Here is a 56,050-nt window from a genome sequence, read left to right as displayed (position 1 = left end):
TGCCCATGGAAATGCACACGTTCTTGATCTCGGCGAACACTTCGAAGCTGTATTGCCCGCCTTCGCGCCCGGTGCCGGAGCCTTTGACGCCGCCGAAGGGCTGGCGCAAGTCACGCACGTTCTGGCTGTTGATGAAGACCATGCCGGCTTCGATGCCGCGTGCCAGGCGGTGGGCCTTGCCGATGTCCTGGGTCCAGATGTACGAGGCCAGGCCGTATTCGGTGTCGTTGGCCAGTTGCAGCGCTTGGGCCTCGTCCTTGAACGGGATCAGGCACGCCACGGGGCCGAAGATTTCTTCCTGGGCGATGCGCATGCTGTTGTTGACGTCGGCGAACACAGTGGGCTGGATGAACTGCCCTTTGGCGAGGTGCGCAGGCAGGTTGGCTGGGCGCTCCAGGCCGCCTGCGACCAGGCGCGCACCTTCTTCGATGCCGATGCGGATGTAGCCGGTGACCTTGTCGTAGTGCTGCTGGGTGATCATCGAGCCGACTTGCGTTTTCGGGTCGGTCGGGTCACCGACGATCAGGCGTTTGGCACGTGCGGCGAACTCGGCCACGAACTGCGGGTACACGCTTTCCTGGATGAAGATGCGGCTGCCGGCGGTGCAGCGTTCGCCGTTGAGCGAGAAGATGGTGAACAAGGCCGCGTCCAGGGCGCGCTCAAGGTCGGCATCCTCGAAGATCACGACCGGCGACTTGCCGCCCAGTTCCATCGAGTACTTTTTAAGGCCTGCGGTCTGCATGATTTTCTTGCCGGTGGCGGTGCCGCCGGTAAACGAAATCGCGCGCACATCGGGGTGACGTACCAGCGCATCGCCGGCGGTGGCGCCATAGCCCTGGATCACGTTGAGCACGCCATTGGGGATGCCGGCTTCAACGGCAAGGCGCCCCAGTTCATTGGCGGTCAACGGCGACAGTTCGCTCATCTTCAGCACCGCAGTATTGCCCAGCGCCAGGCACGGTGCGGTCTTCCAGGTGGCGGTCATGAACGGCACGTTCCACGGCGAGACCAGGCCGCATACACCGACCGGCTGGTACAGGGTGTAGTTGAGCATCTGGTCATCGACCGGGTAGGTGTGGCCGTCCATGCGTGTGCACACTTCGGCGAAGAAGTCGAAGTTGTGCGAGGCACGTGGGATCAGCACGTTCTTGGTCTGGTGGATCGGCAGCCCGGTGTCGAGGGTTTCCAGCTCGGCCAGTTTCGGCACGTTCTGGTCGATCAACTCGCCCAGCTTGCGCATCAGGCGGGCACGCTCCTTGGCTGGGGTGTTGGCCCATTTGGGGAAGGCTTCCTTGGCCGCCGCAACGGCCTGGGCGACTTCCTCGGCACCGCCGCTGGCGACTTCGCAAATGGCATCGCCGGTGGCCGGGTTGTAGTTGACGAAGGTGTCTTTGCTCTCGACCTCACGGCCGTTGATCCAGTGCTTGATCATGCTGCTCATGCCTTGTTGTTCTTGAAGAAGTCAGCTTCGCTGACGATGCGGTTGACCAGGCGGCCGACGCCTTCGACTTCCACCACCACTTCATCGCCCGGCACCACGTCGGCCAGGCCTTCTGGGGTGCCGGTGGCGATCATGTCGCCCGGTTGCAGGGTCATGAAGCTGGAGAAGTATTCGATCAGGTAGGGGATGTCGAAGATCATGTCCGAGGTGCTGCCTTCCTGCTTCAGCTCACCGTTGATCCAGGTGCGCAGCTTCAGGTTGGACGGGTCTGGCACGTCGGCCGCATCGACGATCCACGGGCCGACCGGGGTGGTGGCGTCGCGGTTTTTCACCCGCAGGTTGGGGCGGTAGTAGTTTTCCAGGTAGTCGCGGATGGCGTAGTCGTTGCACACGGTGTAGCCGGCCAGGTACTTAAGGGCATCCTCGCGCTTGACGTTGCGCGCCTGCTTGCCGATCACCGCTACCAGCTCGCACTCGTAGTGCATGTAGGCAACGTTGTCCGGGCGCCAGGTGACTTGCTTGTGGCCGGTGTAGGTGCCCGGCGACTTGATGAACGCCAGCGGCTCGGTGGGCGGCGAGAAGGCAAGCTCTGCGGCGTGGTCGGCGTAGTTCAGGCCCAGGGCGAACATGCTGCCGGTGGCCGGTGGCAGCCAGGTCACCTGGTCTTCATGCACCAGGCGGCCGTCGGCCAGGCGCAGGTGATCGTCTTCGACGGTGACGTTGTGGACCTGGCCGTCGAACTGGATACGGGCGTGTTTCACGGGTGCAATCCTCATTCGGCGACGATGTGGTTGGTCAGTTTGCCCAGGCCGTCGATCTCGACCTCGACGCGATCCCCAGGCTGGACATCGACGCGCCCCTCGGGGGTGCCGGTGATCAGAATGTCGCCTGCATGCAGGGTCATGAATTCGCTGATTTCGGCGATCAGCTGGGCAACCGTGCGCACGCAGTTGGCGGTGGTGTTTTGCTGGCGCAGTTCACCGTTGACCCACAGGCGCAGGCCCAGGGCGTCCGGGTTTGCCACCTTGGCGGCCGGTACCAGTTCGGGGCCGACCGGGCAGAAGCCATCGCGGCACTTGGCCTTGACCGCAGGGCGGTAGTAGCTGGCCTCGGGCAGGCTGACTTCGTTGACGATGGTGTAGCCCGCCACGTAGTCCAGCGCGTCTTCGGCCCTGACCCGGCTGGCGTCCTTGCCGATCACCACACCCAGGGCTGGGCCCGGTTGCAGGCGCTCGACACCGGCCGGGAACACCACGTTGCCCTCATGGTGGTTGCGGGTGTTGGGCGTCTTGACGAACAGCACCGGCTTGACGGGCGGTTGCTTGTAGGGCGCTTCGTGAAACGCCGCTTCGTGCTGCTGCAGCAGACCCTGGTAGTTCAGCGCAACGCCGAACAGGGTGCCGGTCGCAACGTCATGCAGGGCATGGCTCATGCTTTTCTCCAGGCGGTGCAGGGCGGTGGTCGCTCTGCCGAGATTGTTAACGTGTTAATGTTATAGTTAATATGTTAACGAAGGTCAAGGCTTCAGCCAGTGGTATCTGCCGGACAGCCGGGGCACCATGGGTGAACGTCAACACGGTCAAGCGATTTGCGGGTAAGCAGCCATGAGCGATCGGCATCCCATTCCGAACATCAACATCGGCCAGGTCTACGACCAGCGCTACAGTGACAGCGAGGTGCATTACGACCGCCTGGGCAACCTTGCCGGGTTTTTCGGGCGCAACATGCCCGTGCACCGGCACGACCGGTTTTTTCAGGTGCATTACGTCAAATCCGGCACGGTGCGGGTGTACCTCGATGATCAGCAGTACATCGAGTCCGGGCCGATGTTTTTCTTGACGCCGCCGACGGTGGCACATGCCTTCGTCACCGAAGCGGACAGCGACGGCCATGTGCTGACGGTGCGCCAGCAACTGGTCTGGCAACTGATCGAAGCGGACGCCAGCCTGCTGCCGGTGGGAGTGCAGGTGCGGCCTGCCTGCGTTGCCCTGGCCAATGTGCCGGCTGAGTACAAGGCCGAGGCGCGCCGCCTCGAACGCTGGCTGGACGCGCTTAGCGATGAATTTGCCACCCCCCATCCGGGGCGGGATGCGGCGCTGCAGTCGTTGACCCGGCTGATCATGATCAGCTTGCTGCGGCTGTGCCCCAACTCGCTGGAATCCACGCCCGCAAGGCATGAAGACCTGAAGATTTTCCATCGCTTCAACGCACTGATCGAGGCGCACTACCTTGAGCACTGGCCCCTGGCGCGCTACGCGCAGCAGATCGGCGTGACCGAGGCGCGGCTCAACGATGTTTGTCGGCGCATCGCCGATTTGCCTTCCAAGCGCCTGGTGCTTGAACGGTTGATGCAGGAAGCCAAGCGTCTGCTGTTGTTTTCCGGCAGTACGGCCAATGAAATCTGCTACCAGCTTGGCTTCAAGGACCCGGCCTATTTCAGTCGGTTCTTCAACCGTTACGCCAAGCTCACGCCGGGCGAATACCGGCAGCGGCAAGCGCAGTTGCAATGATGTGGCCACGTGGGGTCGCCCGGATCGCGTCGTTGTTGTTTGATCCGGATGGTCGCAGCTTGCCCATTGGCCTTGAATGCGTTTTCCATGGAAGAGCTTGCACTTTCCAGGCGACTTGTCCCTTTTCGCCTATGCCCCTAATCTTGCCCGCTGTATCCCTGACACAGGCGCCACCATGACCAAGACGCAACCCTCGCTGACGCTGAGCCTGCTGCAGGCCAGAGAGGCCGCGATGGCATTTTTCCGGCCGTTGCTGAACGAACATGACCTGACCGAGCAACAGTGGCGCGTCATCCGTATTCTTAGCCAGCAGGGTGAGTTGGAAAGCTACCAGCTCGCGCACCTGGCCTGCATCCTCAAGCCGAGCATGACCGGGGTGTTGAGCCGTCTGGAACGCGACGGCCTGGTGCGCCGGCAGAAGGCCGCGCAGGACGCGCGGCGCGTTTTCGTCACCCTCACCGAGCGCGGCGAGGCTTGTTTCGAGTCGATGCGCGAGGGGATGGAGGCCAACTACCGCAAGATCCAGGCCCAGTTCGGCGAAGCCAAGCTGGAGCAACTGATGGGCTTGTTGAATGAGCTCAAGCGCATCGCGCCGTAGGCCTGGCTGAAGGGGAGGGCCGGTGCAGCGGCTGCACCGGCCTTGGCGTTACTCAGTATTCCCAGAAGATCCGCTGCAGCTCTTTGCTGTCCTGGGTCTTGGTCATGGCGACCATGGCCAGGATGCGGGCTTTCTGCGGGTTCAGGTCATGGGCCACGACCCAGTCGTTCTTGTCGTCAGGTTGCTCGGCATTACGCAGCACGAAACCGCCCTGGTTGACGTGGGACGAACGGATGATCTGCACGCCATTCTTGCGCAGCTCCTGCAGCGCCGGCACCACCCGCGACGACACCGAACCGTTGCCGGTACCGGCATGGATGATTGCCTTGGCGCCGTTTTGCGCCAGCGCCTTGTAGGCGGTGTCGGTCACGTTGCCGTAGCCGTAAGCGATGTCCACGGCAGGCAGGCTGCTGATTTTCTTGATGTCGAATTCCGAATTGACCGTATGGCGCTTGGCAGGCAGGCGGAACCAGTAGGATTTGCCTTCCACCACCATGCCCATCGGGCCCCAGGCGCTCTTGAACGCTTCGGTCTTGATGTTGACCGACTTGCTGACATCACGGCCAGACTGGATCTCATCGTTCATGGTCACCAGGACGCCTTTGCCACGCGACTGCTTGTCGCTGGCCACGGCCACGGCGTTGTACAGGTTGAGCATGCCATCGGCGGACATCGCGGTGCCCGGGCGCATCGAGCCGACCACCACGATTGGCTTGTCGGTTTTTTCCACCAGGTTGAGGAAGAAGGCGGTCTCTTCCAGGGTGTCGGTGCCGTGGGTGATGACGATGCCATCGACGTCGTTGCTGTCGGCCAGTTCGGCGACGCGCTTGCCCAGCTTCAGCAGGTCTTCGTTGGTGATGCTCTCGGAGGCGATCTGCATCACCTGTTCACCGCGCACGTTGGCCAGGTCGGCCAGCTCGGGCACACCGGCGATGAGCTTGTCGACGCCCAGTTTGGCCGCTTGGTAAGTGGCGCTGTTGGCCGCGCTGGCGCCCGCGCCGGCAATGGTACCGCCGGTAGCGAGGATGACCACGTTGGCCAGCTTCTGTTGGGTTTCGGCTTCTTTGGCGGAAGCAGCGGTCGGCAGGATCAGCAGCAGCGCGAGTGCGCTGGGAGCGAAGGATTTAAGTGCAGCATTCATAGTTATTGTTCTCTCTTCTTATTGAGGCGATTGCTGTATCGCACAAGAAACAACGCATGTTTCGTACCATCCCTGGCTAGAGCCAGTATTTGCCTGCGCAACCCTGCATCTGTGGGAGCGGGCTTGCCCGCGATGGGGCGCGCAGCGGCCCTATTCATTCGGAATCCCGAACAAGCATAGGAAAACCTGTTCGGTTTTTCGGAAAAATTCCGGATAATCTGCGCTAGGCGTGACTCGCCCTTAACAGCCAAACGGATTTGACAAAACCAGGTCCTGTTTCCATAGTGAGTCAACGCAAACGTTTGCGATCCGATAAAAAACACAAGATTCGGAGTCATCGTCCATGAAACTGCCGTTCCCCGGTCGTCTGCTGGCCCTCGCTGTCGTCTCGTCACTTTCCCTGGCCCTACCGCTCAGTGCTGCGCACGCTGAAGAAAAGCCCAAAGTCGCCCTGGTGATGAAGTCCCTGGCCAACGAATTCTTCCGCACCATGGAAGATGGCGCCAAGGATTACCAAAAAAGCCACGCCAATGATTTCGACCTGATCGCCAACGGCATCAAGAACGAAACCGACACCGGCGAGCAGATTCGCATTGTCGAGCAGATGGTCAACGCCGGGGCCAAGGCCCTGGTGATTGCGCCGGCGGACTCCAAGGCCCTGGTTTCAGCCGTTAAAAAAGCCATGGACCAAGGCGTGGTGGTGATCAACATCGACAACCGCCTGGACCCAGCGCTGCTCAAGAGCAAAGGCATCAGCGTACCCTTCGTAGGCCCCGACAACCGCAAAGGCGCACGCCTGGTGGGCGACTACCTGGCCAATGAAAAACTCAAGGCCGGTGACCAGGTCGGCATCATTGAAGGCGTGCCGACCACCACCAACGCCCAGCAGCGCACCGCCGGCTTCAAGGACGCCATGGAGGCCGCGCAGATGAAGATCGTTTCGGTGCAGTCCGGCAATTGGGAAATCGACAAAGGCAACGCTGTCGCCGCTTCCATGCTCAACGAATACCCCGAGCTCAAAGCCCTGCTGGCCGGTAACGACAGCATGGCCCTGGGCGCCGTGTCGGCTGTGCGCGCGGCAGGCAAGGCCGGCCAGGTGCAAGTGGTCGGTTACGACAACATCAATGCCATCAAACCAATGCTCAAGGATGGCCGCGTGCTCGCCACCCTCGATCAGGCCGCCAGCCAGCAGGCGGTGTACGGTATCCAGGCGGCGCTGAAGATGATCAACGGCGAGAAGCCCGATGTGGATGCCGACAACGTCATCCAGACCCCGGTCCAGCTCATCACCCAGCCCTGATAGCCGCCAGGAGAGAGGGCCATGCCTGCAACGGCCAATGAAGTGGTGTTCGCCGCCAGTGGGCTAGGCAAGACCTACGCCCAGCCGGTGCTCGGTGATGTCGGCCTGAGCCTGCGCGCCGGTGAGGTGCTGGCCCTGACGGGTGAAAACGGCGCCGGCAAGAGCACGTTGTCCAAGCTCATCAGTGGCCTGGAGGTGCCCACCACCGGGCACATGACCTACCGCGGCCAGGCCTACGCGCCCGGCAGCCGTAGCGAGGCCGAGCGCCTCGGGGTGCGCATGGTCATGCAGGAGCTCAACCTGCTACCGACCCTGACCGTGGCCGAAAACCTGTTCCTCGACAACCTGCCCAGCCGCTTTGGCTGGATCAACCACAAACGCCTGCGCCAACTGGCCACCGCCGCCATGGCCCAGGTCGGTTTGGACGCCATTGACCCGGACACCCCGGTCGGCGAGTTGGGCATCGGCCATCAGCAGATGGTCGAGATCGCCCGCAACCTGATCGGCGATTGCCATGTGCTGATCTTCGACGAACCCACGGCGATGCTTACCGCCCGTGAGGTAGAGCTGCTGTTCACCCAGATCGAGCGCCTGCGTCAGCGCGGCGTGGCCATCGTGTACATCTCCCATCGCCTCGAAGAGCTGCAGCGCGTGGCCCAGCGCATCGTCGTGCTGCGCGATGGCAAGCTGGTGTGCGACGAGCCGATCCGGCGTTACCGCAGCGCCGAGCTGGTCAACCTGATGGTCGGCCGCGAGCTGGGCGAGCACATCGACCTGGGCCGGCGCGAGATTGGCGCGCCGTTGCTGAAGGTCGACCGGCTTAGCCGTGGCGACAAGGTGCGTGAGGTGTCGTTCCAGGTCAGGGCAGGGGAGATCTTCGGTATTTCCGGGCTGATTGGCGCCGGCCGCACCGAGCTGCTGCGCCTGATTTACGGTGCCGACCGCGCCGACAGTGGCAGCATCGCGCTGGGCCAACCGCCACAGGCGGTGACGATCGATTCACCCAAAGCCGCCGTTAAAGCCGGTATCGCCCTGATCACCGAAGACCGTAAAGGCGAAGGCCTGCTGTTGACCCAGTCGATCAGCGCCAACATCGCCTTGGGCAACCTCGGGGCGGTATCGCGTGCCGGCGTGCTCGACGGCGAGGCTGAAAAAGCCCTGGCCGAACGCCAGATCCAGGCCATGCGCATCCGCAGCGCCGGCCCGCACCAGGCCGTGGGTGAACTGTCGGGCGGCAACCAGCAGAAGGTGGTGATCGGCCGCTGGCTGGAGCGTGATTGCCAGGTGCTGCTGTTCGATGAGCCAACCCGTGGCATCGACGTCGGCGCCAAGTTCGACATCTACGGTTTGCTGGCCGAACTGGCGCGCCAGGGCAAGGCCCTGGTGGTGGTGTCCAGCGACCTGGGCGAGTTGATGCTGATTTGCGACCGCATTGCCGTGCTCTCTGCCGGCCGCCTGATCGACACCTTCGAGCGCGACCACTGGAGCCAGGACCAGCTGCTTGCCGCCGCCTTCGCCGGCTATCAGAAACGTGACGCACTGCTGCATGACGCAGCGCCCAGGACGGATGCATGAAAACCACTCCCCTCGACAGCCAAGGCGCCGCCCCCGTGCGCCGCAGTGGCACGTATTTCGGTCTGGGCACGTACCTGGGCCTGGCCGGCGCCTTGCTGGCAATGATTGTGCTGTTCTCGTTCCTCAGTAGCCACTTCTGGTCCTATGCCACCTTCAGTACATTGGCCAACCAGATCCCCGACCTGATGGTGTTGGCAGTCGGCATGACCTTCGTGCTGATCATCGGCGGCATCGACCTGTCGGTTGGCTCGGTGCTGGCGCTGGCGGCCTCGACGGTCAGTGTGGCCATCCTCGGCTGGGGCTGGGGCGTGTTGCCTTCGGCGTTGCTCGGCATGGCCGTTGCGGCCCTGGCTGGCAGCATCACCGGGGGCGTCACCGTGGCCTGGCGGATCCCGTCATTCATTGTCTCGCTCGGTGTGCTGGAGATGGCCCGTGGCCTGGCCTACCAGTTCACCGACTCGCGCACCGCGTACATCGGCGATGCCTACGCCTGGTTCTCTAACCCGGTCGCGTTCGGTATCTCGCCGGCGTTCATCATCGCCTTGCTGGTGATCGTGTTGGCGCAACTGGTGCTGACCCGCACGGTGTTCGGCCGCTATCTGATCGGCATCGGCACCAACGAAGAGGCCGTGCGCCTGGCGGGCATCGACCCGCGCCCCTACAAAGTGCTGGTGTTCGCCCTGATGGGCTTGCTTGCCGGGCTGGCTGCGCTGTTCCAGATTTCGCGCCTGGAGGCTGCGGACCCCAATGCTGGGTCCGGCCTGGAGCTGCAGGTGATCGCCGCCGTGGTGATTGGCGGTACCAGCCTGATGGGCGGGCGCGGCTCGGTGATCAGCACCTTCTTTGGCGTGCTGATCATTTCGGTGCTGGCCGCGGGGCTGGCGCAGATCGGCGCATCTGAACCCACGAAACGCATCATCACCGGGGCGGTGATTGTCATCGCCGTGGTGCTCGACACTTACCGTAGCCGGCGTGCAGGCCGGCGGAACTGAAAACATGGCCACCATCAAAGACGTCGCGGCACTGGCGGGTATTTCCTACACCACCGTGTCCCATGTACTAAACAAGACCCGCCCTGTCAGTGAGCAGGTGCGGCTCAAAGTCGAGGCCGCCATTGTCGAGCTCGACTATGTACCCAGCGCGGTGGCGCGCTCGCTCAAGGCGCGCAGCACCGCCACCATCGGTTTGTTGGTGCCCAATAGCGTCAACCCGTACTTCGCCGAACTGGCGCGCGGCATCGAGGACGCCTGCGAGCGCAACGGCTATTGCGTGATCCTGTGCAACTCTGATGACAACCCGCAGAAGCAGCGCAGCTACCTGCGTGTGCTGCTGGAAAAGCGCATCGACGGCCTGGTGGTGGCGTCCGTGGGCGAAGACAGCGACCTGCTGCAAAGCCTGGCCTGCGTGCGCACGCCCATGGTTATTGTCGACCGCGAGCTGGAGGGGGTTGACGCCGATCTGGTGCGCATCGACCACGAACATGGCGCCTACCTCGCCACCCGGCACCTGCTGGAGCTTGGTCATCGCGACATCGCCTACATCGGCGGCCCCGCCGCGACTGGCGTCAGCCAACTGCGCCTGGCCGGTTTCCGTCGGGCCATGCGTGAGGCAGACGCAACGGTGCAACCGACCCGCGTGCTGCATTGCGACTTCACCAGCCCAGGCGGCCATGGTGCGGCGGCGCAGTTGCTCGATGGCGCCCGGCCTACGGCGATCTTCGCCGGTAACGACATGATCGGCTTTGGCGTGCTGCGTGCCGCCGCCGAGCGCAACATCAACGTGCCGGGCGAGCTGTCGGTGATCGGCTTCGACGACATCGAGCTCAGCCGCTACGTGTACCCGCCGTTGACCACCGTGGGCCAGTCGATCCGCGAGCTGGGCGAAAACGCCGCAGCACTGCTGCTCTCGCGCATCGCCACGCCTCGGCAAGGTTCGGCGGAACAACGCATCGTTGCCCCGCGCATCGTCCAGCGCGAGTCCACTGGGCCACGCCCGGACCTGTTCAATGATTACCGCTAAGGAATTCCCATGCATGCCAAGGTAGTGGTGGTCGGTAGCCTAAACATGGACCTCGTTGCCCGCGCCCAGCGCTTGCCACGGGCCGGCGAAACCCTGCCGGGTGAGGCGTTTTTCACCGTGCCCGGTGGCAAGGGCGCCAACCAGGCGGTGGCGGTGGCACGGCTGGGCGGCAGTGTGGCGATGATCGGCAACATCGGGGATGACGCCTACGGCCAGCAACTGCGCAAGGCGCTGGAGCGCGAAGGCGTCGATTGCCAGGCGGTGAGCGTGTGCCAAGGGGTTTGTAGCGGTGTGGCGCTGATCACCGTCGATGCCGCCAGCCAGAACTGCATTGTCATCATCCCTGGCGGCAATGGCCTGCTGACGCCGCAGTCGGTGCAGCGCTTCGACAAGTTGCTGCAGGCGGCCGACGTCATCATCTGCCAGCTGGAGGTGCCGGCCGAGACGGTGGCCTGGGCCTTGGCCAGAGGGCGCGAACTGGGCAAGTGCGTGATCCTCAACCCGGCGCCCGCCACAGGCCCGTTGCCAGCTGCCTGGTTCGCCCATATCGATTACCTGACCCCCAATGAAAGCGAGGCCGAAGCACTGACCGGTATCGCCGTCAGCGACCAGGGCAGTGCGCTTCGCGCCGGTGAGCGGCTGCTGCAACTGGGGGCCGGCAAGGTGATCATCACCCTCGGCGCCCAAGGCGCCTTGCGGGTGACCCCGCAGGGCCATCAGCACTTCCCTGCGCCCAAGGTGCAGCCGCTGGACACCACGGCCGCAGGCGACACGTTCATTGGTGGTTTTGCAGCGGCCCTGGTGCGGGGCCTGGAAGAGGGTGAGGCGATCGCCTTCGGCCAGCGCGCTGCAGCATTGTCGGTCACCCGCGCTGGGGCGCAACCGTCAATTCCCTACCTCTCGGAGCTGCAGCCATGAAGAAGACCGCGCTGCTCAATATCGCCTTGTCACGAACCATCGCCGGGTTGGGGCATGGCGACATCCTGGTGATCGGCGATGCCGGGCTGCCGGTGCCGCCTGGCGTCGAGTTGATCGACCTGGCGTTGACCCCGGGCATACCGGATTTTGCCAGCGTGCTGCGGGTGGTGCTGAGCGAGATGCAGGTGGAGCGGCATGTGCTGGCCGAGGAAATGCAAAAAGTGGTGCCGCCCGGGCTGGTCGAGATCGAACGTTTGCGCGGCAAGCTGGGCAAGCGGGAATGGCTGAGTCATGACGATTTCAAAGTGCTGTCGCGCAGTGCGCGTGCCGTGGTGCGCACGGGGGAGTGTCAGCCGTACAGCAACATTGCGTTGATCTCAGGCGTTACGTTCTGATCGCATTCGCGGGCCTGATGCAACCCGCTCCCACAGGATGTGCGGTGCTACAGCGGTATCTAAGCCCAGGCAACAGGAGTGCCCCATGTTCGAACCCCTGCTACAAGGACTCACCCTCATGGCTGCAGCTGCCACCACCACCCTCCAGGCCGCCCCGCGTGACCTGATCATCGACACCGACCCCGGTGCCGACGACGTGGTCGCGCTGTTCCTGGCCATGGCCTCGCCCGAGGAGCTGAACATCCGCGCCATCACCACTGTGGCAGGCAACGTGCGCCTCGATAAAACGTCGCGCAACGCCCGCCTGGCCCGCGAATGGGCTGGCCGCGAAGACATCCCGGTGTACGCCGGTGCAGGGCGGCCATTGGTGCGCGCCCCCATCTATGCTGCCGACGTCCATGGCGAAGAAGGCCTGACCGGCGTCCCGGTGCATGAGCCGAAAAAGCCGCTGGCCAAAGGCAATGCCGTGCAGTACCTGGTCGATACCCTCGGTGCCGCCAAGCCCAACAGCATCACCATCGCCATGCTCGGCCCGCAGACCAACTTGGCCCTGGCGTTAATTCAGCGCCCAGAAATCGCCAAAGGTATCAAGGAGGTGGTGGTCATGGGCGGTGCCCACTTCAATGGCGGCAACATCACGCCCGCAGCAGAATTTAACCTGTACGCCGACCCGCATGCCGCCGAGGTGGTGTTGGCCAGTGGCGTGCCGCTGACCTACCTGCCGCTGGATGTCACCCACAAACTACTCACCAGCGAGGCACGCCTGAAGCAGATCGCGGCGGTGAACAACCAGGCCAGCCAGCGTGTCGTGGACATTCTCAATGCCTACATCACCCACGACATGGACCTGTATGGCATGCCAGGTGGCCCGGTACATGACGCCAGCGTCATCGCCTATCTGCTCAAGCCCGAGCTGTTCACTGGCCGGCGTATTCACATGGGCGTCGACAGCCGCGAAGGCCCGACCTTCGGTCAGACCATCGCCGACTGGTACGGCGTGCTCAAGCAGCCCGCCAATGTGATGTGGGTGGGGGAGGGGGACGCCCAGGGTTTCTTCGACTTGCTCAGCGCGCGCCTGGCTCGATTGCAATAGCCGTGTGCGGTGCGAAGCGTTCGAACACCTGGTCGATGAAGCTGCGCGCCGCTTCACTGCCGCGATCGCGCACCAGCAGGTCGATCGCAATCAGTAGCAACTCTTCCGGTGTGCTGGGGCTGTAGGCGCTCTGGCCCTCGGCCCATTTGACCTTGATATCGGCGTCGATGCTGTGGCTGCTCATGAACGGTCTCACTGGGGGCTGGGACGGAGGGGCGAACACCGGATCCTAGTGTTCGATGGGCGCACGGCGCGCCCACTTTTTGCAGTAAGTCATGCCTTTGCGTCAATGACTCTGCGGCTTAAGGATAAAAAGCTTTGCGCGGCAAACCAAGCCTCTTGTGCAAAATCCAGTCACGATTGCCTTTCGCCTCCTAGGCCCTGTTCAGGCAGACTTGTGCGGTTTTGCAACAAACTATGCGTGCAGCTGTCGGATCAGACAGTGCCCAGATCGATTTTAGGAGGATTCATGTTCCGTACCCGTGCTTACCTGGCGACCCTGGCGGTGGCTGCTGTCCTGGCTGGTTGCAGTACAGGCGGCAATTCCGCCGGCAGTGCACCTGGCGCGTCGGCAGGCAACGATGGTCGCTGTGAAGCCAGCGGCGCTGATTTCGCCATCGGCAAGCCGGGCAGTGCAGACCTGCTGGAGCAGGCGCGCAAGGCCAGTGGCTCGCAGATGGCACGTATCCTCAAGCCGCACGATGTGGTGACCCTTGAGTACCGCTCCGAGCGCCTCAACCTGAATGTGGACGAGCAGGGTGTGGTTACCCGCGTCAACTGCGGCTAAGCCTGCGTAAAGCCCATAAAAAAACCCGCCACAAGGGCGGGTTTTTTTACAGCTGTCCGAATTACTCCGGACGAACCTGTGCAGCCTGCATGCCTTTCTGGCCTTTTTCGGCCACGAAGGAAACAGTCTGGCCTTCTTTCAGGCTCTTGAAGCCGTCAGATTCGATGGCCTTGAAGTGTACGAACAGGTCGTCGCCGCCGCTTTGTGGGGTGATGAAACCGTAGCCTTTTTCATCATTGAACCATTTGACGGTGCCTTGTTGGCGATTGGACATGGGTGAATCTCCAGAACATTTAATTTTTCAGTGGTGCGATGTTGCCGAGGCTACGACGCACCGGCCACATCATAGTCTAATTCTGCGCATCTAGCGCCTTTTACCTTCGCAGGATGTTGATCCAGCGCAAACAATGGGTGGCGAATCCCGGCTTTATGGTTTCAGCCCTTCGTGCACGCTTGCTGCACGACCTTTTGTGCCTTCTGCATCAGTGCGGCATCAACGCCATCCTTGCTGTCCAGGTCCTTGATCTGCTCATCGCTGAAGTTCTTTTCGATGGCCGTTGCGCCGCAGGTGCAGTGCTGCTGCGCCGACTTGGCGTCCAGACCCTGGCCGGTGGCGGCCTCGATACACTGGCTCATGTACGTTTGTTTGGCGCCCGCCGGGAATGACCCCGCGTTGGCCGCAATCGGTAGCAGCAGGGCGCCAGCAACGCTCAGGGCCAGAAGAGACGGAAATCTCATAACCAGACACTCCTTGGTTTAGGTCTCATCAAGAGTAGGATGCTTCCCAAGGTCTGATAGGGATTTTTCTGAGTTAGTTCACCCTGGTGGCGTAATTTCCAAATATTTCTGCATAGCGCCCAACCCCGCGTGCTAGCATGCTCGGCTTGTAGCTGACAATGCGCAGCTCGCAGCTTTTTTACCTTCCAGTCACTCTGGTTCGCCCCTGGTAAGCCGAAAGGCTTCTGCCACTGTGAGGCAGGCTTTCTCTTGAGAAAGACAGCGCGGATCTTGTACTGGCTCATCCCAACCCACGTGACCTTTGGTAGGGGTCACCACTAGGAGAGGAGGCGCCATGCCCACTATTACTCTTCCCGATGGCAGTCAACGCTCGTTTGATCACGCCGTATCCGTAGCCGAAGTCGCAGCCTCCATTGGTGCGGGCCTGGCCAAGGCCACCCTGGCCGGCAAGGTCGACGGCAAGCTGGTCGACGCCTGCGACCTGATCACTCACGACGCCACCCTGCAGATCATCACCCCTAAAGATGAAGAGGGACTGGAGATCATCCGTCACTCGTGCGCCCACCTGATTGGCCACGCAGTGAAACAGCTGTACCCGACCGCCAAAATGGTGATCGGCCCGGTGATCGACGAAGGCTTCTATTACGACATCGCCTATGAGCGCCCCTTCACCCCAGAAGACATGGCCGCCATCGAAAAGCGCATGCTGCAGCTGATCGAGAAGGACTACGACGTCGTCAAAAAGATGACCCCGCGCGCCGAAGTCATCGACGTATTCAAGACCCGTGGCGAAGACTACAAGCTGCGCCTGGTCGAAGAGATGCCGGATGAACAGGCCATGGGCCTGTACTACCACGAAGAATACGTCGACATGTGCCGCGGTCCGCACGTGCCGAATACGCGCTTCCTCAAGGCATTCAAGCTGACCAAGCTGTCCGGTGCCTACTGGCGCGGCGATGCCAAGAACGAGCAGCTGCAACGGGTCTATGGCACCGCCTGGGCTGACAAGAAGCAGCTGGCCGCCTATATCCAGCGCATCGAAGAAGCCGAAAAACGCGACCACCGCAAGATCGGCAAGCAGCTCGACCTCTTCCACTTGCAGGAAGAAGCCCCGGGCATGGTGTTCTGGCACCCGGACGGCTGGACCGTCTATCAGGTGCTTGAGCAGTACATGCGCAAGGTCCAGCGCGACAACAACTACCTCGAGATCAAAACCCCGCAGGTTGTTGACCGTATTCTCTGGGAACGCTCCGGCCACTGGTCCAACTACGCCGAGAACATGTTCACCACGTCGTCGGAAAACCGTGACTACGCGGTCAAGCCGATGAACTGCCCGTGCCACGTGCAGGTGTTCAACCAGGGCCTGAAGTCGTACCGCGACCTGCCGATGCGTCTGGCCGAGTTCGGTGCCTGCCACCGTAACGAGCCGTCTGGCGCCCTGCACGGCATCATGCGTGTGCGTGGCTTCACTCAGGATGACGCGCACATCTTCTGCACCGAAGATCAGGTGAAAAAAGAGGCTGCCGACTTCATCAAGCTGACCCTGGACGTCTACAAGGACTTCGGTTTCAGCGACATCGCCATGAAGCTGTCGACCCGTCCGGCCAAGCGTGTGGGCTCTGAAGAGCTGTGGGATCGCGCCGAAGGTGCGTTGGCCGACGCTCTGAACGAGTCGGGCCTGGAGTGGGAATACCAGCCGGGTGAGGGCGCGTTCTACGGTCCGAAGATCGAATTCACCCTGCGCGACTGCCTCGGCCGTAACTGGCAGTGTGGTACCCTGCAGTACGATCCGAACCTGCCAGAGCGCCTGGATGCCAGCTACATCGCCGAAGATAACAGCCGTAAGCGCCCGGTAATGCTGCACCGCGCCATCCTCGGTTCGTTCGAACGCTTCATCGGCATGCTCATCGAGCATTACGCTGGCGTGTTCCCGGCATGGCTCGCACCGACCCAGGCGGTGATCATGAACATCACCGACAAACAGGCCGATTTTGCCCTTGAGGTTGAGAAATCTCTGAACGGTAGTGGTTTCCGTGCCAAGTCGGACTTGAGAAATGAGAAGATCGGCTTTAAAATCCGCGAGCATACTTTGCTCAAGGTCCCGTACCTTTTGGTTATAGGGGATCGCGAAGTCGAAACGCAAACCGTCGCTGTGCGTACTCGCGAAGGCGCAGACCTGGGCTCCATGCCCGTCGCCCAATTCGCTGAGCTTCTGACACAAGCGGTTTCCCGGCGTGGTCGCCAAGAATCGGAGTAATGACTATTAAGCGTGATATGAGAAACGATAAACGTGCTGCACCGAAGGCCCCGATCAACGAGAATATCTCGGCTCAAGAGGTTCGGTTAATCGGTGCTGACGGTGAGCAGCTGGGCATCGTCTCGATCCACGAAGCGCTTCGTATCGCTGAAGAAGCGAAGCTGGATCTGGTAGAAATTTCTGCCGACGCCGTACCACCTGTCTGCAAGGTCCTCGACTACGGCAAAAGCCTCTTCGAGAAGAAAAAGCAGCAGGCTGCAGCGAAGAAGAACCAGAAGATCATCCAGATCAAAGAAATCAAGTTTCGTCCAGGGACGGAGGATGGGGATTACCAGGTAAAACTACGCAACCTGGTACGTTTCCTTACCGATGGGGACAAGGCCAAGATCTCTCTGAGATTCCGTGGTCGTGAGATGGCCCACCAGGAGCTGGGCATGGAGCTGTTGAAGCGGGTCGAAGCTGACCTCGCCGAATACGGCACCGTTGAGCAGCATCCTAAGATGGAAGGACGCCAGCTTATGATGGTCATCGCCCCCAAGAAAAAGAAGTAATCTCCCGGGCACGGCAGGCCTGATGATTATGTGTAATTTTATCGAATGCGGAGTTCCAACATGCCAAAAATGAAAACCAAGAGCGGTGCTGCGAAGCGTTTCCTGAAAACGGCTACCGGCTTCAAGCACAAGCACGCTTTCAAGAGCCACATCCTGACCAAAATGTCGACCAAGCGTAAGCGTCAACTGCGTGGTAGCAGCATGCTGCACCCGTCTGACGTCGCGAAAGTCGCGCGCATGCTGCGCGTTCGTTAATTCTGGTCAAAGATAGAGGAAGTTACTCATGGCTCGTGTAAAGCGCGGCGTTATCGCTCGTAAGCGTCACAAAAAAATTCTGAAACTGGCTAAAGGCTACTACGGTGCACGCTCGCGCGTATTCCGCGTTGCCAAGCAGGCTGTCATCAAGGCAGGCCAATACGCCTACCGCGACCGTCGCCAGAAAAAACGTCAGTTCCGCGCACTGTGGATCGCTCGTATCAACGCCGGTGCCCGCAACAACGGTCTGTCTTACAGCCGTCTGATTGCTGGCCTGAAAAAGGCGTCGATCGAAATCGACCGTAAGGTTCTGGCCGATCTGGCAGTGAACGAAAAAGCGGCGTTTGCTGCGATTGTCGAGAAAGCTAAAGCCGTTCTGGCTTAAGTACCCGCGACAATCACCCGGCGGCGCGTGCGCCGTCGGGCATTGAACGTCATCGATAGGGGAAGAGCCTTCAAAGCTCTTCCCCTATTTTCGTATCTGGAGTCTGTACATGGAAAACCTGGATGCGCTGGTCTCCCAAGCCCTTGAGGCCGTAGAGCGCGCTGAAGACATCAATGCCCTGGAACAGATCCGGGTTCAATATCTCGGCAAGAAAGGCGAGCTGACCCAGGTGATGAAGACCCTGGGCAACCTGCCAGCCGAAGAGCGGCCGAAAGTCGGCGCGCTGATCAACGACGCCAAGGAACGCGTCACCGAGGTGCTCAACGCACGCAAGGCCGCCTATGAAGAAGCCGAGCTCAGCGCTCGCCTGGCTGCCGAATGCATTGACGTGACCCTACCAGGCCGTGGCCAGACCACCGGTGGCCTGCACCCGATCACCCGTACACTTGAGCGCATCGAGCAGTTCTTCACCCACATCGGCTACGGCATCGCCGAAGGCCCAGAGGTCGAAGACGACTACCACAACTTCGAAGCGCTCAACATCCCCGGCCACCACCCGGCCCGGGCGATGCACGACACCTTCTATTTCAATGCCAACATGCTGCTGCGCACTCACACCTCGCCGGTGCAGGTGCGGACCATGGAGTCCACCCAGCCGCCCATTCGCATTGTCTGCCCGGGCCGCGTCTACCGCTGCGACTCGGATATCACCCACTCGCCGATGTTCCACCAGGTCGAAGGCCTGCTGATCGATCGCGATATCAACTTCGCCGACCTCAAGGGCACCATCGAAGAATTCCTGCGCGTCTTCTTCGAAAAAGAACTGGCCGTGCGCTTCCGCCCGTCGTTCTTCCCCTTCACCGAGCCGTCCGCCGAAGTCGACATCCAGTGCGTGATGTGTTCCGGCAAGGGCTGCCGCGTCTGCAAGCAGACCGGTTGGCTCGAAGTCATGGGCTGCGGCATGGTCCACCCGAACGTGCTGCGCATGTCCGGCATCGACCCTGAAGAGTTCCAGGGCTTCGCCTTCGGCATGGGCGCCGAGCGCCTGGCCATGCTGCGCTATGGCGTCAACGATTTGCGTCTGTTCTTCGACAACGACCTGCGGTTCTTAGCCCAATTCCGCTAGGCCCAATCGACGCAACTTCTAGGAGAACAGCATGAAATTCAGTGAACAGTGGCTGCGCGGTTGGGTAAACCCGCAAGTCTCCCGTGACGAACTGGTCGCCCGCCTGTCCATGGCCGGCCTCGAAGTCGACAGCGTGACCCCCGCTGCCGGCCAGTTCAGCGGCATCGTCGTGGGCGAAATCCTCGCCACCGAGCAACACCCGGACGCCGACAAGTTGCGCGTCTGCCAGGTCAGCAACGGCCAGGAAACCTTCCAGGTGGTCTGCGGCGCCCCCAATGCGCGCCCGGGCATCAAGATCCCGTTCGCCATGATCGGCGCCGAACTGTCGGACGACTTCAAGATCAAGAAAGCCAAGCTGCGCGGCGTCGAGTCGTTCGGCATGCTGTGCTCGGCTGCCGAGCTGCAGATCAGCGAAGAGAACGACGGCCTGCTGGAACTGGCGGCTGACGCCCCGGTTGGCGAAGACATTCGCCAGTACCTGAGCCTTGACGACGCCAGCATCGAGATCGGCCTGACCCCGAATCGCGGTGACTGCTTGTCCCTGGCCGGCCTGGCCCGCGACGTCAGCGCCCTGTACAACGTACCGGTCACCCGCCCAGTCGTCCCGGCTGTACCGCCTGCCCACGACGAAGTGCGCCCGGTCGAGGTTTCTGCCCCGGCTGCCTGCCCACGCTACCTGGGCCGCGTCATCCGCAACGTCGACCTGTCCAAACCGACCCCGCTGTGGATGGTTGAACGTCTGCGCCGCAGTGACGTGCGCAGCATCGACGCCGCCGTCGACATCACCAACTACGTGATGCTCGAACTCGGCCAGCCGATGCACGCCTTCGACCTCGCCGAAATCAACGGTGGCATCCGCGTACGCATGGCCGAAGAGGGCGAAAAACTCGTCCTGCTCGACGGCCAGGAAGTCGCCCTGCGCGCCGACACCTTGGTCATCGCCGACCACACCCGCGCCTTGGCCATTGCTGGCGTCATGGGTGGCGAGCACAGCGGCGTCAACACCGAAAAAACCCGCGACCTGTTCCTCGAAAGCGCCTTCTTCGAGCCAATCTCGGTCGCTGGCAAGGCCCGTTCCTATGGCCTGCACACCGATGCCTCGCACCGCTACGAGCGCGGCGTCGACTCGCAGCTGGCCCGCGAAGCCATGGAACGCGCCACTGCGTTGCTGCTGGAAATCGTCGGCGGCGAAGCCGGCCCGATCATCGAAGCCGTCAGCGAACAGCACCTGCCGAACGTCGCCCCGGTAACCCTGCGCGCCGAACGTATCACCCAGATGCTCGGCATGGAGCTGGAAGCCGCCCAGGTGGAGCAACTGCTCAACGCCCTGGAGCTGACCACCACGGCAAACGGGGCAGGGCAGTGGACCGTCAACGTCCCGAGCCACCGCTTCGACATCAGCCTGGAAGTCGACCTGATCGAAGAACTGGCCCGCCTGTACGGCTACAACAACTTGCCGGTCCGCTACCCACAGGCGCGCCTCGCGCCCCAGGGCAAGCCGGAAACCCGCGGTGACCTGCCGAACCTGCGCCGCCTGCTGGTCGCCCGCGGCTACCAGGAAGCCATTACCTACAGCTTCATCGACCCGAAGCTGTTCGAACTGTTCACCCCTGGCGTCGAGCCACTGCTGCTGGCCAACCCGATCTCCAGCGACATGGCCGCCATGCGCGCGTCCCTGTGGCCGGGCCTGGTCAAGGCACTGCAGCACAACCTCAACCGCCAGCAAGATCGCGTACGCCTGTTCGAAAGCGGCCTGCGCTTCGTCGGCCAGCTCGGTAACCTTGAGCAGCAACCGATGATCGCCGGCGTCGTCACCGGCAGCCGCCTGCCAGAAGGCTGGGCGAACGGCCGCGACGGCATCGACTTCTTCGATGTAAAAGCCGACGTTGAAGCCCTGCTGGGCTACTCCGGCGCCCTGAGCGACTTCACCTTCAGCGCGGGTAAACACCCCGCGCTGCACCCCGGCCAGACCGCCCTCATCGAGCGCGACGGCAAGCCAGTCGGCCACCTTGGCGCCATCCACCCCGAGCTTGCCAAAGCCCTGGGCTTGGACCGCCCGGTGTTCCTGTTCGAGCTGGTGTTGGGTGACGTGGTCGAAGGCCGCCTGCCGAAGTTCAGCGAACTGTCCAAGTTCCCAGAAACCCGTCGTGACCTGGCTTTGATTGCAGGACGTGATGTAGCTTCTAACGCGGTGCTTGAATTAATTCGTGACAATGCAGGCGAATGGCTTACAGACCTCAGGCTGTTTGATGTCTACCAAGGTAAAGGCATTGATCCTGATAGAAAAAGCCTGGCCGTCGGCTTGACCTGGCAGCATCCATCGCGCACTCTTAACGACGATGAGGTGAACGTAACCCTGCAAAATATCCTCACCTCGCTCGAACAAAGGTTGAACACCACGTTAAGGAAATAACGGCATGGGTGCTCTGACGAAAGCTGAGATGGCCGAAAGGCTGTACGAGGAGCTGGGGCTTAACAAGCGTGAGGCCAAGGAGTTGGTCGAGCTGTTTTTCGAAGAAATTCGGCACGCACTTGAAGAGAACGAGCAGGTCAAGCTGTCCGGTTTCGGCAACTTCGACCTTCGCGACAAACGCCAGCGGCCGGGCCGCAACCCCAAGACAGGGGAAGAGATCCCGATCACCGCTCGCCGCGTCGTCACCTTTCGTCCAGGGCAGAAGTTGAAGGCCCGGGTTGAGGCCTATGCTGGAACCAAGCCATAACGACGAACTGCCCCCCATACCGGGCAAACGCTACTTCACCATTGGTGAAGTGAGCGAGCTTTGTGCGGTAAAGCCGCACGTGCTGCGGTATTGGGAGCAGGAGTTCCCTCAGTTGAACCCCGTGAAGCGGCGGGGGAATCGGCGGTATTACCAGCGCCAGGACGTGCTGATGATCCGCCAGATTCGGGCGCTGCTTTATGACCAAGGGTTCACCATTGGCGGGGCGCGGTTGCGGCTCTCCAGTGATGAGGTGAAGGATGAGTCAAGCCAGTACAAGCAGCTGATTCGGCAGATGATTGTTGAGTTGGAAGATGTGTTGGTGGTGTTGAAGAAGTGATTTGCTCTGACGGATGGAAAATTTTTGAGAAAAAGCTTCCATTTATCAAAAGGTTAGGGTAGATTCTTCATCGTTCTCAGCGGTATCGAGAATAGAGTCGGGGCGTAGCGCAGCCCGGTAGCGCACTTGCATGGGGTGCAAGGGGTCGAGTGTTCGAATCACTCCGTCCCGACCAAAAAATCCCTAAAAAACCCAGCAACTAATCATTGCTGGGTTTTTTTATGGCTGAAATCTGTAAATCAGGTATGCAGAATCCAATCTAGTGCCGTTCTGGTGGCATCCGCCCCTGGGCTGAACGCTTGTTCGATAGGTCTCTAACGTTCAGTTCCCTGCTCGTTGACGCCCGCACTAGCATACAGGGCGCTCAAATCAGCCCTTAATTTTCAATGGCATATATCCGCTGTTTCAAGCGATCGTTAACCGCTGCGCCGTGCACCCCAGAGTGAATCTCCCGATGGCAATTCGGACATACCGCTCCCACATAGCGTGGATGATCTAAGCCTCCATCAGAAAGCCGATTAACATGGTGCGGCTCTAGATAGTGTGAGCCATCCTTCTTTTTGAAGGGCGCCGGCTTTTCGCAGCTCTCACATGTGCCATCTGCTCGCATCAATACATAGTGAGCAATCTTTCGGCTACGTAAGTAAATTTTACGTGGGGCGGATTGGCCCAAATTGTCGGTGACGGGCTTACAGGCCGCTAGCGCTGCCTCCCTAGCCGCCGCCAGTGAGAGCGGAAGCTCAGCCTCACCCTGCGAATCCTTCCCAATAAATTGCTCGGCATTCTCTACTGGTACCAAGCGAAATACGAACGCCGTACGGTCGTGTCCATCCACGTCTGGCTGGATACGCTCAAGGATATCGGCACAAGAAAACTCGCCTTTGTAGCGATTGCCGTTGCCTTTACCTAGCGATTCAAACAGATAGATTGCTTTGCCGTTTTCCGCATGTTCCGCTAACGCTCGATTGCCACGGGTCAGTGTCATATCACCGCGCTGGCCTTCCCCTGTGTAAAGGTAAGCACCGTCCTCCCAATCATCGGCATAACCGTATTGCTCGCCGCTGTCCCCTGTGAAAATGAAAATTGCAGGATGTGTAGCGGATGCGGAGATACCGCTTTGCCGGCTGCCACCGAACGGGCCATTTATCTCTGTCTTACGGTCATAAACAGCTCCAGGGGTGAATTGCAAAGCAACTTCGCTATCCACCCGCAGTAGAACAACCTTGAAGCCTCTTTTCTCTAAGTAGCTGTTAGTCGCACCACCTGAGAACTCACTAACGGGTACGCCGGTAGCGAGAGATACAATTTGTTTGGCTGGGTACTGAACCCCCTCTAGGTCGATGGAGTAACGGTGTGCCGAGTTTACTTCCCAGCCCAGCCACTCTTGCTTGCTCCTCAGCTCACGGTCAAATTCTCGCAAGGCTTCATGAATTCGTTCCTTCGATACCGCTTTGATCGCCACGATTGCCGCCCTTTGTCGACGAGTGTTGTAGGAAATGTCCTATCGTCACCAAAGTAGCAAAGGGATTCAACGTTTAACAGGCGAAGAGCCACCACCGAAGAGCCCGAGGGTGTGCTGATTGCTTTGACCGGCGGGCTCAAAGGCATGCAGGAGTCCTCAGCGCGGTGTTGCCCGGCTCAACCTGCAAGGATGATGGTCTTTGATGGGCACTTCACCGCGCTTCATGCGTGCGCTCATCTCTGGCCCGGCCCACCAGGTCGAATCCAATCCGCCTTCGCGGGCGAGCGCTTCGATCACGCCGCCCTGGGCAATTTCGGCGAGCAGGCGCAGTCCATCAGTTTGGAGGCTTGGTTTTTGGCATGCTGGGTGGTTCCGGGGGGGGCGGCGGTGAAGAGCTGTTGAGGTAGGCCGTAGGAGGAATATGGATTGCATTCACGAGCGACGGTTGTGATGCCGTCTTTCGGCATTAACGGGGCTCTTGGAAGTCGTCTACGAAGGGCATGGATCGCTGGGGCCGCTATGCGGCCCTTTCGCGACACAAGGCCGCTCCTACAGGGGGCGGCGTTGGGCGTGTAGAGGGGTTGTATTCAAGAAGTTGTAAGCATGCCCAGTTCGGCATCGTCTAGCAGTGCCTTGGCCAGGGCGCAGAGGTAGTGCGAGGCCCAGAGCAGTTGGGGTTTGTCTTCCATGAGGCCGTCGATGGACAGGTCGCGGGCGTAGCCCATCAGTTCCGAGGCTTGTTCGCGGGCGCTCTGGCAGGGGATGCCGGGTTCGATGCGGAACAAGGGGTGGGTCTGGTTTTCACCTTGGTAGAAGGTAGTTTTGCCGACAGTGAATTTGGTTTCTTCGGTGGCCATTGTTTGATCTCCCTTCAGTGCTGGCTCGTCGGATCCGACGGCATTTGCAGCTGCGCCAATGCCACTTCAAGTATTCTGCGCAGGGCTTCTAGCTCATGCACTGAGGTCATGATCAACAAGGAGGAGGGCGACCTGGGTTGCATCAACATCGCCTGCTGGGCAACGGCTTCGGCACAGAGTGCGTAGTCTGCGGCCATCATCAGCGTGTCTTCCAGGGAGTGGAAGTTGTGGGGTGGGTCGGGGACTATCTTCAGCATTTTTTGGTCCTCAGTAGAGCGACCAGCGCTTGCTGTCAAACAAGTGGTGGCAGCTGTGCATGGGTTGACAGACCGGTGAAGACCAAACCGGCGCACACAGGGTGCCCCACACACAACTGCCATAGGGCAAAGCCGCGTGTTTGGTCGTCATCAGCCTGTCAAAGCTAGTCGTTTATGTGCAACGACCCGCCGAGACTAGAACGCTGAAAAATCGACCGCAACGAAAAACAGGCGCCGGGAGTATCTTTGGGAAATGCCCTACAGGAAAGGGGCTAAATCTGATTTTTCTGCCATTACGCGTAACTGTATGTGTCGCGCGAAATCCGGCAATCAGCTCACACACTTCGACAAGCTCGCCGGTTCTCATGTACACGTCAGTCATTGCATATGGAAATCACCCGGAGGAAGCATAGTGTCCATACACCCATTGGCGGCGAGTGAATGGCGAGTCTACCGAGACCTACGTTTACAGGCCCTGATCGACTCACCCGATGCCTTCGCAAGCCGATACGAAGATGAGGCTGCCAGAGACGATTCAGCGTGGGCAACACGCGTCTCTGCAGTTGCCAGTTCCGCAAGCGCCCAAGTATTGATTGCCTTTCAGCAGACTGAACCCTGTGGCTTGGTGTGGTGTAAATCCTTAGACGCTGACCCCCTTGTCGTTGAGCTTTTCCAGATGTGGGTAGCCCCGTCGTCTCGCGGAACAGGCGCCGGAAGAGCTTTACTCGATGCAGCCATCGCCTGGGCTGTAACGCGCGATGCAGAGCGTGTCTGCTTGGGCGTTACCCTCGCAGACAGCCCGGCAATGCATCTGTACCAATCAAGTGGCTTCCGCCCTGTCGGGGAGCCGGAGCCTTTGCGGCCAGGTTCCGCTTTGACGTCGCAACCCATGGAACTGCACTTGAAGCGCCCCGGATAATGCAGGCCTGATGCAGCTCAGGGATCCCGATGTAGTGGCCGAGGCTCTTCACAGGGCTGACGGTTCATGCGAGGTTTGCCAAAAGCCTGCGCCCTTCAAAAGGAAATCAGACGGGACCCCTTATCTTGAAGTCCATCACATCGTCAGGCTGTCGGATGGCGGCATGGATGATTTGGATAACGTCTGTGTAGTTTGCCCCAACTGCCATCGTCAGGCGCATTTCGGCTGAGCGCCATGCGCCAGCGAGTGGCTATCCACCTAACCCAGAATTCGCGTAGAAGCGCGAATTCTGGGTTGTCCGCTGCCAATTAGAAGTAGGTGGTTATCCCAGCAAAATACGCCCGCCCGGGTACGTAATAGCTGGTCGAGTCATCACGGGGGTCTTCATCCAACAGGTTCTGCACGCCGACGTTTACGGTGAGCCAGCGGGTGGCTGCCCAGTTGGCGGTCAGGTCGTACGTGGTGTACGGCTTGACGAAGTCGGTACCCAGGCCGCGTTGCTTGCCCACGTGCTGAGCTGACAACTCGGTGCCGATCCGTTCGGTGATCTGCCAGTCGATGGCGCTGAACAACGACAGCTTCGGCGAGCTGATCAGGTCGCGACCGGTCGACAGGTTGCGGCTTTCGAGCATGTAGGTGGCGTTGGTGCGCCAGCTGGCGTTTTCCCACAACGGCACTTTGGTGCTGCCTTCCCAGCCGCGGGTGCGGGCTTTGTCAGCATTTTCCAGCATAGTCCACCAGCGGCCCTGGAAGTACCCCAGCGGCGCATACTCGATTTTGTCTTTGAAGTCGGTGTGGAAGTAAGTGAGGCTGGCCTCCCAACCGTCGTGGTCGAAGGAGACGCCAATCTCTTTGTTGGTGCTGATTTCCGGACGCAGGTTCGGGTTGCCTGCCATCCAGCAACTGCCGGTCACGTAACCCAGCGGGCGTAGCGATGTACAACCGCGACCGCCAGAGTTGGTCGCCGCGCCAGCACTGCCTTCTTTCAGGCTGGGGGCGCGGAAGCCTCGTGACACACCACCGCGTACGGTCCAGTCAGGGTGAGGGTGATAGACCACGTAAGCACGTGGGCTGTTGTGGTTGCCATATTCGTCGCTGTGGTCGAAGCGGTTGCCCAACGTTAGCGATAGGTTGTCGAGCAGAAACAGCTCGTCCTCGATGAACAGCGCAGAATAGTCGCCCTCAAGCTCCGCGCCGCCCACCACTGCCCCTTGGTAATCAACCGGTACGGTGCCCAGGGTGTCGGTATTGGTCAGTTGCTCACGTTTCCACTGGCCGCCAACGGTGAGGCGCTGGTTTACCAGCAGGTCAAACGGGATGTTAAGGCTACCCTCGACGATTTTTTCTTCCGAGTTGGCCTTGCCCTCGCTGAGTTCGTTGTTGAACTTGTTCAGGTAAGCGTCGATACGCGAGGTACCAAAGCCCCAGTCGCCGTGGTGAGAGACCACGAAGCTATCACGGGTCAGGCGCCCGGCACCGAAGCCCTCACCGACCGTGTCACCCCAGTCACCGAAGGTTTTCTTCGACGACCACGAACGCTCCACGCCTTGGACAGCCTCGAAGGACAACTCATGGTTGTCGTTGATCTGCCAATTAAGCAAGGCGTTGACGCTGTGGTCTTTGGAGCCGCCGGCGCCGTCGTTGTAAACGAAGTCACCTAGTGCGTCGAGGCGCGGCGCGGCTTCGTCGGCAGCGCGCCGGGTCATGTTGGCGCCCAGGCGCAGCCCCAGGGCGTCGGTGACAGGGCCAGAGAGGTTAACGCTGGTTTGGTTGGTCTGACCACGATCGGAGTCTTCTGGGATCGTGGTATTGACGTTTAGCGAGCCGCTCCACTCACGGGATACCTTGCGGGTGATGATGTTGATCACGCCGCCCATGGCGTCCGAGCCATACAACGACGACATCGGCCCGCGCACGATCTCGATCCGCTCAATCATGTTTGGCGAGATCCAGTTGATGTCCTGGCGACCCAGATCACGGCGGTAGTTAGTGTCGGCGGAACTGCCGATGCGTTTACCGTCCACCAGGATCAAGGTGTATTTGTCGTCAAGGCCGCGCAGTTTGATCTTCGACTGCTCGCCCACGGGGCCGTAACCCCCTGTGACGCCGGGGATGCGGCGTAGCAGGCTGTTTAGGTCGTAGACCGGCTGGCGCTCGATCTCTTCCCGGGTGATGACGCTGACGCTGGCCGGCGCATCTCGCACATCCGTGCCGCCGCCAGTGGCGGTGACGAACGAGGCTTGCAGTTCTGTGGCGGGGAGCGGTTCAAGCTCGTGAATTTCCTCGGCCTGGACCGCAGTCGCGGCGAGCAGTGCGACGGTGAGCAGGGCACGGGAAAAAGGTGGGTATGGCATTGTGGAACAGTCCTTGTCGATCGGTTGGATTCCAGGGGCAGAATGCAATCGGGGCGGGACAGTAACGCAAATGAGAATTGTTTAAAAGAAAATGTGAAAAATAATTTACCTAGAATTTACAAAAAAATGACCCGGCGAATGGGCATTCCAGGCTTGCGGCCAGGGCTGCTTGGGCGGCTAGCCGCGTTCCTCACCATGGACTTTCTCCCTTCAGGGCTCGAAACTAGCCCGTCTGGCAAAACCCCAAGGAAGGCCATGACTAACCTCAAGTGCACAAGCTCCCTGCTGCTATTGCTGGCCGCCGCCTCCCTCACCGCCTGCGTCCCCTGGCAGCGCGAACGCCCCGCCTACGCAGACCTCTGCCAATCCGAGTTTCAGTTCAAAGTGCCAGGTCCACAGGGCGAGAGCACCCTGTACCTGGAAACCTACCTCTACGACCACGCTGCCCAATGGAGCGACCGGCCAGTCGAGCAAGCCCTGCACGTCGAGTACCCGGGCGAGAAATACGCGCGACGTGAGTTCTATGTGCAACTGATTGCCTACAACAAAAACCGCCAGCGTCCATCGACCGGCTCTAACCATGGCGAGCCACCGATCCCGATCCTCTACGACAGCCGCCAGGCCTATATCACCTTCGAAGACGGCTCACGCCTGCAGGCGCGGCCCGAGCTTTACCTGGGCATCAACAAAACCTACGACTATCCGCTCGTTTACCCGCCTTCCGCGCGCCCATCGCCCTACGACATCAACAGCGACGAAGTGCACCGCAACATCCCCAGGATCACCAACAACAAGCGCTACGGCTCGGCCTATGTGATCTTCCAGACCGATAAGTTCGATGCCGATTCCCAGTGGACCATCCACCTGGGCGCACTGGAGGTCCAAGGCCAGAAATTGCCAATTCCACCGCTCCAACTCTGCTACCAGCCCGTGAAGAAATGGATCGGTATCGAGCCTTTGATGCGGCCATGAAGTCACGCATTAACCGGCAATGGAAAGCACCCTGAACGGTGCCATGAATGAAGATGAGGTAAAGGATGAGCAAGCACACATACGAAGTATCGGTAACCTGGACAGGCAATCAGGGCACAGGCACCTCCAGCTATACGGCCTACACCCGTGACTACGCAATCGAGGCCTCTGGCAAGCCGGCGCTGCTTGGTTCGGCGGACCCTGCCTTTCGCGGTGACCCGCAACGCTGGAACCCGGAAGACCTCCTGCTGGCCTCGTTGTCGGCGTGCCACAAGCTCTGGTACCTGCACTTGTGTGCGGTCAACAAAGTGACGGTACTGGCTTATATCGACCAGGCACAGGGTGTGATGGTCGAGGGGGATGGCGAGCGCAAAGGGCATTTCATTTCAGTGGTGCTGCGCCCACATATCACCGTGAGCGCAGGCTCGGACGTGGACTTCGCCGTGCGCCTGCATGAGCAGGCGCACCATGAGTGCTTTATCGCCAACTCGGTGAACTTCCCTGTGAGCTGCGAGCCGGTCATCACTGCCCAGGGGTGATCGGCTCGGTCCGTAAAAGTGTTTGAACTGCCCAACTGCAGGAAGGCGGGGGTGGACCTGATACTGGTGGCTGTCGCGACCGGGATCAAACCGAATACGTGTTTCGGGTCAAGCAGGCACAGTCGCGAAGTTGTGCCCGCTTTCCCTCGATCATTTAACCTTACAAGGTAGCAGTCATCTGTTTATCCAGGGTTTTGACCGCTTTAGCCATGGCGCGCAGTTTGGAATGAATGGCGGCTTGTGTGACGTCTAGCTTCAGCACTTCTTTCTGCACCTCAAACTCAAAGGTATTGATCAGCATTTTTTCCAGGTCAGGCACAGGCTTCAACGCTTTTCGATCTACCTCGATTCTGAAGGCGCCTGCGCGTGAAAAAATCCAGGGGTACACGGTGTGGTTCTGGAAGGGGAGTGCGATGTACAGGAACGGTTCAAACTCCGAGCCACTGGCGGCCTCATAGGTATCTGCTCGTAGCGGCAAGAGGGATTTCTGGACAGTTTCCTCAGCAAGCTGAAGGTGCAGGTGATAGCTGAACAGCTCGGCATGCATGCCACTCATGCGGCTTTTGGTGAGCATGTAGATGTAGTTTCCCTCCCAGCGCAGTGCATGTTCACCGCAGTAGCGGAAGATCGCCGGCGTTTGCACCATGATCTGGCGCCAAGGTTCCAGGCCTTTGGCGCTGGCTATCAACTCATCGAGTTGGTCATCGAGCGAAGCGTCAAGGTCGATTTGATCCAGCAGCTTATGTAACAGCGCGCGCGCTTCCTGAACGTTCTCCCCAACACCGCCGCGCAACAGCCGCTTCCAACTGGCTTGCTCCGACGCCGAGTTGACGAGGAACGAATAGTTGTAGCCACTTGGCAACAGGTAGTCGCCCAATGTCAGCAATGCGCGTTCCCAGCGGTAGTCCGGTCGGCTATCGAGGCCGCGCGCATTGAACATCTTTTCCGCCTTGCTCAGGTATTCGGAAAAACGCTTCTGCAGCGCAACATGTTGGCTGGCTGTCCATTGCGGCAGTGCCGCCTTACGGCGCTTGTCCAGAACGCCACTGAACTCAAGCAGAAACTCGATTTGCCCTTTGAAGTAGCCATGTTTTTCTGCGCGCTCGATCAGTGCGCGCCACCCGCTGTGGGCGAGTAGCAGCTCGGCTTTAAGCTGCTCTTCACTGACCTGCTGCAAGTAGAAGCCGGTAGTGGGTTTCTCGCTGGTCGCGAAGTGGCCAAGGATGTCGCTGGCATGGGGCAGCAGGGCCTGCACCGCCAGCAGGCTACGTTGCATATCGGCTGGCCGCTCGAAGCTGGAATTGATCGACAAGTTGTAGATTACCCGCATCCACGCCAGAAGGGCTTCTGGCTCTGGCTGCTTGCCCGCTGCCCGCAAGAAGGCAACGTAGGCAAAGATCTGCACCAGGTCGTTATAGGCGAGTGTCATCGGTTCGTGGACCAGACGCTGGAACATCGCCGCTTCGTTAAAGTACGGATTGGGTGGGAGCACCGGCGTGAACTGGGTGCTTTGTGCACTCCAGGTTTCCAGCAGCAACATGAGTGTGGTGGAGAACTCGCGCTCCAGCCATCCACCCTTATGGTACAAGGCATAGGCTGACTTCAGTGGCGTGGTCCTGAAGGTGCTGATGTCCTCCAGGTACCCTGCGGACTCCGGGTTACGACAGATAAATGCCACTGCATGGAAAAAGTTCATGATGGCATCGTCGAAAAGGTGAGTTTCCTTGTCGCGATACCTCCAGAAGAAATCAGCCCAGCGGGTATCCATGCAGCGTGCGAAGTAATCTGCGACAGTGAACGCTTGGTCGCCGATATCGCGAGTCTCGTCGCCGAACTGGTCCTTTAATTCATGCTCGAAGCGAGCCTTGAATGTCTCGAAGGCGGTGAGCGACTTACCCCGGGCGTTCATTTTTATGTACAAATCGTCGGAGAGCCCGAAGTGATCAAGGTCAAGCAGCTGGAATGTGATCACCGGTTGTTCTTCGTCCATCAACCGTGAGTAGGCCCCGGTGACGTTACTGAAGTGTTGGTGAATAGCATCCAGCATGATCAGGCAGGACTGAATGGTCGGATCCAGGCGCCAGTAACGGAAATACCAGGCTTGGTTCTTGATCAGTTTGGCCAATGTAGTGCCGTCTGCGGCGTTGCGCGCCGGCCAGAAATTAACCAGCTCATCGAAGAACTCGGCGCTGCTAGGGCGTACGCTGTAAGAAAAGCGCGAGCCCGTGCCTTCACAAAAAATTCGGCAGAACTCGGCCTGGCAGTCGTCACGCCAGGCCAGGTACCAGTGCAACAAGAAGAGGGTGGTCAGTCGCTGTTGGCCGTCGAGGGGCAGGAATCGTGGCGGCCCTTCGATGTCGACGCTGCCGTAGATGAAATCGAGGTTCAGGGGCAATGCGGCATCATCTGGAGCCAACGAGAATGCATGCTGCAGATTGCCGAGAAACTCTTCACGTACATCTTCGACGGCTGGGCGGCCCTGGGCATAGTCCCGCTGGATCATCGGAATCTGAATGCGCTGATGGTGGCTCATCAGCTGCTTCAGGGTGATCTGAGTGCCTGACTCGCTCATCGGGTAATCTCCTGGGTTGCACTGAAGAAGCCCACCAGGGCCCGGTTGATTTCAGCTTGATAGGCGTCGCGATCGTCCTTGCTCCAGACCATCACGTTGTCGGCTTGTGGGCTGTAGCATTTGAGGAATACATTGCGGGTGCACAGCGGCACGAAGATCCCCGATTGGTCTAGGGCTAGCAGCGCTTTGCGCTTGACCGCGAACACGGCGTTCTTGTAACTGCGATTGGTCGCTTTATCGAGCAGGGCCAGGTTGCAGATACGATGGTCTGTAGGCGCTTCATCGGTTTCCTGGAAGAAGGCCAGCAGTTTGTTGTAAAGCGCTTCGAACGCTTCGTCGGAATGGCTTTTCTTTGATTGTTTGATGAATGCGTGAATGCTGCTCAACAGCTGGCTGGCCAGTCCCGCTTTCTCTTCGGGTCGCAGTGCTTCAAGGTAACCCGCACACAGGTTCAGCCAGCTCAGTTGGTCGTGCAGGCGCAGCGGGCGGCTGGAGGCGATCGAGCGTACGTGTTCGATGTCCCATTCACCGTTCTTGAAACTGTCGAACTGGAAGCGCAAGTTGGAGCGTGGGCTGTCCAGCAGGGTGGCCAGATTGAACAGCAACAGCAACGAGCGAATGGCCGGTGAATGGCGACCGTATTCCAGCTCTTTAAGGCGTTCGCTGATGCACAAGTGCAGCGCTTCGGGTTTCAGGGTGTCGAGGTCTTCGTCGCCGACGGTGCGGGCAAATACCTCTTTGCGCAGTTTGCGTTCGAATGCGCTCTTGGTTGTTTGCTGCGAGAGTTTGCAGATATCAGCGACATCCATGCCGTGATGAATCAGGAACCCGACAATGTGGTAGAGGGTGCGGTCTTCAAACCACTCTTCCAGCATCATGAAGGTTTGCTTGATGCGCAGCCACACCTTCGAGGTGGCGCCAGTCTCCTCGAGTTTGCGGCTATAGGCATGGAAGACCCCATGCTCATCCTGGCCCGCCTCATTGCCCAACCCGTCGGCTTTGGCGACCAGATCGAACAACAGGCCGATGCGGTTCTGTGTGCGCCCTTGCTGATTGCTCAGGAAGAACCAGAACTCGTCGGCCTGAAGGGCTTTTTCCAACTGGTCCCATTCGTGGGCGATCTTCAATTGCCGAGCGGCGGTATCGGGTTCGGTGCAGTCCCCGCGTTTGAGGAACAGTGCCCGAATGAGCTCGTCATCGGTCAAGGCAATCTTGCCCACGTTCAGGCGGGTAAATGCGTCTACCGCATTGTCCTGAGCGTCCAGTTCGAACCAAATGACTCGGGTCTTGTTCAGCAATGCCGTCTTTATCTCATCGACCTCGTGAGCGCGGCGGCTGAACCAGTCCTCAATGGTTTTCAGGGCATTGAACAGGTAGAAGTAGTCGACGTTGCTGTCGGCATCGGCTTCATTGGGGTCCTCCAGAAACGCCAGCAGCTCTGGGCGGGTTTCGTAATTGAGGGTGAACAACTTCTGCCGATACTTTTCCGCCAGCCGCTCATTGAAATGACGAAGAATCAACAGCAGCGTGGTAAGACGCTGCTGGCCATCGACCACTTCGAGCTGACCCTGTGCGGTAGCTTTGATCACCAGTGGCTGCAGGCAATAGAAATCTTCTGGCTGGGGATTGCGGCGGCGGCTGAACTCGCGCACATCTTCCAGCAACTGAGTAACCTGCAGAGGCTTCCAGCGGTAGCCGCGCTGGTAAGCGGGGATCCAGAAGCGGGTCGGGTTGCCCTGTTCATCGGTGAGCAGTTCGTGGATGGGTTTGAGGCATAAATCGGAATGGTTCATTCGATTCCTTTCGGGGCGGCTCAGTGCTGCGAGAGCGCTGAATGAAGGCTGTTTGCCATCATTATGCCCATTCAGTTGCACGTAAAAAAGCGTGGCAGTTGAAGGTTGCCCATCAAGCCCACGCCAAATACGTCAAAAATCGATTTCCACTGCAAATTTACGGTTGTACCCACCCGCATAAGAACCCTGGAAAATTGAAACGACCTCGGCCTTCATGCCAAAGCTGATATCCAGGCTAACGGTCTTTCTGATTTTGTTTATGGCGCCGGGGTTGGCGATCAGGTGCTCAACGGTTTGGGCAAGCTCGGGTGCGCAACGCAAGAACGCCAGTGCCCGTTTCGCGCGTTCAGTGCTGGTCGTCAAGTGAGCCTTGTTGTAATCAACGCTAAAATCGAAGTCTAGCTTTTTGGAGAAGGAGATTTTCAAGTTCGCTGCGTTCTTGACCAGCTCTTTAGGCAGCTCGTTTTCTGCGTTGAAATGGGTGTCGGTCAGGTCTTTGACGCAGATGCGCGAGGCGCCCAGGTTTGAAAATGCCTCAAGAATCGCAACCCTGAGCCTTTCCAGTCGGCCTTCCGAAAATTTGCTTGCAGCGATGATGTTGTTTTTTTCTGCCAGGTACACACCAGGGTTGGGCGCCGCGCCTCCATAGATGGCCTGTGCCAGTTGTGGGTCGCAGATGACGATTTCACTGTCATCCGAGGGGAGATTCTTTACGAGTGTGGTGTATTGGACCTTGTTCGAAAAGACGCCCTGGAACAGTGGGTCGTCGTAGCCCATGCCGGCACTGCGCAGTGTCTTCTTATCGATGACATTGCCTTTGATGCCCGTGTCCACGATATCGAGGCCCATTTTGCTCATGGAGTCATAGATGGCCCTGCCTAGATTCGCTGTAGGTCCCAGCAGCGGGTTAACAATAGACAGCGCGGCCTCACCCCAGTTTAACGGGAGGATTTTTGCGTCTGCGATCGATGAAGCAATGCGCTTGAAAGTGATTTCGGTTTTTACGATGCGCCCAGGCTTACCGATGAAGTGTTTTCCAACGATCAAAATGTCCATACGTTTCCTGGTAGTTCTAGTCTGGGTCAATGAGGTGTGATGGCTGCTTCCACCTTCCAAGCGGTTGGGCGTTGGAGTACGCCTTTGCCATGCCATTCGAGTCGTATGGATTCTGCCGTCTGCTAAGGCATTTTGCCATCATCATCCGCTTGCCGATTGCAAAACCTCTGAAACTCACGGCTCAGCAAGCTGATAGCAAATCGCTACTCCCGGTATTCCAAAATAAACGAAGCCTCTTCCCAAATCGCTCCTACTCTCTTCGTCGATGGATCAACCCGCCCCCCGGAGCAAATCATGGAAAGATTAGCGTCGTCGCCCCCGCACGCCCGTACTCCCGTCACCGTCGTCCCAGAATCGCGCTTCATGCAGAACTACCGCATGGCCAGCGCCGTGCACGGTGGCAGCTCTGCTTCGGCCATCGTCAACGGCCGTGGTGATGTGGAGCTGTTCACCAGCGGCAGCAATACCCAGGTCTGGAACATCTACCCCGACCCGCAAAGCGCCACAGCCAACAGCGCGACGCAAACCGGGCTGACCGGTGAGGTGATCGCCACCGGCCTGACGCCGGGCGGTGACATCGTGCTGTTCGCCGCCCAAGGCACCAACTTGCTGTACTGCGTCGAGCAGCCTACATCGGCGGTGCGCTGGTCGGCGGTGAAAATGATCGATGTGCCGCTGCCTTCCAATGCCATACGCATTGCGCGCATCACCACCACTCGCATCAACAACAAGCTCTACATCGGGGTGCTGATCGAGGCCAAGGGCCTGGTCGGTACGCTGTACAACTTCAGCTGGGGCGTGTGGGCTGGCCGTGCGCCTGCCTCGCTCAATGGCACCACCTTGCAGTTGCAGACCCTGAACGCGGTGTGGACGGGCAACAGCGACGCCAATGTGGCGTTCTCGGTGTTCGATACGGTCATTCTCGAATACACCCTCAGCACCGGGCAGCTCAGCCGGCCGGCGATTGCCGCCAATTTTCGCAGCCTGGACGTGGCGGCGGCGACCGATGGGGTGGGCAATACCCAGGTGCTGGCGGTGCTTGCCGATGGCAATGCCTATTGCCTGGTCGGGGGGGGCAAGCAGCCGTACAGCTGGGCGCAGTTGACGGTGGGGGCGTCGTTCAAGCAGGTGGCCGTGCTGCCATCGCGCCCGGCGCTCAATGCGCTTTTGCTGGGCGTGGACAACACGCTGTACCACGCGAGCCAAACCGCGCCTTCGGCCACCGGCTGGGCGCAGCCGACGCCGGTGTACAAAGGCGTGCAGTCGTTCCAGGCCACAGTGGAAGAGGGCGGCCTGGCGGTGTTCGCAATCCAAGCGCAGCAAAACACCGTCACTCAACTGACCCGCGAAACCCTCAGCGGTAACTGGAATATTGCGGCGCTGGAGGTTCAGGCCGGTGGCAAGATCGAGGACTTCGCTTCGTACAGCACGGATGTCACGTTGTTCAGCGAGGTGGGCACACCGCTGGGCGACACGCCGGTCGAGGTCTGGACCGAGGAGCCTTCGCGGCTGGCCATCAACGGTGGGGTCTACTACGTCACGCCGCGCCGGCCGGTGCGCCTGTTGACCAACAGCGCGGGGGTGCTGTCGATTGCCCAGCAGGTCAGTGCGCTGGCTGCGCCGGCGATTCTGGTCGCAGTGCCGTCGTTGATGTCGCCCGGCGAGCGCATCGAAATTCGCCAGGATGCCGAGGTGCAGGACAGGCTCAGTGTCACCACGGGCGATGAGCTGATGAACGCCAAGCTCGCCAGTGGTGCGCCGTTGCTGCGCGATGAGTACCACAAGCAGGACACCGCCAACGCGGTGGCCGAGGCGGTCAGCCGCAGCCTGCAGTTGACCAGCCCCGTGTACCGCAAGGCCTCAGCGGCAACCCCCTATGTGGACCCGCGCCGGCCTCGCGCCGGGGTGTCGGTGCGCAGCGATGCGCTTGCTGGCGCCCGTTTGCTCGACCTGGCGGTGGTGCCGGAGCAGCACTGGCATTTGAGTGTGCGCGATGGCGAGGTACGCTTTACCGACTTGTCCGCCGATGCGGCGTCGGGGCTGTTGATGGCCTTGCGCAGCAGTTCGCTGTCGGGCGGGTGGTTCAGCTGGCTGACGGACATCGGTGATTTTATCGCCGGCGTCGCCCAGGGCATCATCAAGGTGGTCGACTTCGTGGTGACCACGGTCAGTGCCGGAATACAGGCAGCGTTCCACTTTGTGGTGGACGGCGTCACGTACCTGTTCGAAACCTTGGTGGACACGGTCGAGAAAGCGTTCGACCTGGCCGAGGCGGTGTTCTCGGCGGTGAAGGTGTTTTTCCAGCAGCTCTATGAGTGGCTGGCGTTTCTGTTCAACTGGGGCGACATTCTGCGCACCCACGAGGCCATTGCCCACATCGTCAACAGCGGTTTCGACTTCCTGGTGGGCGCCACGGGGGGCATCCAGCGAATCGTCGATGGCAGCATCGACACCTTGCAACGCCAGTTGCAGGAGTGGTTTGCCGAGGCCCGCAACACCTTGGCCGGCAGTTACAGCCTGGGAGGGTACGAGCAGGCCAACACGCCGGATGACCCGGCCACGTCCAGGGCGGTGGCCAACAACATCGTCTACAACGGCCTGATCAACAATGCGCCAGCAGCGCAGTCGAGCATGGCCGCCGCAGCGCTGATGCAAACGGCCGACGGCCCGTTCAGCCAGTTCCTGGAAGAGCTGGCGCGGTTGGTCGACTTTACCGAGTCGTCCCAGGCGTTTGCCCAGGCGCTGGCGTACCTGCAAGACCTGGGCACGGCACCGGACGAGATCTTCCGCAAGCTGCTGGCAGCGCTGATGAGCGTTGTCGAAGGCGTGCTGCAGGCGGTGCTGTCGGGCGTGCAGGCGGTGATCGACGCGATGCTGAAAACGGTCGCGACGCTGATCACGGGCCTCAAGACGCTGATGAACGCCAAGTGGAACATTCCGTTCGTCAGTGACCTGTACCGGCTGATCACCAATGGCTCGGACCTCACCACGCTGGACTTGATGTCGTTGGTGCTGGCGGTGCCGGGCACGGTGCTGTTCAAGATCCTGCAAAACAAGGCCCCGTTCCCGGACGAGGCGAGCGTGTTGCGCTTCAAGGCCGCGTTCAATGCCGACTCGCTGCTCGTCGCCACCGGGCTCAAACCGGCTGGCCGCCAGGTGCTGGCGCAGGCGGCAGATGGTTGGAGCGGATGGTTGCCACGCGACCTGGCGCTGGTGACCGGCGTGCTTGGCTCGGTTGCCTACTTCTTCTACGGCAGTTTGACGGCCCTGAGCGACAGCCTGCCACCGGAGTCGGGGCCGCCCGAAATCCTTGGCTACGTGGCGCTTACCCTGGAAACCGCTGCGCAGCTGTGCAGCTGCCCGTGGATCTTCTCCAGTGGTGCGCCGGGGTGTGCCACGGCCGATGGGGCCAGCCGCACGCTGTGGATCTACACCTGCCTGGGTGTGCTGATGGACGGGATCTTCGTCTACTTCTCGCAGAAGATGCCCGAGAACCGCGACGACATAGGCGTGGTCGCGACGTTCCTTTATGGCCTGGGCCACCTCGGCGCAGCCATACCGGCATCGCTTGGGCAAAGCGGCTCGGTCGTGGCGCTGAACATCGTCCCGTGCCTGCCTGAAGTGTGCAAACCCTTGCGCCTGAAACGGGTGGTGCTGGCCACCGAAGGCTTCTCGCTGCTGGGCCAGGCGGCCCTGGATGCGATCTGTTACACCTCGACCACGGTGCTGAATGTGGTGTCGGTGTCTGCTGCAACACAACCCACCCTCGTCGATGCCAGTGCGCTGCGCACCGGTACTCGTTCGATGTAGTCAAAAAGGAGTTTGGCAATGTTGATCGTAACCAAGAATCCACCCGTGGTCGGCCATGGCCAGGTGCTGCGCGGGCCGTCTGCCCAGCCACCCAGCCGGGTCGCTGCCCTGCAGGGGGCCTACAACCAGGGCATCTACATGCGCCCCAACCTGAGCAGCGACGGCACGGTGCCGGCCAACTCGCCGTTGTCGGCATCGCCTGATATCTGGATCGCAGGCACGCAGCCGGTGTACAACTTCCAGACCGCGCTGGCCACGCCGACCAGCTATGCAACGCAGTCGCCTGGCACCATTACCCAAGGTACGGCCAACTACATCTATGTGCGCGGGCGCAACGGCGCCGCTGTCAGCAGCACCACCAAGGTGCAGCTGTACGGCGTGCCTTGCGCGTCCATCCAGTGGCCCAGCGAATGGGCCAAGTACGGTATCCCCACCGACCGCGACCACCCGGACGGTACGCAGCCGTACTATGACTCATCGATCATCAATCTGGCGTCGTCGGGTATCGGCGTAGCGGCTGATACGTTTGTCTGGAGCAACCCGCAACCGCCAGGCGGGGGCAGTGACCACTACTGCTTCATCACCTGGATGAACAACGCCGGCAACCCGTTCCCGGATGTGTTCTCGCAGCTGGACATGGCCGCGCTGATCAGAAACAACCTGCAGTTCGGTTGGCGTAACGTGTCGATGCAGACGGGGCGTTCGCCGACGCGGCAGATGAGCTCACAGTTGATCATCCCCAGCGACGTGACTGCGGGCAGCCGCGAGTACTCGCTGCAGGTCACCAATACCGGCTTCCCGGCCACTGGCTGGACGCTGTCGATGACCTGCAGCCAGCCAGACTCGAAAGGCAACCCGATCACTATCAGCAACGTCGCCATGCCAGCCGTGGGGCAGTTCGTTGGCGTGCGTTGCACATTGTCGCCGGGCTACAGCGCGCTGCTCACGCTCAACCTGTACCAGAACAACGGGCCGGACTCACAGCCGGGCGCCGCGATCGATATCACCCCGTCGTACTTCTCTGATGGCTCGGCGTTGGAAGTGCAGGAAGCACTGGACCGCGGCCTGGTGGACTACGCCCTGTCGCATGCCCTGCACCGGGCTTATGCCGGTACCGAAGTCGCCGATATTCGTCCACGCCCGGTGGTACCGCTGGGTGCAGACGGCTTGCACGTCCTTTGATGAATACAAGGAGTTAAACATCATGAGCGAAACAGTCGTCAATTTGTTCAGCAGCAGTCAGGCCGCCAGCCAGACGCTCTACCTGCGCAACAACCTGGCCTCCACCGGCAGCTTGCCGTTCAAGGGGCCGCTGGGCCTGTGCCCGGATATCATCCAGAGCGACCAGGTGGTGGACAACCCGCAAAACGCGTTCAGCACGGTCAGCAGTTGGGAGCAGGCCTACAACGTGCAGCCGCTCGCCGCCGTGCCCAACTACTACTACCTGCGTGGTATGAACGGTGGCAGCAAAGCCGAGAGCAATGCGTTTTCCCTGTACTACGCGCCGGCCCAGGTGCTGTTGTTGCCTGCAACGTTCAAAGGCAACGCGCTGACCACAGCCGATGGCCTGGACTGCACGCCGGTCAGCGCACCACCGGGGCATATCGGTGTAGGCGAGGAGGCCTTCGTCTGGACGCCCCCGGCCTTGCCAGCCAACAGCTACTTCAACCTGATTGCCCAGGTGAACGCCGGGGCCCATCCCGACCCGATCCCGGCGGTGCGAGACTGGCTCGACCTGGCCAAGCTGATTGGCCAGACCCCGACCATTGGTATCCGCTCCCAGGCGCAGGTCAGTGGCAAGCAGTGGATACGCCGTCAGCAGCTTAAGGTGCCGCCGAGCTTCACCACTTCGCCGATCACCATCACGCTGTCCGCCTCTGGCCTGGCCGGTACCCGGGTGAGCCTGCTGTGCGACACCGTCACAGCGCAACAAACCCCAGTACTGCTGGGGCCACTGACCCTTGGCAGCGATGGCACGCAAACCGGTGCCGTGTTCATTCTGCCCGCCGGCTATTCGGCCAACCTGGCCGTGCAGTTCTGGAACCCGGACAACCAGGAGGTTGCGCCAGGCGCCAGCCTGTCGGTGACCTTTGGCTACCCGATCAACCCGGGTGCGGAGCTGGAGCGGGCGATTGCCGACAACCTGGTCAACCTTCACCTTCACGGTGCGCTGGATGACAAGGTCAGTGCGTCGATCCAGCCCAAGGCCATGGCGATTGTGAGTCAGCTGACGTTTACCTTTGTTTAGGGGCCGGTAAGCGTTCAGCCAGTGGTGTCCGTGTTTCCACCAAACGGACACCACTGTTCTTGCCAGGCACCCTGTTTGCCACTCCAAACGGCACATGCACCATCGGCAAATCCCCCGCTGGCGATTGCAGGTGGCTGCGCTGATCATCGAAGAACACATGGGGCTTGAGAATCGACAACACTCTGGGTTTTTCCATCCCACCCAAGAAGAAGCACTCATCTGGCGACACGCCCCAATCCTTCAGGGTGGTCACCACCCGCTCATGCGACGGCGCGTTGCGCGCGGTGACGATGGCAATGCGCAGGATGCGTTTGTAGCCCGGGTCCTGTGCCAGCTTCTGGTCTTCCAGCGTGCGAATGTGTGAAAGCTTGCGGTAGAGGTCCGCCAAAGGCCCTGGCTGGTGGGGGATGGCTTTGCGCGCGCGCTCGTGGGCCTGGAAGTCATCCAGGTTGTCGTTCTGCTTGTACACGCTCTCTGCCTCGTCATCGGCAATCACACCGTCAAAGTCGAAGGCTACCCGCAGCTCGGTGTCGATCTCATCGTCGTAGATGCGCGTCGGCAGCACCAGGCCGGCGGGGTAGCTGGCGTCGATTGCGCGCTGCACATCGTCCTCATTGGCGCTGAGGAACAAGGAGGCATTGAAGGCCGGGATGTATTCGTGGGGCGAGCGGCCGGACATGAACGCTGCGCGGGTGATATCCAGTGTGTAGTGACTGATGGAGCGAAACACCCGCAAGCCGGTCTCGGGCGAGTTGCGCGAGAGCAGCACCACCTCTACCGGCAGTTGATCGGGGAACGCCTGGTTGATGCTGAGGAAGCGGCGGATGAAAGGGAAGGCGACCCCCTTCGGGAAGGGCTCGTCCAGGTTCTGCTCCTGGTGCTGGCGGTATGCCTCGACGCCTTCGGTCTTGTAGATGTCATCCGACACGGTAAGGTCGAAAAGTGCACTGGAGGCGACGCCGATGACCAGTTTGTGTTCGATGGGGTAGGGCATGAACGTGCTCCGTGATGGGTGCAGGTGAAGAGTATACGGGCATGCAGGCGGGGTAAGGCCTCAACCTTCGGGCACCAGCCCCAGCAACACCTGCACCTGGCGCCGCAGCTGGCTTACATGCTCGCGCTCGGCGCGCAGGGCGCTGCGCAGCTCGTTGTTCTCCTGCTTGTGAATGCGCGCGGTTCGCTCCAGTTCGCGATCGCCTTGCAGCAGGCTCCACATTTCGCCCTGGCGTGCGTGCGTCAGGCAAACCATCAGCAGGATAATGCCGGTGGTGCCAAGCAGGGTGATTTCGAGGGCGTCCATGGTTGCTTCCTTGAGTAGTGGTGGTTTGCCTGTAAGCCAAACAATATGTCTAGTTTTGCTACATGTCCATATTGGAGACTTGTACAGGTAAAGGAATGGTGCAGGTTCCACGGGCTTTTTCAGGGCAGTGAAGGGGCCGGCATGGCGGTGGCGTTGGCACGCGGTGCCGCGGCTGACGCGGCGTTCGCGTGGTGGCAAGGGCGTGGCTGCGTCAAGGACGGCGTGAGCCGCATATGCCTGGTTACTTTACATATCGAGGCAGCCTTGCGTTAAAACTGGCTAGACATGTAGGATTTAACGACACGTCAATTGTCTGAGCACGCACTGTGCTCATGATTCAGGAACCCGGATGAAACGCACGCATCGCATGGAGCAAACCCGTTGGGACCTGGCCCTGCGCTACCGCCTGATCGAGACGGTGGTGTGGTGGGAAGGCCGCCTGACCACCAATCACCTGATGCAGAGCTTCGGCATCAGCCGTCAGCAGGCGTCGAAGGACATCAACACCTACATCAACGACTACGCGTCGAAAAACCTGGTGTACGACAAGCAGATCAAAGGCTACGTACCGACGCGGCAGTTCAAGCCGTTGTTCATTGATGACAGTGCCAGCGCCTACCTGGACTTGCTCAACCAGAACAACGAGCGCGCACCACACATCGAAGGCCTGGCCCTGGCCTACGCCCACACCGAGGTGCTCAAAGTCCCGGACCGCTCGGTAAAGCCTGAGGTGCTGCGGCCGCTGCTCAAGGCCTGCCGCGAGAAGCGGCGCCTGGATATCGAGTATGTGTCGTTCTCAAGCCCTGACCCCGAAGGCCGCACCATCGCGCCGCACACCCTGGTGTACACCGGGATGCGCTGGCACGTGCGGGCGTACTGCGAAAAAAACCGCACCTACCGGGACTTTGTACTCAGCCGTTTTCGCGGCGTGCCAGAGCTGCACGAAGGTGAAACGGACAATGGCATCGACCAGGACCTTGAGTGGAACACGCCGGTCGATGTGATCTTCAAGCCCGACGAGCGACTGACGCAGGCGCAGCGGGCAATCATCGAAGTGGACTTCGGCATGACCGGTGGCCAACTGTTGGTGCGCAGCTCCCAGGCCCTGGTGAAATATGTGGTGAAGCGCTTCCAGGTAAACCCTAACGTGCATGATGCAAGGCCTGAGGCGCAGCAGTTGGTGCTGGCGAACCGAGCCGAGCTGAAGCCGTGGTTGAATCTGGATTGAATCATCCCGCGCAACAGACAGCTGTAGTGAACAGATGGATCGGAACACGTTTCTCGCGCAGCCGGTTGTGACGAGGCTACCTACAGTGCCTGTCGCGCCGTACTGAAGCGGGGGGGGGGCGCCGCATTGCGCCCCCTATGGGTCTCGAAGGCCAGGATCATTAGCTTGGCCATCATTAGGCCGCTATGTATAATCCCGCCACAACCCGCATCCTAGAGCGGTCAACCATGGAAAGGCGATCCCCTCCCGCCGTACTACTGGCCACCCTGCGCATTGCATAAACCCCTTACACCCAGGCCAGTCCTGGGCGTTGGCGAAGCCATGCTCATCAACAGGCTGCACGCATTTCAACAAGGATATTCATGAAAAAGCGTTTCGTTCTCTGTGCCCTGGCGTCTGCCTTGGCAGGCTGCAACTCTGAATACAACTTCGACGAAGTCACCAGTTACACCGGTAACGTCGGTTCGCCGCATGCGCTGTACCTGGAGCGCAAATCGGGCGAGCGGCTCAATGGCACCGTGGTGCACAAGGTGGGTGACCGGGTACTGCAGTCGTTCAAGGTAGAAGACGGCAAAGTGGTCGGGGAATGGAAGGAGTTCGACCAGGACGGCAAGCTGCTGGTAGAAGGCCAGTTGCAGGACGGTGCGTTCGTCGGCCCCAAGAAAACCTGGTGCAAAGGTGAGTTCGCTGACCACCTGGAAACCGTCCTCACCCTCGAAGGCGGGCGCCGTAGCGAACAAAGCTACGATTGCGCCACCGGCCTGCAGGTCGGTGACAGCACGCAGATCCCGACCGTTGATTTTCGCAAGGGCGCCATCCGTGTCGGCACCCAGCGCGAGTGGCGGGTGGTTAATGGCGAGCAGAAACTCACCCTGCTGGAGACCTTCGCCAGCGATGGCTCCGGCAAGCTCGATGGCCTGGTGGAGCACTATGACTACCAGGGCGTCCTGAAAGACCGCGCGACCTACAAGGCTGGCGAGCTCGATGGCGTGCGCGAGACCTGGACGTCGTTCACCGATGGCACTTCGGTGCCGGCCACAAAGGTGACCTACAGCGCGGGCAAGAAGAACGGCCTGTATGAGGTGTATTTCGTTCGTGGCTGGCCTGCCGGCACGGTGTCCGAGAAGGGCAGCTACAAAGACGACGAGCAGGCAGGCGTGTGGGTCAACTATCAGCCTGGGTCGGCCCAGGTGCGGGATCTCGACAGCCCGCCAGACACCTCGCCTATGGCCATGCGCCTGTGGGATGCCGCGCAGGGCCAGGCACGCACTTCGGACTGGGCGAAAGAAATCAAGGACCTGGACGCCTTTGCCTACCTGCTCAAAAGCGCCGGCATCAATGTCAATCAACGTCTGCATTATGAGAACAAGCCGCTGATCACCGTGGTCGCCGATAATGCCTATGACTACCTGGTCTCGGTAGGCGCCGACCCGATGGGGCGCGATATCAACGGCAACACGCGCCTGATGAACTGCCTGGCGGGCAGCGACTACAGCTCTTGCAGCTTCGCCCACATGATTACCCTGGCGGGCAAGGAAGACCTCAAGGCGCACAACGTCTATGGCGACACCGCCCTGTCGGTGTTCTGTCAGAAAGCCGGTGCCCTGCAACGTCGCCCTGGCGCCGCTCAACAGCCTGAAGCGCTGTTCCAGGCACTGCTCAAGGGCAGTGACGTGAATGCCAAGGCCTACGGTGGCGAAACCGCCCTGCATGCCTGCATGGCCCAGCGTAACCACAGCTATGCCGAGGCGTTGGTAGCGGCTGGCGCTGACCTGAATGCTGCCGATGTCGATGGCACCACGCCGGTGGCCGCAGCCTTCTTCAATGGCTACAACCTGGCGGCAGGCGGGCACCGCGTCAGCTGGTCCGACAACGTGATCCGCTTCGCGGCCAGCTACCAGGGCAAGTCCGACTTCACCTTCGACACGCCGCTGGCAGGCTTCGGCAAGTCCATCCGCCAACTGGTGCTGGAAAACGGCGATACCGCCTCGGCCATGTTGATCGATTCCCTGGTGGGCACCGCCAAGGGTTGATTGCCGTTCAGGTGGCACGCGGCTTTCGCCCTGTGCGCAAGGCGTGCCACCGTTTCATTTAATGACCTACTGACAAGGAATACCTATGCGTCGTTTCAAATACGTGCTGGCAGCATTGCCATTCTGTGTACTGGCGGGCTGCGGCAACGATGCGCTGGATGGCACCTACGAGGCCGAGACCACCGTGATGGGCTTCAGCGCAGGCAAGCAGACGGTCGAGTTCTCCAGTGGCTACATCATTTCTGCGGGCAACAAGATCAAAGTCGACGAGTGGGAGCGCAAGGACGATGTGGTCGTGGCCCGTGATGCCAACGGGGTTGCGCTGATCAACGTGCGCGTTCTGGACGACGGCAAGCGGCTTGAGTCGATCGGTGGCAACAACATGGCCAAGCAGGTGTTTGTGCGGGTGGATTGATAACCCGTGTTTTGGGGCTGCCGGGCGGCTCCAAAACGCCAGTTTTCGACTTTTCAAGCATCCCGCCAGTGGATCGAGTGATGTCATTTTGATAGCTTTCCGCTCCATGACCGAGCTATCCGGATAGGGATGATGAACCAGCCATACGAACACAGGACGCTGTCGCCGCTCGCCAACCTGATTGTCGACCGAGCGATCGAGAACACCAACCGCAAGCTCGTGGCCGGTTTTCGCAACAAAAAGAATTCCCAGCCCAATGCCAAGTCAGCGGATCTGCGCCAAACAGGTAAGGACACACTCGCCGCGACCTCCGCGCAAAGCGCCATGCAGGTTGCCAACCGGGGTGTTGCCTGGAAGGAAATCCTTTTCAAGAGCCTGTCGGCCGGTATCGGCTCGCTGGCCACGCTGCAATTTGACGGTGCGCTGTCGGTAAGCGCCAACGACCCTTCCAGCCTGAACGAGCTGCCCGACAAGCCCGGCGTGTACGTGGTGTACGACGCAAACGGCAACCTGGCCTACATCGGTGACAGCACCAACATGCGTCAACGCTGGCAGGACGGGCACATGAACGAGTACCGCGGCCGGGCCAAGAGCGAAAACCGCAAGCCTTACAAGCTGGCAGACCAGCTTGAGGCCGGGTGCACCGTCAAGTTCGTGGCCATGGACTCGGCAGAAACCGCTGCGGCGCTTGAAGCTTTTCTGATCAAGAACGAGAAGCCTCCGGTCAACCGCAAGGAAGAGCTGAAGGAAGAGCAGGGCATCCGCAGCAACATCGAAGCGAAGAAAATGAAGGACTCGATGGGCAGTGCCGGCGAGGTGGCCCTGGGTGCGGGCAAGGAGGCCCTGAAGAACTCGGGGTGGCAGGTCTTCGAGCAACTGACCGCCGCCGCGATCATCGCCATCAAGGATGAACTGGTCGACCTGTTCATGGGCGGCACTACGCGCCTCAAAGCGCGTGTCGAGCGCTTTCTGAAGAAGATCTGGGCCGTGGTGGAGCGCATTGTCGCAGCGCCCCTGAAGCTGCTCAACGGTGTGGTCGAGTTCATCGTCAACGCACTGTCCAAGGCTGTGCGCCAGGTCTACAACCTGAGCCGCAACTTGTTCGACCTTGCCCAGGGCGCCTGGCAGCTCTACAAGGGTGCCCAGACCCTGCCGAGGGAAGAACTCATCCAGAAAATCGTCGAGACCGTCGTGGTCAGCGGCACGCTGATTTTCTGGGATGGCATCGAGCCGATCATCGAGGCGCAACTGCTGCCCTTGGTCGGCGTGGCCGCGCCGTACCTGTCTTGCGTGATTGCGGCCATCGGTTTCGGGCTGTGCAGTTACCACCTGCAAAAAGTCGTGCCGCCCATCGTCGCCTTCCTGGTGGATTTCAAGACCGGCTGGCACGAGGCGCTGGAGGCCAAGCGCGCGGCAGCGTTGCAGTTGATCCAGGTGCAAGAGAACGAGTGGCTGATGGCCGAAGGGCTGATGGAATACGCGCAGTCGGTGGACACCCTGGCCCGTGAGGCCAGTGCCCACCGCGAACGCCTGGCGCAACATCGGGCAGTGCGGGCGATCGACTACTCGGCGCTGCTGCAATCGAACAAAAACCGCATTACCCAGGAGTCCTGACAGGTGTTCAAACTTACAACCGAGCTCGCCACCCAGTTCACCGGTCGACTCAGGATGATCGAGCCGGTTCCCACCACTGATGCGCTGCCTGCCCCGCGCGAGGAGCGCGACCAGCTCAAGGACTTCGAGCACGGGCTGCGCAAGCTGCACGAGGCCATCGTCAACAACAAGGGCGCGCGTGAGCAGCTCGAGGCGTTCAGGCAGCAAGGCACCTGGGACTCGTTCTGGGGCGGCCTCACCGGCAAAAACGACAAAGACCTGGCCGACATGGTCCGGCAGGTGGGTGAAAGCCTGGCGGTGACCCAGAGCGTGGTGCAACTGCTGACCCAGTTGCACACGGCCAACAACAAGGTGCTGCGCGGCTTCAATGACGCGCTGGTGCGCGAGATCGAACGCCTGCAGGCGGACGCGGTGACGCTGGAGGGCAACCAGGAAGGGGCCCTGGTGGTGCTGTGCGAGTTCAAGCAGCAGATCGACGACTTGCTGGCATTGGCCGATGGCTACGCCTATTGCACCCAGGAAGTGGAGCGGCTGGCCTGGGTCCAGGGCAACCAGCAAACCGAACTGACGGCCCTGGACGCCAAGATCGATGCGCAGCACCAGAAGCTGGTGACCAGCACCCTGGCCCGCGTGCAAAAAGAGGCCGTGATCCGGAAAAACCTCGAACAGCACCAGCACAAGCTACTGGCCCAGGAAGGGCAGCTCGAAGAGCTGAAAAAGCACCTGGCCGCCAGCACGCTAGCCAGGGAAAGCCTGTCGACCACCGTGACCACGGCGCTGAAAAAGCTCGCCTTGGCCACCAGCACCCAGGCCCAGCGCGTGGACCGCATGGAAGCCCAGCTGGCCACGCTGCTGGACAACCAGCGCCACTGCCAGGCCCAGCTGGAGCAGTTGGCCGCACCGGGCTGGGTTGCCTACCTGAGTCGCAATGCCGTGTCGCTGGTTGCGCTGGCTGCGGCGGTGTTTGCACTGGGGCTGAACCTGCGGGGGTAGTTTGATATTTTTCAAGGTTAGGTATACGTTACATTTACTTTAAATTGTTACGTATGTAGAACATGGATTCTTCTTTTATCATCGCACGCCTTGGTCAGCAGGTTCGCCAGCGCCGTCTGAATCGCGGGTTCACTCAAGCCAAACTGGCGGCGTTGGCCGGCGTTACTCGGCAGAAGGTTATCGCAATCGAGCGAGGCGACCCCTCTGTAGGGATGGCTGCTTATGCTCGAGTGGTGGGCGCCTTGGACTGCGAATTCGCGCTAGAACCTGCGGCCATGCCAACGTTGGATGAGATTCAGGGAGTGTTCGACTGATGACGGCCATGCTGCGGGTTGCAACACCAGGAGGGGAGAGCGGGACAGTCTTCAGTTCCGCTGGCGACTACCTGTTTCGTTACCGTGAAGACGCTGCGGCTCATGCTGCGATCAGTCTTCTGATGCCGTTGCGCCTGGAGGAATACCGTCACCGAGAACTGCACCCGATCTTCCAGATGAATTTGCCTGAGGGCTATGTTCTGGAGCAATTGCGTAACCGTCTGGCCAAGGTCGTGAATGTTGATCCGATGCTGCTGTTGGCGCTCTCGGGTAGTAGCTCGCCAATCGGGCGGGTAGCAGTGAGTTCACCTGAGGTGGATGCGCTCTTGCGTCGCCAGCAGTTCCCTGGCGAGCGACTGGAGGAAATCCTGACTTGGGATGGTGCAGAAGACATATTTGCTGGTCTCGTGGACCGCTACATCCTACGCGCTGGAATTTCGGGCGTGCAGCCCAAGGTTTTGGTGCCAGAGGAGCACAGCGGTACGCCGCAGCGATTCACCTCAAAAACATCTGATCTGATTATCAAAAGCGGGCGGGACGAGTTCCCGGGGCTGGCAATCAACGAGTTTCTCTGCATGTCCGTTGCCAAGGAGGTGGGGATCCCGGTGCCGGAGTTCTATCTGTCTGATAACACCAAGCTGTTCGTCATGCGCCGCTTTGATCGAGATGCGCAACTCAATCCAATTGGTTTCGAGGACATGGCTGCACTGATGGGGCTTGCTGCGGAGCAGAAGTACAGTAAGAGCTACGCGGCGATCGCCAAGGCTATTCGTCTGTTCTGTCCGTCTGAGCAGGTGCAAGGTTCACTGGCGCAATTGTTTGCCATGGTGAGCCTGAGCTGCATCATTGGCAATGGCGATGCCCACCTGAAGAATTTCGGTTTGCTGTATTCCGACCCCACCCAGCGTGACGCGAGGCTCGCACCAGCGTACGACATCGTCAATACCACGGCGTATATCCCAGAGGATGTACTGGCCCTGGACCTGGGCGGCAACAAGTCGTTGTTCGCTTCACGGCAAGGGTTGATGGACTTTGCTGCCACCTGTGATGTGGCTCGGCCAAAGGAAGTCATTCGCGAACAATTGCAGGTGCTGGAGCATGTTCTGGCTCGCTCTCCTGAACTCTGTGAGCAAGCACCCCATGTGGTGAGCGCAATTCGACAGTCTGCAGGGCCGTTTATCAGTACCTTTGGTTAGTGTGCCGCTTTTCGCTGCCCCCTTTTCAAAACCTGACTTGAAGCAACGCCACTTCATCAATCCACCACTATGCTGACCCGGGCACTCTCTCAAGCTCACTCAGCCAGACACGGAGGTATTTATGAAAGCTGCTGTTGTTGCCAAAGGGCGTCGCGTGGATGTGGTGGAAAAAACACTGCGGCCACTGGCGCACGGGGAAGCGTTGCTGAAGATGCAGTGCTGTGGCGTTTGCCATACGGACCTGCACGTCAAAAATGGCGATTTCGGCGACAAGACAGGTGTGATTCTGGGCCACGAAGGGATTGGCGTGGTCGTGGAAGTGGGGCCGGGTGTCACCTCGCTCAAGCCTGGGGACCGGGCTAGCGTGGCGTGGTTCTTCCAGGGCTGCGGGCACTGCGAATACTGCAACAGCGGCAACGAGACGCTGTGCCGTGAGGTGAAGAACTCAGGCTATACGGTTGACGGTGGCATGGCCGAGGCGTGCATCGTGGTGGCGGACTATGCGGTAAAAGTGCCGGATGGGCTCGACTCGGCAGCGGCCAGCAGCATCACCTGCGCCGGTGTGACCACCTACAAGGCGGTGAAGTCGTCGAATATTCGCCCTGGGCAATGGTTGGCGATCTACGGCCTGGGCGGCCTGGGCAACCTTGCCCTGCAGTACGCCAAGAACGTCTTCAACGCCCGGGTCATCGCCATCGACGTGAACGATGCACAACTGGCCTTCGCCCGCGAAATGGGCGCCGACCTGGTGGTCAACCCGCGCGATGAAGACGCTGCGAAAGTCATCCAGGCCAAGACGGGCGGCGCCCATGCGGCCGTGGTCACAGCGGTGGCAAAAAGCGCCTTCAACTCGGCGGTCGATGCACTGCGTGCTGGCGGGCGCCTGGTGGCTGTGGGGCTGCCGCCAGAAGCCATGAGCCTGGATATTCCGCGCCTGGTGCTCGACGGCATCGAGGTGGTGGGTTCGCTGGTCGGTACTCGCCAGGATTTGCACGAAGCCTTTGAGTTCGCCGCGCAAGGCAAGGTGGTGCCGAAGGTGACCCTGCGCCCGATCGAAGACATCAATGACATCTTCGAGGAAATGCAAGAGGGCACGATCAAAGGCCGCATGGTGATCCATTTCGCCGATTGAACGCTGCTTGCACACGTGAAGCCGGCCCGCGATTGCGGGCCGTTTTGTGTGTGCTTAAGCCGGTTGCTTGGTCCGCAACACCAGCGCCGCCACCGCGCAGCCTATCAACGCCAGGCACGCCAGGTAGAACGCATCGCTGTAAGCCATCAGGTAGGCTTCGCGTCGAATGGTCCCCGCCAGCCCCTCCAGCGCTTGCTGCTGGGCCGGCAGCCAACTCTGCACGGTCTGGCTGATGCGCTCCTGCACACTGGGTGCGAACACCGTGACATGTTCGTGAATGCGCTCGCTGTGATAGCGCTCGCGCGTTGCCACGATCTGCGTCAACGCGGCGGTGCCTATGGCGCCCCCAAGGTTGCGCAACATGGAAAACACCGCCGAGGCCGAGCCGGCTTCGCGCTTTTCCAGCCCCGCCACCGCCAGCACCGACAGCGCGACCATGATGAACGGCTGGCCAATGCCCCGTACCACCGTAGACGGGATGATGACGTTATCGGCGCTGTCGATGGTCAAGCTTGCGCCCAACCAGCAGCCACCGGCCATGATCAGAAAACCGCTGGCCACCATGAACTTGGCGCTGGTCCAGGCCATCAGCCGTGGCATCAACGGCGCCAGCAGCAGCTGCACCACGCCATAGGCGATCAGCGCCACCCCCACATCCCTGGCGCTATAGCCTTGCAACTGAGAAAGATAGTTGGGCACCAGGAACACCAGGCCAAAGGTGGCGCCGCCAAAGATGAACATTGCAATGCTGGCGACCCCGAAGTTGTACCGCCCCAGCAGGCGCAAATTGATGAATGAGCGCTGGCCGTACAGCTGCGTGAACACGAATGCCACCAGCGCCAGGCCGGCGATGATCGATATGCCGACGATGAAGGTCGAACCGAACCAGTCCAGCCGGCCGCCTTCTTCCAGCACGATCTGCAGGCCGCCCAAGCCAACGACCATGGCTGTTATGCCCAGCCAGTCGCCACGGCGCAACAGGCTCAGTTGCATGGGTTTGGCATCGATCGACCAGGCGATGGCCAGCAGCAGCGCGACACCGGGGAACAGCTGCAGGTAGAAAATCCAGCGCCACGAGTAGGCATCGGTCAACCAGCCGCCAATCGACGGGCCGGCCGCCTGGGCCACGCTGTTGGCCAGGCTGAACAGGGCCATGCCCATGGCCATCTTGCTGGCGGGCAGTTCGGTGATGATCAGCTGGAACGAGAGCGGGATGAGCACCGCGCCGGCCGCCCCCTGGATCACCCTGAGGGTGATCATCGCTTCAAGGTTGGGTGCCCACGAGCAGGCAATCGACGCGAGCAGGAAGATGAACGAACCCGTCCACATCACCCGGCGCATGGAGAACACTTCGACCAGCCAGGCCGTCAGCGGGATCATGACGATTTCCGCCACCAGGTACGCAGTGGAGATCCACGAGCCTTCCTCGAAACTGGCGCCCAACGAGCCGCGGATTTCGGGCAGCGCCGCGCTGGTGACGTGCACATTCATGCCGGCCATGAAACACCCGAGCAAGCCGCCGAACACGGCCACCCAGGCGCGCAACGGTACCTTTTGCTCACCGCTCATCGGCAGGCTCCACGGTGCGGGTGTCGACGGTGGTCACCACCGACATACCGGGCAGTATCTGCAGGCCGTCTGTTGGTCGGTCGAGCACGATGCGTACAGGAAAGCGCTGGACGATCTTGGTGAAGTTGCCGGTGGCGTTGTCCGATGGCAGCAGCGCGAAGACGTTGCCGGACGCTGGCGAGAAGCTCGCCACGTGACCTTGCAGAGACCGGCTGGAGAAGCTGTCGACACGGACCTGCACGGGTTGCCCCGGGCGCATGTGGGCCAGCTGGGTTTCCTTGTAGTTGGCGACCACGTAGGTCTGCTGCAACGGCACCACCGCCAGCAGCGGCTGGCCGGGTACCACGTACTGCCCAGCACGCACGCGGCGTTGGCCGACCACACCGTCGATGGGCGCGCGCAGGACGGTGTCCTGGGTGTCTTGATCAGCCAGCGCCTGGCGGGCCTGGGCACGGGTCAGGCCGGCCGTCCGTTGCTTGATCTCGGCATCGGCCGCCAGCGCCTGTGCCTTGGCCATCGCCAGCTGGGAGCGCTGCTGATGTAAACGCGCCTGCGCGCCTTGCAGCGCGGCCCCGGCTTGCACGGCGCTGGCATGGGCGGCTTCCAGGCGCTGCACGGTGGCTGCGTCATCGCGCACCAGGCCCCGGTAGCGCTGCATGTCCAGCTCGCTGCGCTGGCGCTCGGCGCTGGCACTGTGCACGGCCGATTCAGCCTGGACGATGGCTTGCTGTTGCTGGTTGATGCGTTCAGCAGCCACTTGCTGGCGGGCCTGGGCGGCTGCCAGCGCGGCCTGCGCTTCGGCGACGCCGGCAGTGGCTTGGTCAAGGCGGGCGTGGTAGTCGCGGTTCTGCAGGCGTACCAGCACATCGCCGGCCTTGACGGTTTGGTCGTCCTCCACTTCAACCTTGGCCACATAGCCGGCCACGCGTGCGCTCAGGGCCACCCAGTCGGCGCGTACGTAGGCGTCATCGGTGGTTTCCAAGTAGCGCCCGGTAGTAAACCAGTACCCGCCGAATGCCAACGCTGCCAGCAGCGTCAGGCCGCCACCGGCGTACAACGCCAGGCGGCGACGGGTGGGCCTTGGGGCAGTGATAGCCGCTTGGGGCTGGTCATCCGCCAGCGCGTTTTTTGCAACGGCAACATTCATCGTTGGCTTCCAGTTTCAGAGTGGGAACGGTGCACCAGGCTGGGTGCCGGTGACGATTGCCAGCGCCCGCCCAGGGCGCGGAACAAGTTGACCTGGGCACGTGCCAGACGGCCTTGGGCCTCGACATGGCGGGCGCTGACCGTGATCAGGTCGCGCTCGCTGTCGAGCAGCGCGAGTGCATCGAGGGTGCCCGCGCGGTAGCTGCTCTGCGCCAGGGCAAAGCCGCGCTGGCCTTGCGCCAAGGCCGCGTCCAGGGCCTGGGCCCGTTGGCGCTCACCCTCGAAGCGGGCCAGGGCCTGGCGCACATCCTTGAGTGCCGCCAACGCCACCCCGCGGTAATGGGCGATTTGCGCCTGTTGCAAGGCCTGGGCCTTGCTCACCCGTGCGCGGTTGGCCTTGATATTGGGAAACTCCCAGCGAATCAACGGGCCGATGGCAAGCATCAGTGCGCGGCTGCCACCCAGGTTGGTAAGGTGGTGGTCCGACGAAGTCAGCGAGGCGCCGAAGCTGACCTTCGGGTACAAGTCGGCCTTGACGATGTCCACTTGCAGGGCGGCAGCCTGCAGTTCGCGCTCGGCCTTGCGCACGTCCGGGCGGCGTTCGAGCAGGCGCCAGGCGTCGCCAGCGGGTAACGGCGCGGCGAGGCTCGGGATGCGCTGGCAGGCGTCGGTGTTGCCCGCCAGGGCCGCCGGTTCCTGGCCACTGAGCATGCTCAGTTCGTACAGTGCCATCTGCCGGCGTGCCTCCAGCATCGGCAGTTGCGCCCGCACCTGTTCGCGCAACCCCTGCAGGCGCACGCCGTCGAGCTCGGTGGCGACCCCGGCCTGGCGCTGGCGGTCACTGAGCTGCACGCTGCGCGCCAGGGTGCTCAGGGACTGCTTGGCCGCCTCGATGCGGGCGCCGTACACGCACTGGTCGATGTAGGCGCGGGTGGTCTGGCTGACCACGTGTAGCTGCACCAGGTCCAAGGCATCGCGGCTGGCCTCGGCCTGCACCCGCGCCCGTTCGATAGCGGCGCGCACCTGGCCCCACACGTCAACCTGGTAGGCCAACTCGATGGACGGGTTGAAGGCCCATTGCGACGGCGCATGGCTGTCGGTTGCCTCGGCCAAGGTCTGGTCATCGGCGCTCTTGCCATAGCTCGCGCCCATGCCAATGGAGGTGGACGGCCAGCGCTGGGCATCGAATTCGCCAATGCCGGCCAGCATGGCCAGGACGGTGGCTTCGGCCTGCGCCAGGTCCTGGTTGTGTTCCAGGGCCTGCTGCACCCAGGCGTTGAGCTGCGGGTCGTGATACAGCTCCCACCAGCGCGCGGGTAGCGCCTGGCCGCTGACGTCGGCAGGCAGGTGCAACACAGGGGTTGCCTGGAAGGCGGTTGGCGGGAGGGCGTTTGTGGCTTGCCCGGTACACGCCGACAGTACGGCGAACACGCCGATGGCGGCAGCCCGTCTGGCAGGGCAGCGAAGGGATCGTATTGGCATCACGCAAGTCGTATGAGGGGTCGTGAGGCCAGCTTAGCGAGGGGCAGGGCAGCCCCGCTGCCGCAAGCGGGACAACCCTGCGCGCAAGTGGGACAACCTTAACCAAGGTGCTCAGTGCGTGGGTGCGGCGCCCGTGCCCAGCACGCAGACTTGCCAGTCGCTGGGGTTGTAGCCAAGGATGCGCTTGAACATTGCAGCAAAGGCGCTGGCGCTCTGGTAACCGTGGTCCAGCGCTACGTTCAGGATCGGCTTGCCGTCGGCCAGGCTCTGCTGGCTGAGAATCATGCGGGTGCGCGCCCGCCACGCACCATAAGACATGCCCACCTCGCGCTGGAACAGCCGCGCCAGGGTACGCGCGCTCATGTTCAGTTGCGCGCCGCATTGCTCAAGGGTCAGGTCCTGGGCCGGGTCTTCGAGAAAGCCCTCGCACCAGGCTCGCAGCCGGGCATGCTGCGGCACCGGCACGTAAGCATCGATGCGCTCGGCCGTTTCCAGCTCACGCTGGATCAGCGCCCGCGCGTGCTCGCCCAGCGGCTCGTCGCGTTGCAACATCCGTGACCCCGCCAGAATCAATTCGCGCAACAGGCCCGAGACGGCAATGACATGGCAGCGCGTAACGTGCGAACCCAGCAGCAAGGTACGC

Annotated in this window: 53 protein-coding genes, 1 tRNA gene and 1 pseudogene (2 of these 55 cut by a window edge); 34 read left to right on the top strand and 21 right to left on the bottom strand. The window is 60.9% G+C overall.

The window, feature by feature from the left end; translation table 11 throughout:
• The 3 genes in view from hpaE to OGV19_RS13490 are tightly spaced (at most 11 nt apart) and all read right to left on the bottom strand, a layout consistent with a single transcriptional unit that may run on beyond the window.
• Positions 1-1,432: the 5' portion of a 5-carboxymethyl-2-hydroxymuconate semialdehyde dehydrogenase gene (gene hpaE / locus OGV19_RS13500; protein ID WP_264313940.1), read on the bottom strand. Its footprint begins 29 nt before the window's first position; the window shows 1,432 of its 1,461 coding nt (coding positions 1-1,432); its start codon is at positions 1,430-1,432; its stop codon lies beyond the left edge, outside the window.
• A gap of 5 nt (positions 1,433-1,437) precedes the next feature.
• A complete protein-coding gene (locus tag OGV19_RS13495; RefSeq protein WP_264313839.1) occupies positions 1,438-2,202 on the bottom strand; it encodes a fumarylacetoacetate hydrolase family protein in 765 nt (254 codons plus the stop codon).
• Positions 2,203-2,213: 11 nt separating this feature from the next.
• Positions 2,214-2,873, bottom strand: coding sequence for a fumarylacetoacetate hydrolase family protein (locus OGV19_RS13490; protein WP_264313838.1), 660 nt, complete (start codon positions 2,871-2,873; stop codon positions 2,214-2,216).
• Between the two features lie 172 nt (positions 2,874-3,045).
• Here OGV19_RS13490 and hpaA point away from each other — a divergent pair, with 172 nt between their 5' ends.
• Positions 3,046-3,951 (top strand): 4-hydroxyphenylacetate catabolism regulatory protein HpaA, encoded by a 906-nt coding sequence (hpaA, locus tag OGV19_RS13485; protein WP_264313837.1) that lies wholly within the window; start codon positions 3,046-3,048, stop codon positions 3,949-3,951.
• A 175-nt stretch (positions 3,952-4,126) separates the two neighbouring features.
• On the top strand, positions 4,127-4,549 hold the full coding sequence (gene hpaR / locus OGV19_RS13480) for a homoprotocatechuate degradation operon regulator HpaR (protein ID WP_264313836.1): 423 nt from the start codon (positions 4,127-4,129) through the stop codon (positions 4,547-4,549).
• 52 nt (positions 4,550-4,601) lie between these two features.
• On the opposite strand, the gene OGV19_RS13475 is transcribed toward hpaR, so the two are convergent.
• Entirely contained in the window at positions 4,602-5,690 is a 1,089-nt protein-coding gene (locus tag OGV19_RS13475; RefSeq protein ID WP_264313835.1) for an asparaginase, read from the bottom strand.
• A 343-nt stretch (positions 5,691-6,033) separates the two neighbouring features.
• Between OGV19_RS13475 and OGV19_RS13470 the strand changes: the two genes are divergently transcribed.
• From OGV19_RS13470 to OGV19_RS13440, 7 genes are all read left to right on the top strand, one after another.
• A complete protein-coding gene (locus OGV19_RS13470; RefSeq protein ID WP_264313834.1) occupies positions 6,034-6,990 on the top strand; it encodes a sugar ABC transporter substrate-binding protein in 957 nt (318 codons plus the stop codon).
• A 21-nt stretch (positions 6,991-7,011) separates the two neighbouring features.
• Complete coding sequence (locus OGV19_RS13465; protein ID WP_264313833.1) at positions 7,012-8,565, top strand: sugar ABC transporter ATP-binding protein; 1,554 nt, start codon at positions 7,012-7,014, stop codon at positions 8,563-8,565.
• Positions 8,562-9,557 (top strand): ABC transporter permease, encoded by a 996-nt coding sequence (locus OGV19_RS13460; RefSeq protein ID WP_264313832.1) that lies wholly within the window; start codon positions 8,562-8,564, stop codon positions 9,555-9,557. Before OGV19_RS13465 ends, OGV19_RS13460 begins: the two co-directional genes overlap by 4 nt.
• A 4-nt stretch (positions 9,558-9,561) precedes the next feature.
• A complete protein-coding gene (locus OGV19_RS13455; protein WP_264313831.1) occupies positions 9,562-10,584 on the top strand; it encodes a LacI family DNA-binding transcriptional regulator in 1,023 nt (340 codons plus the stop codon).
• A 9-nt stretch (positions 10,585-10,593) separates the two neighbouring features.
• Entirely contained in the window at positions 10,594-11,502 is a 909-nt protein-coding gene (rbsK, locus tag OGV19_RS13450) for a ribokinase (RefSeq protein WP_264313830.1), read from the top strand.
• Complete coding sequence (rbsD, locus tag OGV19_RS13445; protein WP_264313829.1) at positions 11,499-11,897, top strand: D-ribose pyranase; 399 nt, start codon at positions 11,499-11,501, stop codon at positions 11,895-11,897. Before rbsK ends, rbsD begins: the two co-directional genes overlap by 4 nt.
• An 85-nt stretch (positions 11,898-11,982) precedes the next feature.
• A complete protein-coding gene (locus OGV19_RS13440) occupies positions 11,983-12,990 on the top strand; it encodes a nucleoside hydrolase (RefSeq protein WP_264313828.1) in 1,008 nt (335 codons plus the stop codon).
• Here the strand turns inward: OGV19_RS13440 and OGV19_RS13435 are convergent.
• Positions 12,962-13,174: a hypothetical protein gene (locus tag OGV19_RS13435; RefSeq protein ID WP_264313827.1), complete on the bottom strand. Its 213-nt coding sequence runs from the start codon at positions 13,172-13,174 to the stop codon at positions 12,962-12,964. The genes OGV19_RS13440 and OGV19_RS13435 overlap by 29 nt on opposite strands.
• Before the next feature lie 285 nt (positions 13,175-13,459).
• Here OGV19_RS13435 and OGV19_RS13430 point away from each other — a divergent pair, with 285 nt between their 5' ends.
• The gene (locus tag OGV19_RS13430; RefSeq protein ID WP_264313826.1) at positions 13,460-13,777 is read left to right on the top strand and encodes an I78 family peptidase inhibitor; all 318 of its coding nucleotides are present in this window, start codon (positions 13,460-13,462) and stop codon (positions 13,775-13,777) included.
• A gap of 61 nt (positions 13,778-13,838) precedes the next feature.
• Here the strand turns inward: OGV19_RS13430 and OGV19_RS13425 are convergent, their stop codons facing one another.
• Together OGV19_RS13425 and OGV19_RS13420 are read right to left on the bottom strand one after the other, a co-directional pair.
• Positions 13,839-14,051 carry a cold-shock protein gene (locus OGV19_RS13425; protein ID WP_264313825.1) on the bottom strand — a complete coding sequence of 71 codons (213 nt, stop codon included), beginning with the start codon at positions 14,049-14,051 and terminating at the stop codon, positions 13,839-13,841.
• A 161-nt stretch (positions 14,052-14,212) separates the two neighbouring features.
• Positions 14,213-14,515, bottom strand: a complete 303-nt coding sequence (locus tag OGV19_RS13420) for a hypothetical protein (protein ID WP_264313824.1) — start codon at positions 14,513-14,515, stop codon at positions 14,213-14,215.
• 334 nt (positions 14,516-14,849) lie between these two features.
• On the opposite strand from OGV19_RS13420, the gene thrS reads away from it, so the two are divergent.
• From thrS to OGV19_RS13375, 9 genes are all read left to right on the top strand, one after another.
• Positions 14,850-16,772, top strand: a complete 1,923-nt coding sequence (thrS, locus tag OGV19_RS13415) for a threonine--tRNA ligase (RefSeq protein ID WP_264313823.1) — start codon at positions 14,850-14,852, stop codon at positions 16,770-16,772.
• Entirely contained in the window at positions 16,772-17,323 is a 552-nt protein-coding gene (gene infC, locus OGV19_RS13410; protein WP_264313822.1) for a translation initiation factor IF-3, read from the top strand. Before thrS ends, infC begins: the two co-directional genes overlap by 1 nt.
• Positions 17,324-17,383: 60 nt before the next feature.
• Entirely contained in the window at positions 17,384-17,578 is a 195-nt protein-coding gene (gene rpmI / locus OGV19_RS13405; protein ID WP_028696462.1) for a 50S ribosomal protein L35, read from the top strand.
• A 28-nt stretch (positions 17,579-17,606) separates the two neighbouring features.
• A complete protein-coding gene (gene rplT / locus OGV19_RS13400; RefSeq protein ID WP_009394046.1) occupies positions 17,607-17,963 on the top strand; it encodes a 50S ribosomal protein L20 in 357 nt (118 codons plus the stop codon).
• A gap of 109 nt (positions 17,964-18,072) precedes the next feature.
• On the top strand, positions 18,073-19,089 hold the full coding sequence (gene pheS, locus OGV19_RS13395) for a phenylalanine--tRNA ligase subunit alpha (RefSeq protein WP_264313821.1): 1,017 nt from the start codon (positions 18,073-18,075) through the stop codon (positions 19,087-19,089).
• Positions 19,090-19,120: 31 nt separating this feature from the next.
• Positions 19,121-21,502: a phenylalanine--tRNA ligase subunit beta gene (gene pheT / locus OGV19_RS13390; RefSeq protein ID WP_264313820.1), complete on the top strand. Its 2,382-nt coding sequence runs from the start codon at positions 19,121-19,123 to the stop codon at positions 21,500-21,502.
• A 4-nt stretch (positions 21,503-21,506) separates the two neighbouring features.
• Positions 21,507-21,809, top strand: coding sequence for an integration host factor subunit alpha (gene ihfA, locus OGV19_RS13385; RefSeq protein ID WP_003250679.1), 303 nt, complete (start codon positions 21,507-21,509; stop codon positions 21,807-21,809).
• A complete protein-coding gene (locus OGV19_RS13380; RefSeq protein WP_008100384.1) occupies positions 21,790-22,146 on the top strand; it encodes a MerR family transcriptional regulator in 357 nt (118 codons plus the stop codon). The genes ihfA and OGV19_RS13380 overlap by 20 nt, the downstream gene beginning before the upstream one ends.
• 98 nt (positions 22,147-22,244) lie before the next feature.
• Positions 22,245-22,321 (top strand) — tRNA-Pro (locus tag OGV19_RS13375).
• A gap of 201 nt (positions 22,322-22,522) precedes the next feature.
• Here the strand turns inward: OGV19_RS13375 and OGV19_RS13370 are convergent.
• From OGV19_RS13370 to OGV19_RS13355, 4 genes and pseudogenes are all read right to left on the bottom strand, one after another.
• Positions 22,523-23,608, bottom strand: coding sequence for an HNH endonuclease (locus tag OGV19_RS13370; RefSeq protein ID WP_264313819.1), 1,086 nt, complete (start codon positions 23,606-23,608; stop codon positions 22,523-22,525).
• Between the two features lie 171 nt (positions 23,609-23,779).
• Positions 23,780-23,938: pseudogene (locus OGV19_RS13365) on the bottom strand (AAA family ATPase); the annotation flags it as partial.
• A gap of 257 nt (positions 23,939-24,195) precedes the next feature.
• The gene (locus OGV19_RS13360; RefSeq protein ID WP_264313818.1) at positions 24,196-24,465 is read right to left on the bottom strand and encodes a DUF3077 domain-containing protein; all 270 of its coding nucleotides are present in this window, start codon (positions 24,463-24,465) and stop codon (positions 24,196-24,198) included.
• Between the two features lie 14 nt (positions 24,466-24,479).
• Positions 24,480-24,722, bottom strand: a complete 243-nt coding sequence (locus OGV19_RS13355) for a hypothetical protein (RefSeq protein WP_264313817.1) — start codon at positions 24,720-24,722, stop codon at positions 24,480-24,482.
• A 253-nt stretch (positions 24,723-24,975) separates the two neighbouring features.
• Between OGV19_RS13355 and OGV19_RS13350 the strand changes: the two genes are divergently transcribed.
• Together OGV19_RS13350 and OGV19_RS13345 are read left to right on the top strand one after the other, a co-directional pair.
• Complete coding sequence (locus tag OGV19_RS13350; RefSeq protein WP_319026075.1) at positions 24,976-25,641, top strand: GNAT family N-acetyltransferase; 666 nt, start codon at positions 24,976-24,978, stop codon at positions 25,639-25,641.
• Between the two features lie 10 nt (positions 25,642-25,651).
• On the top strand, positions 25,652-25,870 hold the full coding sequence (locus OGV19_RS13345; protein WP_264313816.1) for an HNH endonuclease: 219 nt from the start codon (positions 25,652-25,654) through the stop codon (positions 25,868-25,870).
• Between the two features lie 79 nt (positions 25,871-25,949).
• Here the strand turns inward: OGV19_RS13345 and OGV19_RS13340 are convergent, their stop codons facing one another.
• The gene (locus OGV19_RS13340) at positions 25,950-27,995 is read right to left on the bottom strand and encodes a TonB-dependent receptor domain-containing protein (protein WP_264313815.1); all 2,046 of its coding nucleotides are present in this window, start codon (positions 27,993-27,995) and stop codon (positions 25,950-25,952) included.
• A 255-nt stretch (positions 27,996-28,250) separates the two neighbouring features.
• Here OGV19_RS13340 and OGV19_RS13335 point away from each other — a divergent pair, with 255 nt between their 5' ends.
• Together OGV19_RS13335 and OGV19_RS13330 are read left to right on the top strand one after the other, a co-directional pair.
• On the top strand, positions 28,251-28,967 hold the full coding sequence (locus OGV19_RS13335; RefSeq protein WP_264313814.1) for a hypothetical protein: 717 nt from the start codon (positions 28,251-28,253) through the stop codon (positions 28,965-28,967).
• A 65-nt stretch (positions 28,968-29,032) separates the two neighbouring features.
• Entirely contained in the window at positions 29,033-29,506 is a 474-nt protein-coding gene (locus tag OGV19_RS13330; RefSeq protein ID WP_264313813.1) for an OsmC family protein, read from the top strand.
• Positions 29,507-29,666: 160 nt separating this feature from the next.
• Here OGV19_RS13330 and OGV19_RS13325 read toward each other — a convergent pair whose 3' ends face one another.
• From OGV19_RS13325 to OGV19_RS13315, 3 genes are all read right to left on the bottom strand, one after another.
• The gene (locus OGV19_RS13325; RefSeq protein ID WP_264313812.1) at positions 29,667-32,078 is read right to left on the bottom strand and encodes a DUF262 domain-containing protein; all 2,412 of its coding nucleotides are present in this window, start codon (positions 32,076-32,078) and stop codon (positions 29,667-29,669) included.
• Positions 32,075-33,871 (bottom strand): DUF262 domain-containing protein, encoded by a 1,797-nt coding sequence (locus OGV19_RS13320; RefSeq protein ID WP_264313811.1) that lies wholly within the window; start codon positions 33,869-33,871, stop codon positions 32,075-32,077. Before OGV19_RS13320 ends, OGV19_RS13325 begins: the two co-directional genes overlap by 4 nt.
• A 132-nt stretch (positions 33,872-34,003) precedes the next feature.
• On the bottom strand, positions 34,004-34,927 hold the full coding sequence (locus tag OGV19_RS13315) for a hypothetical protein (protein ID WP_264313810.1): 924 nt from the start codon (positions 34,925-34,927) through the stop codon (positions 34,004-34,006).
• A 294-nt stretch (positions 34,928-35,221) separates the two neighbouring features.
• Here OGV19_RS13315 and OGV19_RS13310 point away from each other — a divergent pair, with 294 nt between their 5' ends.
• The 3 genes from OGV19_RS13310 to OGV19_RS13300 are packed head-to-tail and all read left to right on the top strand — an operon-like array spanning position 35,222 to position 40,985.
• Positions 35,222-38,737 carry a hypothetical protein gene (locus OGV19_RS13310; RefSeq protein WP_264313809.1) on the top strand — a complete coding sequence of 1,172 codons (3,516 nt, stop codon included), beginning with the start codon at positions 35,222-35,224 and terminating at the stop codon, positions 38,735-38,737.
• A gap of 18 nt (positions 38,738-38,755) precedes the next feature.
• The gene (locus tag OGV19_RS13305) at positions 38,756-39,919 is read left to right on the top strand and encodes a hypothetical protein (protein ID WP_264313808.1); all 1,164 of its coding nucleotides are present in this window, start codon (positions 38,756-38,758) and stop codon (positions 39,917-39,919) included.
• A 22-nt stretch (positions 39,920-39,941) separates the two neighbouring features.
• Positions 39,942-40,985: a hypothetical protein gene (locus OGV19_RS13300; RefSeq protein ID WP_264313807.1), complete on the top strand. Its 1,044-nt coding sequence runs from the start codon at positions 39,942-39,944 to the stop codon at positions 40,983-40,985.
• On the opposite strand, the gene OGV19_RS13295 is transcribed toward OGV19_RS13300, so the two are convergent.
• Together OGV19_RS13295 and OGV19_RS13290 are read right to left on the bottom strand one after the other, a co-directional pair.
• Positions 40,972-41,979: a 5'-nucleotidase gene (locus OGV19_RS13295; RefSeq protein ID WP_264313806.1), complete on the bottom strand. Its 1,008-nt coding sequence runs from the start codon at positions 41,977-41,979 to the stop codon at positions 40,972-40,974. The two genes, OGV19_RS13300 and OGV19_RS13295, sit on opposite strands and share 14 nt — an antisense overlap.
• Positions 41,980-42,039: 60 nt before the next feature.
• On the bottom strand, positions 42,040-42,285 hold the full coding sequence (locus tag OGV19_RS13290) for a hypothetical protein (protein ID WP_264313805.1): 246 nt from the start codon (positions 42,283-42,285) through the stop codon (positions 42,040-42,042).
• A 349-nt stretch (positions 42,286-42,634) separates the two neighbouring features.
• Here OGV19_RS13290 and OGV19_RS13285 point away from each other — a divergent pair, with 349 nt between their 5' ends.
• The 8 genes from OGV19_RS13285 (at position 42,635) to adhP (ending at position 51,210) form a co-directional block, all read left to right on the top strand.
• Positions 42,635-43,513: a helix-turn-helix transcriptional regulator gene (locus OGV19_RS13285; RefSeq protein ID WP_264313804.1), complete on the top strand. Its 879-nt coding sequence runs from the start codon at positions 42,635-42,637 to the stop codon at positions 43,511-43,513.
• A 362-nt stretch (positions 43,514-43,875) separates the two neighbouring features.
• Positions 43,876-45,546 carry an ankyrin repeat domain-containing protein gene (locus OGV19_RS13280; protein ID WP_264313803.1) on the top strand — a complete coding sequence of 557 codons (1,671 nt, stop codon included), beginning with the start codon at positions 43,876-43,878 and terminating at the stop codon, positions 45,544-45,546.
• An 85-nt stretch (positions 45,547-45,631) separates the two neighbouring features.
• Positions 45,632-45,961, top strand: a complete 330-nt coding sequence (locus OGV19_RS13275; RefSeq protein ID WP_264313802.1) for a hypothetical protein — start codon at positions 45,632-45,634, stop codon at positions 45,959-45,961.
• Positions 45,962-46,093: 132 nt separating this feature from the next.
• Positions 46,094-47,575 carry a GIY-YIG nuclease family protein gene (locus OGV19_RS13270; RefSeq protein ID WP_264313801.1) on the top strand — a complete coding sequence of 494 codons (1,482 nt, stop codon included), beginning with the start codon at positions 46,094-46,096 and terminating at the stop codon, positions 47,573-47,575.
• 3 nt (positions 47,576-47,578) lie between these two features.
• A complete protein-coding gene (locus OGV19_RS27810; RefSeq protein WP_264313800.1) occupies positions 47,579-48,568 on the top strand; it encodes a hypothetical protein in 990 nt (329 codons plus the stop codon).
• Between the two features lie 62 nt (positions 48,569-48,630).
• Positions 48,631-48,882: a helix-turn-helix transcriptional regulator gene (locus OGV19_RS13260; RefSeq protein ID WP_264313799.1), complete on the top strand. Its 252-nt coding sequence runs from the start codon at positions 48,631-48,633 to the stop codon at positions 48,880-48,882.
• Positions 48,882-50,078 carry a type II toxin-antitoxin system HipA family toxin gene (locus tag OGV19_RS13255; protein WP_264313798.1) on the top strand — a complete coding sequence of 399 codons (1,197 nt, stop codon included), beginning with the start codon at positions 48,882-48,884 and terminating at the stop codon, positions 50,076-50,078. The genes OGV19_RS13260 and OGV19_RS13255 overlap by 1 nt, the downstream gene beginning before the upstream one ends.
• Before the next feature lie 121 nt (positions 50,079-50,199).
• Positions 50,200-51,210, top strand: coding sequence for an alcohol dehydrogenase AdhP (gene adhP / locus OGV19_RS13250; protein ID WP_264313797.1), 1,011 nt, complete (start codon positions 50,200-50,202; stop codon positions 51,208-51,210).
• A gap of 54 nt (positions 51,211-51,264) precedes the next feature.
• Here adhP and OGV19_RS13245 read toward each other — a convergent pair whose 3' ends face one another.
• The 4 genes from OGV19_RS13245 to OGV19_RS13230 all read right to left on the bottom strand — a co-directional run.
• Positions 51,265-52,779 carry a DHA2 family efflux MFS transporter permease subunit gene (locus tag OGV19_RS13245; RefSeq protein ID WP_264313796.1) on the bottom strand — a complete coding sequence of 505 codons (1,515 nt, stop codon included), beginning with the start codon at positions 52,777-52,779 and terminating at the stop codon, positions 51,265-51,267.
• Positions 52,769-53,926 carry an HlyD family secretion protein gene (locus tag OGV19_RS13240; RefSeq protein WP_264313795.1) on the bottom strand — a complete coding sequence of 386 codons (1,158 nt, stop codon included), beginning with the start codon at positions 53,924-53,926 and terminating at the stop codon, positions 52,769-52,771. Before OGV19_RS13240 ends, OGV19_RS13245 begins: the two co-directional genes overlap by 11 nt.
• Positions 53,923-55,407: an efflux transporter outer membrane subunit gene (locus tag OGV19_RS13235; protein ID WP_264313794.1), complete on the bottom strand. Its 1,485-nt coding sequence runs from the start codon at positions 55,405-55,407 to the stop codon at positions 53,923-53,925. The genes OGV19_RS13240 and OGV19_RS13235 overlap by 4 nt, the downstream gene beginning before the upstream one ends.
• Before the next feature lie 111 nt (positions 55,408-55,518).
• Positions 55,519-56,050, bottom strand: partial view of an AraC family transcriptional regulator gene (locus OGV19_RS13230; RefSeq protein ID WP_264313793.1) — the 3' portion only. It continues 200 nt past the right edge of the window; 532 of the gene's 732 nt are visible here — the last part of the coding sequence; the start codon falls outside the window, past its right edge; the stop codon is at positions 55,519-55,521.

Source organism: Pseudomonas putida, assembly GCF_025905425.1.
Lineage (GTDB): Bacteria > Pseudomonadota > Gammaproteobacteria > Pseudomonadales > Pseudomonadaceae > Aquipseudomonas > Aquipseudomonas putida_AF.
This window is presented reverse-complemented; position numbering and strand designations above follow the sequence as displayed.

Coding starts and splice junctions, on each gene's coding strand:
- OGV19_RS13435 (WP_264313827.1), bottom strand. CDS start 13,174: ATGAGCAGCCACAGCATCGACGCCGATATCAAGGTCAAATGGGCCGAG.
- OGV19_RS13315 (WP_264313810.1), bottom strand. CDS start 34,927: ATGGACATTTTGATCGTTGGAAAACACTTCATCGGTAAGCCTGGGCGC.
- OGV19_RS13440 (WP_264313828.1), top strand. CDS start 11,983: ATGTTCGAACCCCTGCTACAAGGACTCACCCTCATGGCTGCAGCTGCC.
- OGV19_RS13300 (WP_264313807.1), top strand. CDS start 39,942: ATGAGCGAAACAGTCGTCAATTTGTTCAGCAGCAGTCAGGCCGCCAGC.
- OGV19_RS13355 (WP_264313817.1), bottom strand. CDS start 24,722: ATGCTGAAGATAGTCCCCGACCCACCCCACAACTTCCACTCCCTGGAA.
- OGV19_RS13460 (WP_264313832.1), top strand. CDS start 8,562: ATGAAAACCACTCCCCTCGACAGCCAAGGCGCCGCCCCCGTGCGCCGC.
- rplT (WP_009394046.1), top strand. CDS start 17,607: ATGGCTCGTGTAAAGCGCGGCGTTATCGCTCGTAAGCGTCACAAAAAA.
- OGV19_RS13465 (WP_264313833.1), top strand. CDS start 7,012: ATGCCTGCAACGGCCAATGAAGTGGTGTTCGCCGCCAGTGGGCTAGGC.
- OGV19_RS13240 (WP_264313795.1), bottom strand. CDS start 53,926: ATGAATGTTGCCGTTGCAAAAAACGCGCTGGCGGATGACCAGCCCCAA.
- pheS (WP_264313821.1), top strand. CDS start 18,073: ATGGAAAACCTGGATGCGCTGGTCTCCCAAGCCCTTGAGGCCGTAGAG.
- thrS (WP_264313823.1), top strand. CDS start 14,850: ATGCCCACTATTACTCTTCCCGATGGCAGTCAACGCTCGTTTGATCAC.
- OGV19_RS13490 (WP_264313838.1), bottom strand. CDS start 2,873: ATGAGCCATGCCCTGCATGACGTTGCGACCGGCACCCTGTTCGGCGTT.
- hpaA (WP_264313837.1), top strand. CDS start 3,046: ATGAGCGATCGGCATCCCATTCCGAACATCAACATCGGCCAGGTCTAC.
- OGV19_RS13285 (WP_264313804.1), top strand. CDS start 42,635: ATGAAACGCACGCATCGCATGGAGCAAACCCGTTGGGACCTGGCCCTG.
- OGV19_RS13280 (WP_264313803.1), top strand. CDS start 43,876: ATGAAAAAGCGTTTCGTTCTCTGTGCCCTGGCGTCTGCCTTGGCAGGC.
- OGV19_RS13235 (WP_264313794.1), bottom strand. CDS start 55,407: ATGCCAATACGATCCCTTCGCTGCCCTGCCAGACGGGCTGCCGCCATC.
- OGV19_RS13345 (WP_264313816.1), top strand. CDS start 25,652: ATGCAGCTCAGGGATCCCGATGTAGTGGCCGAGGCTCTTCACAGGGCT.
- rbsD (WP_264313829.1), top strand. CDS start 11,499: ATGAAGAAGACCGCGCTGCTCAATATCGCCTTGTCACGAACCATCGCC.
- OGV19_RS13255 (WP_264313798.1), top strand. CDS start 48,882: ATGACGGCCATGCTGCGGGTTGCAACACCAGGAGGGGAGAGCGGGACA.
- OGV19_RS13270 (WP_264313801.1), top strand. CDS start 46,094: ATGAACCAGCCATACGAACACAGGACGCTGTCGCCGCTCGCCAACCTG.
- OGV19_RS13275 (WP_264313802.1), top strand. CDS start 45,632: ATGCGTCGTTTCAAATACGTGCTGGCAGCATTGCCATTCTGTGTACTG.
- OGV19_RS13325 (WP_264313812.1), bottom strand. CDS start 32,078: ATGAGCGAGTCAGGCACTCAGATCACCCTGAAGCAGCTGATGAGCCAC.
- OGV19_RS13360 (WP_264313818.1), bottom strand. CDS start 24,465: ATGGCCACCGAAGAAACCAAATTCACTGTCGGCAAAACTACCTTCTAC.
- OGV19_RS13380 (WP_008100384.1), top strand. CDS start 21,790: ATGCTGGAACCAAGCCATAACGACGAACTGCCCCCCATACCGGGCAAA.
- OGV19_RS13295 (WP_264313806.1), bottom strand. CDS start 41,979: ATGCCCTACCCCATCGAACACAAACTGGTCATCGGCGTCGCCTCCAGT.
- OGV19_RS13305 (WP_264313808.1), top strand. CDS start 38,756: ATGTTGATCGTAACCAAGAATCCACCCGTGGTCGGCCATGGCCAGGTG.
- OGV19_RS13340 (WP_264313815.1), bottom strand. CDS start 27,995: ATGCCATACCCACCTTTTTCCCGTGCCCTGCTCACCGTCGCACTGCTC.
- ihfA (WP_003250679.1), top strand. CDS start 21,507: ATGGGTGCTCTGACGAAAGCTGAGATGGCCGAAAGGCTGTACGAGGAG.
- OGV19_RS13335 (WP_264313814.1), top strand. CDS start 28,251: ATGACTAACCTCAAGTGCACAAGCTCCCTGCTGCTATTGCTGGCCGCC.
- rbsK (WP_264313830.1), top strand. CDS start 10,594: ATGCATGCCAAGGTAGTGGTGGTCGGTAGCCTAAACATGGACCTCGTT.
- OGV19_RS13470 (WP_264313834.1), top strand. CDS start 6,034: ATGAAACTGCCGTTCCCCGGTCGTCTGCTGGCCCTCGCTGTCGTCTCG.
- OGV19_RS13430 (WP_264313826.1), top strand. CDS start 13,460: ATGTTCCGTACCCGTGCTTACCTGGCGACCCTGGCGGTGGCTGCTGTC.
- OGV19_RS13320 (WP_264313811.1), bottom strand. CDS start 33,871: ATGAACCATTCCGATTTATGCCTCAAACCCATCCACGAACTGCTCACC.
- infC (WP_264313822.1), top strand. CDS start 16,772: ATGACTATTAAGCGTGATATGAGAAACGATAAACGTGCTGCACCGAAG.
- OGV19_RS13420 (WP_264313824.1), bottom strand. CDS start 14,515: ATGAGATTTCCGTCTCTTCTGGCCCTGAGCGTTGCTGGCGCCCTGCTG.
- hpaR (WP_264313836.1), top strand. CDS start 4,127: ATGACCAAGACGCAACCCTCGCTGACGCTGAGCCTGCTGCAGGCCAGA.
- adhP (WP_264313797.1), top strand. CDS start 50,200: ATGAAAGCTGCTGTTGTTGCCAAAGGGCGTCGCGTGGATGTGGTGGAA.
- OGV19_RS13455 (WP_264313831.1), top strand. CDS start 9,562: ATGGCCACCATCAAAGACGTCGCGGCACTGGCGGGTATTTCCTACACC.
- OGV19_RS13330 (WP_264313813.1), top strand. CDS start 29,033: ATGAGCAAGCACACATACGAAGTATCGGTAACCTGGACAGGCAATCAG.
- pheT (WP_264313820.1), top strand. CDS start 19,121: ATGAAATTCAGTGAACAGTGGCTGCGCGGTTGGGTAAACCCGCAAGTC.
- OGV19_RS13245 (WP_264313796.1), bottom strand. CDS start 52,779: ATGAGCGGTGAGCAAAAGGTACCGTTGCGCGCCTGGGTGGCCGTGTTC.
- OGV19_RS13310 (WP_264313809.1), top strand. CDS start 35,222: ATGGAAAGATTAGCGTCGTCGCCCCCGCACGCCCGTACTCCCGTCACC.
- OGV19_RS13260 (WP_264313799.1), top strand. CDS start 48,631: ATGGATTCTTCTTTTATCATCGCACGCCTTGGTCAGCAGGTTCGCCAG.
- OGV19_RS13350 (WP_319026075.1), top strand. CDS start 24,976: ATGCCCTACAGGAAAGGGGCTAAATCTGATTTTTCTGCCATTACGCGT.
- OGV19_RS13475 (WP_264313835.1), bottom strand. CDS start 5,690: ATGAATGCTGCACTTAAATCCTTCGCTCCCAGCGCACTCGCGCTGCTG.
- OGV19_RS13290 (WP_264313805.1), bottom strand. CDS start 42,285: ATGGACGCCCTCGAAATCACCCTGCTTGGCACCACCGGCATTATCCTG.
- rpmI (WP_028696462.1), top strand. CDS start 17,384: ATGCCAAAAATGAAAACCAAGAGCGGTGCTGCGAAGCGTTTCCTGAAA.
- OGV19_RS13425 (WP_264313825.1), bottom strand. CDS start 14,051: ATGTCCAATCGCCAACAAGGCACCGTCAAATGGTTCAATGATGAAAAA.